The sequence below is a fragment of the Tumebacillus flagellatus genome (assembly GCF_000714935.1).
GTDB classification, from domain to species: Bacteria; Bacillota; Bacilli; order Tumebacillales; family Tumebacillaceae; genus Tumebacillus; species Tumebacillus flagellatus.
Window position 1 is genome coordinate 171,056 of the sequence record NZ_JMIR01000001.1, and the last position, 56,576, is coordinate 227,631.

At 58.2% G+C, this 56,576-nt stretch carries 59 protein-coding genes, 1 riboswitch and 1 other annotated feature (2 of these 61 running past the window's edge); of the genes, 10 read left to right on the forward strand and 49 right to left on the reverse strand.

Annotation, left to right across the window (positions count from 1 at the left end; all coding sequences use genetic code 11):
* From EL26_RS23235 to EL26_RS00855, 8 genes are all read right to left on the reverse strand, one after another.
* Positions 1-380 carry the 5' end (the start) of an anti-sigma factor family protein gene (locus EL26_RS23235; RefSeq protein WP_052035825.1) on the reverse strand. The gene continues 1,273 nt to the left of window position 1, outside the view, so only the first 380 of its 1,653 coding nucleotides appear in the window; the start codon lies at positions 378-380; its stop codon lies off the left edge, out of view.
* Positions 377-910: an RNA polymerase sigma factor gene (locus EL26_RS00825; RefSeq protein WP_038083390.1), complete on the reverse strand. Its 534-nt coding sequence runs from the start codon at positions 908-910 to the stop codon at positions 377-379. Before EL26_RS00825 ends, EL26_RS23235 begins: the two co-directional genes overlap by 4 nt.
* Before the next feature lie 139 nt (positions 911-1,049).
* Positions 1,050-1,343, reverse strand: coding sequence for a hypothetical protein (locus tag EL26_RS00830; RefSeq protein ID WP_038083392.1), 294 nt, complete (start codon positions 1,341-1,343; stop codon positions 1,050-1,052).
* Positions 1,340-1,858 (reverse strand): hypothetical protein, encoded by a 519-nt coding sequence (locus EL26_RS00835; RefSeq protein WP_038083394.1) that lies wholly within the window; start codon positions 1,856-1,858, stop codon positions 1,340-1,342. The genes EL26_RS00830 and EL26_RS00835 overlap by 4 nt, the downstream gene beginning before the upstream one ends.
* A 106-nt stretch (positions 1,859-1,964) precedes the next feature.
* Positions 1,965-2,240 (reverse strand): hypothetical protein, encoded by a 276-nt coding sequence (locus EL26_RS00840; RefSeq protein ID WP_038083395.1) that lies wholly within the window; start codon positions 2,238-2,240, stop codon positions 1,965-1,967.
* A gap of 150 nt (positions 2,241-2,390) precedes the next feature.
* Complete coding sequence (locus tag EL26_RS00845) at positions 2,391-2,756, reverse strand: alpha/beta-type small acid-soluble spore protein (protein WP_081856883.1); 366 nt, start codon at positions 2,754-2,756, stop codon at positions 2,391-2,393.
* A gap of 62 nt (positions 2,757-2,818) precedes the next feature.
* Entirely contained in the window at positions 2,819-5,116 is a 2,298-nt protein-coding gene (locus tag EL26_RS00850) for a DNA internalization-related competence protein ComEC/Rec2 (RefSeq protein WP_161780633.1), read from the reverse strand.
* A 108-nt stretch (positions 5,117-5,224) separates the two neighbouring features.
* Positions 5,225-5,803 carry a ComEA family DNA-binding protein gene (locus tag EL26_RS00855; protein ID WP_052035826.1) on the reverse strand — a complete coding sequence of 193 codons (579 nt, stop codon included), beginning with the start codon at positions 5,801-5,803 and terminating at the stop codon, positions 5,225-5,227.
* Positions 5,804-5,933: 130 nt separating this feature from the next.
* Here EL26_RS00855 and EL26_RS00860 point away from each other — a divergent pair, with 130 nt between their 5' ends.
* The 4 genes from EL26_RS00860 (at position 5,934) to EL26_RS00875 (ending at position 9,553) form a co-directional block, all read left to right on the forward strand.
* Positions 5,934-6,458, forward strand: a complete 525-nt coding sequence (locus EL26_RS00860) for a YqeG family HAD IIIA-type phosphatase (protein ID WP_052035827.1) — start codon at positions 5,934-5,936, stop codon at positions 6,456-6,458.
* A gap of 120 nt (positions 6,459-6,578) precedes the next feature.
* A complete protein-coding gene (locus tag EL26_RS00865; RefSeq protein WP_202962835.1) occupies positions 6,579-7,856 on the forward strand; it encodes an Nramp family divalent metal transporter in 1,278 nt (425 codons plus the stop codon).
* A gap of 98 nt (positions 7,857-7,954) precedes the next feature.
* Complete coding sequence (gene mntR, locus EL26_RS00870; RefSeq protein ID WP_038083400.1) at positions 7,955-8,407, forward strand: transcriptional regulator MntR; 453 nt, start codon at positions 7,955-7,957, stop codon at positions 8,405-8,407.
* Positions 8,408-8,458: 51 nt separating this feature from the next.
* A complete protein-coding gene (locus EL26_RS00875; protein WP_038083402.1) occupies positions 8,459-9,553 on the forward strand; it encodes a D-alanine--D-alanine ligase in 1,095 nt (364 codons plus the stop codon).
* 62 nt (positions 9,554-9,615) lie between these two features.
* Here EL26_RS00875 and EL26_RS00880 read toward each other — a convergent pair whose 3' ends face one another.
* From EL26_RS00880 to EL26_RS01000, 25 genes are all read right to left on the reverse strand, one after another.
* Positions 9,616-10,077, reverse strand: a complete 462-nt coding sequence (locus tag EL26_RS00880; RefSeq protein ID WP_038083404.1) for a CBO0543 family protein — start codon at positions 10,075-10,077, stop codon at positions 9,616-9,618.
* A 146-nt stretch (positions 10,078-10,223) separates the two neighbouring features.
* Positions 10,224-11,213 (reverse strand): hypothetical protein, encoded by a 990-nt coding sequence (locus EL26_RS00885; protein ID WP_038083405.1) that lies wholly within the window; start codon positions 11,211-11,213, stop codon positions 10,224-10,226.
* Positions 11,214-11,329: 116 nt separating this feature from the next.
* On the reverse strand, positions 11,330-13,789 hold the full coding sequence (gene leuS, locus EL26_RS00890) for a leucine--tRNA ligase (protein WP_038083406.1): 2,460 nt from the start codon (positions 13,787-13,789) through the stop codon (positions 11,330-11,332).
* 88 nt (positions 13,790-13,877) lie between these two features.
* Positions 13,878-14,129, reverse strand: a binding site (T-box leader).
* Positions 14,130-14,250: 121 nt separating this feature from the next.
* Complete coding sequence (locus EL26_RS00895; protein ID WP_038083407.1) at positions 14,251-15,762, reverse strand: acetyl-CoA hydrolase/transferase family protein; 1,512 nt, start codon at positions 15,760-15,762, stop codon at positions 14,251-14,253.
* Between the two features lie 209 nt (positions 15,763-15,971).
* Positions 15,972-17,249 carry a LysM peptidoglycan-binding domain-containing protein gene (locus EL26_RS00900; RefSeq protein WP_038083410.1) on the reverse strand — a complete coding sequence of 426 codons (1,278 nt, stop codon included), beginning with the start codon at positions 17,247-17,249 and terminating at the stop codon, positions 15,972-15,974.
* A gap of 55 nt (positions 17,250-17,304) precedes the next feature.
* Positions 17,305-18,051, reverse strand: coding sequence for a class I SAM-dependent DNA methyltransferase (locus EL26_RS00905; RefSeq protein WP_038083411.1), 747 nt, complete (start codon positions 18,049-18,051; stop codon positions 17,305-17,307).
* Positions 18,052-18,126: 75 nt separating this feature from the next.
* Positions 18,127-18,474, reverse strand: a complete 348-nt coding sequence (gene rsfS, locus EL26_RS00910) for a ribosome silencing factor (protein ID WP_038083737.1) — start codon at positions 18,472-18,474, stop codon at positions 18,127-18,129.
* A 70-nt stretch (positions 18,475-18,544) separates the two neighbouring features.
* Positions 18,545-19,135, reverse strand: coding sequence for a bis(5'-nucleosyl)-tetraphosphatase (symmetrical) YqeK (gene yqeK / locus EL26_RS00915; protein WP_038083413.1), 591 nt, complete (start codon positions 19,133-19,135; stop codon positions 18,545-18,547).
* On the reverse strand, positions 19,113-19,727 hold the full coding sequence (nadD, locus tag EL26_RS00920) for a nicotinate-nucleotide adenylyltransferase (RefSeq protein WP_038083414.1): 615 nt from the start codon (positions 19,725-19,727) through the stop codon (positions 19,113-19,115). Before nadD ends, yqeK begins: the two co-directional genes overlap by 23 nt.
* A 24-nt stretch (positions 19,728-19,751) precedes the next feature.
* Entirely contained in the window at positions 19,752-20,042 is a 291-nt protein-coding gene (yhbY, locus tag EL26_RS00925) for a ribosome assembly RNA-binding protein YhbY (protein WP_038083417.1), read from the reverse strand.
* Between the two features lie 65 nt (positions 20,043-20,107).
* Positions 20,108-20,947: a shikimate dehydrogenase gene (gene aroE, locus EL26_RS00930; RefSeq protein ID WP_038083419.1), complete on the reverse strand. Its 840-nt coding sequence runs from the start codon at positions 20,945-20,947 to the stop codon at positions 20,108-20,110.
* Positions 20,948-21,055: 108 nt separating this feature from the next.
* On the reverse strand, positions 21,056-21,271 hold the full coding sequence (locus tag EL26_RS00935) for a hypothetical protein (protein WP_152559132.1): 216 nt from the start codon (positions 21,269-21,271) through the stop codon (positions 21,056-21,058).
* Positions 21,272-21,362: 91 nt separating this feature from the next.
* Positions 21,363-22,493, reverse strand: a complete 1,131-nt coding sequence (yqeH, locus tag EL26_RS00940) for a ribosome biogenesis GTPase YqeH (protein ID WP_038083423.1) — start codon at positions 22,491-22,493, stop codon at positions 21,363-21,365.
* Between the two features lie 10 nt (positions 22,494-22,503).
* Positions 22,504-23,016, reverse strand: a complete 513-nt coding sequence (locus EL26_RS00945; RefSeq protein ID WP_038083425.1) for a YqeG family HAD IIIA-type phosphatase — start codon at positions 23,014-23,016, stop codon at positions 22,504-22,506.
* Positions 23,017-23,265: 249 nt separating this feature from the next.
* A complete protein-coding gene (locus tag EL26_RS00950) occupies positions 23,266-24,009 on the reverse strand; it encodes an alpha/beta fold hydrolase (protein WP_038083426.1) in 744 nt (247 codons plus the stop codon).
* A gap of 62 nt (positions 24,010-24,071) precedes the next feature.
* Positions 24,072-24,266, reverse strand: coding sequence for a YbdD/YjiX family protein (locus EL26_RS00955; protein WP_038083427.1), 195 nt, complete (start codon positions 24,264-24,266; stop codon positions 24,072-24,074).
* Between the two features lie 21 nt (positions 24,267-24,287).
* Entirely contained in the window at positions 24,288-26,354 is a 2,067-nt protein-coding gene (locus tag EL26_RS00960) for a carbon starvation CstA family protein (RefSeq protein ID WP_038083429.1), read from the reverse strand.
* Positions 26,355-26,492: 138 nt separating this feature from the next.
* On the reverse strand, positions 26,493-27,185 hold the full coding sequence (locus EL26_RS00965; RefSeq protein WP_052035832.1) for a C40 family peptidase: 693 nt from the start codon (positions 27,183-27,185) through the stop codon (positions 26,493-26,495).
* A gap of 5 nt (positions 27,186-27,190) precedes the next feature.
* Positions 27,191-27,327: riboswitch (cyclic di-AMP (ydaO/yuaA leader) on the reverse strand.
* Positions 27,328-27,428: 101 nt separating this feature from the next.
* Positions 27,429-28,769 (reverse strand): PTS sugar transporter subunit IIC, encoded by a 1,341-nt coding sequence (locus tag EL26_RS00970; RefSeq protein WP_038083432.1) that lies wholly within the window; start codon positions 28,767-28,769, stop codon positions 27,429-27,431.
* Positions 28,770-28,775: 6 nt separating this feature from the next.
* On the reverse strand, positions 28,776-29,081 hold the full coding sequence (locus tag EL26_RS00975; RefSeq protein ID WP_038083434.1) for a PTS sugar transporter subunit IIB: 306 nt from the start codon (positions 29,079-29,081) through the stop codon (positions 28,776-28,778).
* Positions 29,078-31,945, reverse strand: a complete 2,868-nt coding sequence (locus EL26_RS00980; protein WP_038083437.1) for a sigma-54-dependent transcriptional regulator — start codon at positions 31,943-31,945, stop codon at positions 29,078-29,080. Before EL26_RS00980 ends, EL26_RS00975 begins: the two co-directional genes overlap by 4 nt.
* Positions 31,946-32,012: 67 nt before the next feature.
* A complete protein-coding gene (locus EL26_RS00985) occupies positions 32,013-33,149 on the reverse strand; it encodes a sugar ABC transporter permease (protein ID WP_052035833.1) in 1,137 nt (378 codons plus the stop codon).
* A gap of 4 nt (positions 33,150-33,153) precedes the next feature.
* Positions 33,154-34,665 (reverse strand): sugar ABC transporter ATP-binding protein, encoded by a 1,512-nt coding sequence (locus EL26_RS00990; RefSeq protein WP_038083438.1) that lies wholly within the window; start codon positions 34,663-34,665, stop codon positions 33,154-33,156.
* Between the two features lie 63 nt (positions 34,666-34,728).
* On the reverse strand, positions 34,729-35,769 hold the full coding sequence (locus tag EL26_RS00995) for a substrate-binding domain-containing protein (protein WP_038083439.1): 1,041 nt from the start codon (positions 35,767-35,769) through the stop codon (positions 34,729-34,731).
* A 173-nt stretch (positions 35,770-35,942) separates the two neighbouring features.
* Positions 35,943-36,746, reverse strand: a complete 804-nt coding sequence (locus EL26_RS01000; protein WP_038083441.1) for a serine hydrolase — start codon at positions 36,744-36,746, stop codon at positions 35,943-35,945.
* A 93-nt stretch (positions 36,747-36,839) separates the two neighbouring features.
* On the opposite strand from EL26_RS01000, the gene EL26_RS25230 reads away from it, so the two are divergent.
* Positions 36,840-37,004 (forward strand): hypothetical protein, encoded by a 165-nt coding sequence (locus EL26_RS25230; protein WP_161780634.1) that lies wholly within the window; start codon positions 36,840-36,842, stop codon positions 37,002-37,004.
* A gap of 184 nt (positions 37,005-37,188) precedes the next feature.
* Here EL26_RS25230 and EL26_RS01005 read toward each other — a convergent pair whose 3' ends face one another.
* On the reverse strand, positions 37,189-37,806 hold the full coding sequence (locus EL26_RS01005) for a pyridoxamine 5'-phosphate oxidase family protein (RefSeq protein ID WP_038083743.1): 618 nt from the start codon (positions 37,804-37,806) through the stop codon (positions 37,189-37,191).
* Positions 37,807-37,933: 127 nt separating this feature from the next.
* Here EL26_RS01005 and pdxR point away from each other — a divergent pair, with 127 nt between their 5' ends.
* Entirely contained in the window at positions 37,934-39,376 is a 1,443-nt protein-coding gene (pdxR, locus tag EL26_RS01010) for a MocR-like pyridoxine biosynthesis transcription factor PdxR (protein WP_038083443.1), read from the forward strand.
* Positions 39,377-39,512: 136 nt separating this feature from the next.
* On the opposite strand, the gene EL26_RS23240 is transcribed toward pdxR, so the two are convergent.
* Genes EL26_RS23240 through EL26_RS01025 form a run of 3 tightly spaced genes read right to left on the reverse strand, consistent with a single transcriptional unit; the run spans position 39,513 to position 42,620 of the window.
* The gene (locus tag EL26_RS23240; protein WP_052035834.1) at positions 39,513-40,211 is read right to left on the reverse strand and encodes a 4'-phosphopantetheinyl transferase family protein; all 699 of its coding nucleotides are present in this window, start codon (positions 40,209-40,211) and stop codon (positions 39,513-39,515) included.
* A gap of 21 nt (positions 40,212-40,232) precedes the next feature.
* Positions 40,233-40,961 (reverse strand): thioesterase II family protein, encoded by a 729-nt coding sequence (locus EL26_RS01020; protein ID WP_038083444.1) that lies wholly within the window; start codon positions 40,959-40,961, stop codon positions 40,233-40,235.
* Positions 40,962-41,021: 60 nt separating this feature from the next.
* The gene (locus EL26_RS01025) at positions 41,022-42,620 is read right to left on the reverse strand and encodes a phytoene desaturase family protein (RefSeq protein WP_052035835.1); all 1,599 of its coding nucleotides are present in this window, start codon (positions 42,618-42,620) and stop codon (positions 41,022-41,024) included.
* Positions 42,621-42,715: 95 nt separating this feature from the next.
* Between EL26_RS01025 and EL26_RS01030 the strand changes: the two genes are divergently transcribed.
* Genes EL26_RS01030 through EL26_RS01045 form a run of 4 tightly spaced genes read left to right on the forward strand, consistent with a single transcriptional unit; the run spans position 42,716 to position 46,338 of the window.
* Positions 42,716-43,606: a phytoene/squalene synthase family protein gene (locus EL26_RS01030; protein ID WP_052035836.1), complete on the forward strand. Its 891-nt coding sequence runs from the start codon at positions 42,716-42,718 to the stop codon at positions 43,604-43,606.
* Positions 43,603-44,460 carry a carotenoid biosynthesis protein gene (locus EL26_RS23245; protein WP_052035837.1) on the forward strand — a complete coding sequence of 286 codons (858 nt, stop codon included), beginning with the start codon at positions 43,603-43,605 and terminating at the stop codon, positions 44,458-44,460. The genes EL26_RS01030 and EL26_RS23245 overlap by 4 nt, the downstream gene beginning before the upstream one ends.
* Positions 44,429-45,166 carry a lysophospholipid acyltransferase family protein gene (locus EL26_RS01040; protein WP_038083445.1) on the forward strand — a complete coding sequence of 246 codons (738 nt, stop codon included), beginning with the start codon at positions 44,429-44,431 and terminating at the stop codon, positions 45,164-45,166. Before EL26_RS23245 ends, EL26_RS01040 begins: the two co-directional genes overlap by 32 nt.
* Entirely contained in the window at positions 45,163-46,338 is a 1,176-nt protein-coding gene (locus EL26_RS01045) for a glycosyltransferase family 2 protein (protein WP_038083447.1), read from the forward strand. Before EL26_RS01040 ends, EL26_RS01045 begins: the two co-directional genes overlap by 4 nt.
* Before the next feature lie 59 nt (positions 46,339-46,397).
* On the opposite strand, the gene sigK is transcribed toward EL26_RS01045, so the two are convergent.
* The 12 genes from sigK to ruvX form a co-directional block, all read right to left on the reverse strand.
* The gene (gene sigK, locus EL26_RS01050) at positions 46,398-47,099 is read right to left on the reverse strand and encodes an RNA polymerase sporulation sigma factor SigK (RefSeq protein ID WP_038083449.1); all 702 of its coding nucleotides are present in this window, start codon (positions 47,097-47,099) and stop codon (positions 46,398-46,400) included.
* Positions 47,100-47,198: 99 nt separating this feature from the next.
* The gene (locus EL26_RS01055; RefSeq protein ID WP_052035838.1) at positions 47,199-48,080 is read right to left on the reverse strand and encodes a TIGR02452 family protein; all 882 of its coding nucleotides are present in this window, start codon (positions 48,078-48,080) and stop codon (positions 47,199-47,201) included.
* 51 nt (positions 48,081-48,131) lie between these two features.
* Complete coding sequence (locus EL26_RS01060; RefSeq protein WP_038083453.1) at positions 48,132-49,703, reverse strand: DNA-binding protein; 1,572 nt, start codon at positions 49,701-49,703, stop codon at positions 48,132-48,134.
* A gap of 193 nt (positions 49,704-49,896) precedes the next feature.
* Entirely contained in the window at positions 49,897-51,102 is a 1,206-nt protein-coding gene (locus tag EL26_RS01065; RefSeq protein WP_038083455.1) for a threonine synthase, read from the reverse strand.
* A gap of 151 nt (positions 51,103-51,253) precedes the next feature.
* Entirely contained in the window at positions 51,254-52,999 is a 1,746-nt protein-coding gene (locus EL26_RS01070) for a peptidoglycan D,D-transpeptidase FtsI family protein (RefSeq protein ID WP_038083457.1), read from the reverse strand.
* Positions 53,000-53,059: 60 nt separating this feature from the next.
* Positions 53,060-53,686, reverse strand: a complete 627-nt coding sequence (udk, locus tag EL26_RS01075) for a uridine kinase (RefSeq protein WP_038083459.1) — start codon at positions 53,684-53,686, stop codon at positions 53,060-53,062.
* Positions 53,687-53,708: 22 nt separating this feature from the next.
* Positions 53,709-54,335, reverse strand: coding sequence for an O-methyltransferase (locus EL26_RS01080; protein WP_038083460.1), 627 nt, complete (start codon positions 54,333-54,335; stop codon positions 53,709-53,711).
* 182 nt (positions 54,336-54,517) lie between these two features.
* Positions 54,518-54,709, reverse strand: a complete 192-nt coding sequence (locus EL26_RS01085) for a hypothetical protein (RefSeq protein ID WP_038083461.1) — start codon at positions 54,707-54,709, stop codon at positions 54,518-54,520.
* Between the two features lie 24 nt (positions 54,710-54,733).
* Positions 54,734-55,801: an endolytic transglycosylase MltG gene (gene mltG / locus EL26_RS01090; RefSeq protein WP_038083463.1), complete on the reverse strand. Its 1,068-nt coding sequence runs from the start codon at positions 55,799-55,801 to the stop codon at positions 54,734-54,736.
* 97 nt (positions 55,802-55,898) lie between these two features.
* Positions 55,899-56,114: a hypothetical protein gene (locus EL26_RS01095; protein ID WP_038083465.1), complete on the reverse strand. Its 216-nt coding sequence runs from the start codon at positions 56,112-56,114 to the stop codon at positions 55,899-55,901.
* An 80-nt stretch (positions 56,115-56,194) separates the two neighbouring features.
* On the reverse strand, positions 56,195-56,473 hold the full coding sequence (locus EL26_RS01100) for a DUF1292 domain-containing protein (RefSeq protein WP_038083467.1): 279 nt from the start codon (positions 56,471-56,473) through the stop codon (positions 56,195-56,197).
* 17 nt (positions 56,474-56,490) lie between these two features.
* Positions 56,491-56,576 carry the 3' end of a Holliday junction resolvase RuvX gene (ruvX, locus tag EL26_RS01105; protein ID WP_038083469.1) on the reverse strand. Its footprint extends 337 nt past the window's final position, so the window shows 86 of its 423 coding nt (coding positions 338-423); its start codon lies beyond the right edge, outside the window — the gene reads right to left on this strand; its stop codon occupies positions 56,491-56,493.

A 56,576-nucleotide genomic window follows, 5' to 3' on the forward strand; every position in this document is an offset into this window, starting at 1 on the left:
CCCCCCGACTGAGCGGTTTGCGACGACATTCCCGGCAGGTAATGCGCCGTAAATCCGATCGCCAGCACGACGACGGCGGCGACAGACAAGCCTTGCCACCAGCGGGCGGGAAGGCGGCGTCCTTTTTGCTGCAACGGGGTGACCTGCGGCTGCGGGCGCAACAGTTCATCGAAATCAAACTCCATGCTCCCGACAAAACTCCGCTCCGGCACCACCGGCTTCATACTGCTCAATCCCAGCGCCAATTGGCGAAACTCTTCCCGCTCCGTACGACACTCTGCACAAGCCAGCACATGCCGGTCGAGCAACGCCGTCTCCTCGGCGGAAAGATCATCGTCCAACTCGCGCTGAATCAAGTCTCGGTAGTGGTCGTGGTTCACGCTTCCTCACCTCCATAGAACAAAGTCCGCAATTTCTCCCGCCCGCGAAACAGGCGGGTCTTGACTTGCGCTTCCGTGAGATCGAGCGTCTCGGCGATCTCTTGGTACGACAAGTCCTGTATGTGACGCAACACCAACACTTCACGATAGTTGACCGGCAACGCGGCAATCGCTTGGTGCAGATTCTCTTCGGTCATCTTCATTTCCACTTGCTTTTCCACGGACAGGTCATCCGATTGCAGCGAATCGTCAAACTCGACGAACTGCGCTTTCTTCTTGCGGGCTTGTTCGCGCACGGTGTTGACCACCACGCGGTGAATCCAGCCGCGCAACGATCCCTGCCCTTGGTATTGATTGAGGGAGCGGCAGACTTTCCACAGGCAATCCTGTGTCACGTCCTCGGCGTCCATTTTCTTACCGGTCATGTAATACGCCGTTTGGTAGATGAACGGTTCGATCGTTCGCAAAAACTGCGTGAGTTGTTCTCTGCTCTGCAACGCCTCTGCCGCGATCTTCAAATCCTCTTGCATCCCCGTTCTTCCCTCCCTTACTAAACGATGCCAACAAGCGCCAAAAAGTTGCACTTGTCGCGCAAAAATATGATTCTTCCATCATACCAGACGTTAGAAGATTTGGGAGCACGAAAAACGCGCAAAAAAACACCCCGCCCTAGTGAGGGCCGGGGTGCTTTTGATCCGCCGCCGCTTCGTGCAGAAGATTCCCGATCATCCGGTCTTCTTCGTCCACGGGGTTGAACTCCGCCGGGACGATCACTTCCCAGCGCGGGAACAGCGCGCGTTTGACCATCTGCGCGGGCAGGAGCGGACCGTTATCCGGTTGCATAAAAAACAATTCGTGCAACGCTGCCGGGTCAAGTCCTTCATGCTGCAGATCCTGGGGAGTCGGAAGTTTCTGAAGAGGTTCCTGCTGAATTTCCTGGCGCGGCGGTTGTTGCTCGCTCATTCCTGCGGCCAGGTCACGAGGTCGTCTGTCGCCTCGTCCACCGTCTCCATCGATTGGTTGCGCTCATACCCGCCGCACTCCATCAAACGCACCAACGCTTCCGCCATGTCGTGCGTCGCGGAGTTGAAGTTGTCGGTCGGATGCTCCAGCGGCGCCGACAGCGTGCCTTTGATCACGTACGTTTCCTGTGCGACTTCCCCCACCGGTTGCAGCAGCATGACCGTTCCGGCCCCGCCGCCGACCGATTTCACGTTGGCGACGATCTCTTCGTCCGTGCGCTTGTTGAGGTTCGGGATGTGGATCATGTAGCCGATTTCGATGCGGTCTTCCACCTGCTCCACGACCAAGTCGCACCACGGGCTGTCATCGTCCGTGAGATCGAGACGACTGTGGATGAGCACCGAATTGTCGCCGGTCACAGAGCCGAGCGGAATTTCCAAGCGGTTGCGAACCAGCGTCACCGGCGCGACTTCGTCCAGAATATCAATCAGAGATTTGACCCAAGTTTCGTACATAAGTCAAGACCCCCTCCCTTTGACACGCGTGTTGGGTACTCATAGTCAGTATCCGACACGGATGCTCCCCCTATGCAGGGGGACGGGCGGGGGTTATTGGTTTGTTTTATTGGTTTTTGTTGACCACCAGTTTGAGGTGTTCTTTGCGCAGGCGCTTTTCAGTCTCGCGCGGGCGGCTCATCAAGCTCTCCGCACGGCCAAGCAGCAGTTCGCGAACCGCATCCAACTGTTCCACCGCTTGGGTGAGATCGACAAAGGATCGAATGAACTCACTCGTCTGAAGTTTCAGAATTTCATTGGGCTGATTCGAAATCTGTTGGGTCAACTGATAGATTTTGGCGATCAGCTGCTCAACAGACTCTCGGCTTTCGGCTGTTTTCATCAAGATATCCCCCTGACCTCTCCCCTTGCATCTACCACCTAGCGTACAGCGGAGCACAGGCAGGAAGCAACGACCACTTTCTTCCAAAGTAAAAAAGAAGAGAGGCCCGAAGCCGGGCCTCTCTTCTCGTTCCTTGTACCGTGGAAAACGTCAGTGCAGCTGTTGCGATGGCGGCGCCGTCGAATACGACTGCAGACCGCCGATCTGGTCGAGGTACGACTGCGCGGCGATCACGGAATTCTGCGCGTCTTGAATCTCGTTTTGCCGCGCGCCCGGCTCTGCTTCGACGCTCTGCAACGCTTGCGGGCTTTGCATCATCGCGCTCTCTGCGTACTCGATCATCTTCCGCACCATCACGCCGCCGACATAGCCGTTCATGCGCGAGGGCAACATCCCTTTGTCCACTTGGTCGTAGTTCGGAATCCCCAGTTCGGCAGCGACCTCCGTCTTCAGCTGATCCAACGCACTCCGGGCACCCGGCACTTCGGCCTGATTGCGACGGCGGTTGTTCGGCATCCGCATCATCTCCTGTCGAGTTGGGTTCCTCCGCCACCAATGGCAGCAAGGTGGTACAACCGTTAGTATCCCCGCGCCGACCAAGAGTAGATGTCCAGATTTTGCCCGTCGGTTTCACAGACGATCGCGCCGGAGATGTCGGTGCGCCAAATCGCGGCTCCGGAATTTTGCAGGCGTTGAAGCGTCGAGGAAGCGGGGTGACCGTAGCGGTTGTGTGCGCCGACGGAGAGGACCGCGTGGGCCGGGGTCGTTTTTTCCAAAAAAGGAACCGTCGACGAGTGGCCGCTTCCGTGATGCGCGACTTTGAGCACGTCGACGTGCGGGAGCGGCGGGAGTTGCGGCTCCACTTCGCCTTCGAGGTCGCCGGTGAAGAGGAAATTTCGCGCGCCGTAAGTCAGCGTGAAGACAACCGAGTTGGAGTTGGTGTCGGAGCGGGTGTTTCGGTAGGGAGTTCGCGGCGGGTTGAAGATGCGGATCGTGAGGTTCGGCTCGGGTGTGTAGAGTTCGCCTGCGCGGACTTGGTGGATCGGGATGTGTTGACGGCGGGCTTCTTGGAGGAGGCTTTGGTAGAAGGGCGCGTCGGCGGTGAGATCGGAGACGAGCAGTTGGTGCACGCGGAAGGAATGCAAGACGGCGGCGAGACCTCGGACGTGGTCTTCGTCCGCGTGCGTGAGGACGAGCGTGTCGATGTCGTCGATGCCCTTCGACGCCAACGCCGGAACGACGACGCGCTCGCCGGGGTCGTAGTCGCTGTGTTGAAAGCCGGGAATGCCGCCGCCGTCGACGAGCCAGATCTGATGCGGCATCTCCAGCAGAATCGAATCCCCCTGCCCCACGTCGAGAAACGTGACGCGCAAGTCGTGCGCAGCGAAGGCACGCCAGAAGATACCGAGCGCAAGCAGGCACGCAACGGCGGGAACGGTGTACGCGCGCCAGAAGTTCCACGGCGGAACGCGGAGGATGAACAGCAGCCATCCGCTGTAATAGAGAAAAAGCCAAAGCGGGGTCGGAGCTTGGAGGTTGCGGAGCAGCCAGCCTTGCTGAGCGGCGTACGTCAGCGGGTCCGCCATGAGATGCAGCCCCCGCGAGACGAGCGTTGCCGGGAGTGCGGCGAGCGCGGGATGCAGGAGACCGAGCAAGAGACTTCCTGCGGCGGCGGGCAGCAGCACGGCGATCAGCGGCAGGATGTAGAGATTCGCCAAGAGCGAGAGCGGTGTGTAGCGCGGGTTGATCGTGAGAATCAGCGGAGTGGAGATCAGTTGGCAGAGGATCGTCAGCAGAATCGCGCCGAGAAATTTCTGCAAAGGGGCATACGCGAACTTCGGCAGGCGTTCGGCGGGGACGATTTTCGCAAGGAGGTGTTCAAAGTGCACGGGCGCGACGAGCATCGCGAGCGTGAGGAGAAACGTGAGTTGAAACCCGACGTCTCGAAGCAGAAACGGGTCGTACACGAGCAACAGTCCGCCCGCGAGCGCCCACGACGTGAGCCGGTCGGTTTCGCGGGAGAGCAAGCGGCTCAAGCACCAGAGCGTGCTCATCGTGCAAGCCCGAACGACCGACGCGCCTCCCCCTGTAAGACCGCCGTAAAAAACGACAATGACAATCGCCAGGGCGTAGCGTCTGCGGACGGAGAGGCCGAACTTTTCGAGCAGGGCGAGCAACGGGAGGATCAGCAAGGCGACGTTCGCCCCGGAGACGACGAGGATGTGCACCACGCCCATGTCTCGAAACGCGCTCTCCACTTCCGGAGCGAGCCCGTCGTCGAACCCGATCAGAATCCCCGAGACCAGCGCGGCCTGTTCGGGCGGGTACAGCTCTTGAATCACACGCACCAACCGATGGCGCAACGGCAGAAAAAAACGCCCCTGTACGCCCCTGTCGTCATGTCCCAGCACGTGAAAGCTCTCGGCGTGCAGAGAGTAGTGGATGCCTTGGTTGGTGTCATACGAGAGCGCGTCGAAAGCGCCGGGGTTGCGGGGTGGTTGCGGTTTTTGCCAGAGTGTGCGGAATTCGAGGAGGTCGCCGTAGCGAGGGGGTTTGGGGGATTTGGAAGTGACGACGGCTTTTTCCCGGGCGGGTTGGCCGTTGACTGCGCGTACCTCCAGAACGAAGCGGTTTGAGACGGGGTCGTTGATCACGCGCCCTTGCACGGTGACAGACTTGTCCGCAAAGGAATCGTACATCGGCGTCTGATACCACTGGTGCGCGCAAAACGTGAACACGCCGACCCAAAACGCCGTCGCCCACACGCCTCTGCGCCAGCGCCATGCTGACACCAAAGCAAGCACAACCGGGAGCAGCCACCACCCCGGAAACACAGCAGCGGGAACCCACCGTCCCGCCCAAATACCGACAGCCAAACAAACCACAGCCTGAAGAAGCACACGAGGAGTCATGGAGAGGGGAGCCTCACTTTATAAGAAGAAATGGGGAGACCTGCAAGGAACTGCTTGTCGAGGAAAAAATCGTCAATTCACCGTCACTTTATCCCGAATCGACTCCACCAACTTCACGCCGAATCCCGGCACGTTGCGCAGGTCGTCGACCGTGGAGAATCGTCCTTGGTCTTCGCGATACTTCACAATCGCCTCCGCACGAGCCGATCCGATCCCCGGCAGTTTGTCGAGGTCTGCGGCGCTCGCGGTGTTCACATTCACTTTCCCGCCGGCGGCACTCGGGGCGGATGCTTCCTTTTTTTCCTCGCTGGCTCCGGTCTTCGGCACGATCACTTCCGTCCCGTCCTTGAGCAGCGCCGCCATGTTCAACTTCGCCAAGTCGGCGTCCGCTTTCGCTCCTCCCGCCGCTTGCACGGCGTCGATCGTCCGCGAGTCGGCCGGCAGTTGATACACGCCGGGCGTGTTCACTTCGCCCTTCACATCCACGCGCACTTTCTCCGTCGAAACGGCCGTCCTCTGTTCGTTTTGCGCCTGCGGTGCGTTCGCGCTCGCATCTGCAACAGGCTTCGGTTTGCCGCCGTACAGATACACACTACCCGCCAACAACACCCCGACGAGCACGGCGAGCAGCAAGAAGCGTTCTTTTTTCATGAGCATCCCTCCTTCTTGAGAATCATTTCAACGACGCCCATGCTTTTCCTTCTTTTCCCCCGTATCCCCTGCAACTCTGCCGCGAACGCTACACCTACACATTCCAACGCGACAGGGGGAAACCGGCGTCATGATTCTCGAACGCTTCGTACCGAGTTTGCACCTGCACACGATCTACGACATCAACTTCCACCAACTCCGCGAGCGCGGCATTCGCGGAATCATCACCAACCTCGACAACACGCTGATCGAACAAGACAGCCCCCACGCCACCGAACGGCTGATGAAATGGATTCAAACCCTCCGCCATGAAGACCTCAAAGTCGTCATCGTCTCCAACAACCGCAAAATCCGCGTCTCCGAATTCGCCCGCCCGCTCGGCATCCCGTTCGTCTACGAAGCGCGCAAGCCGTGGGGGCATCCGTTTGAACGCGCGCTGCGCCTCCTGCACACCTCCACCCGCGACACCGTCGTCGTAGGCGACCAACTGCTCACCGACATCTACGGCGGCAACAAATTCGGCATGTACACGATCTGGGTCGACCCGCTCAAAGGCAAAGAAGGCTGGCCGACCAAAATCAACCGCTTTTTTGAAAAGATCATCTACGGCTGGCTGAAGAAAAAAGGCTACCTCCCGTGGGACGAACATCTCTAGCTCCCTGTCCCCTCAAAAACCGCCCCCGCCCTCGTCGGGCCTCACTCACCTTTCTGGGCACCCGCACATAGAGTAAGACTACCGCGGAGCACATACGGCAGTCGAAAGGAGGCCAACAGGGTGTCATCCTCAAACCTTGAATCCAACACCAAAGCGATGCCCTCGGGGAACAAACGGAAGGGATTGCTCGCCTTCTTGGGACCGGGTTTCCTGATCACGCTCGGATTTATCGACCCCGGCAACTGGGCCACCAACCTGGCCGGCGGATCGTCCTACGGATACAGCTTGCTTTGGGTGATCACCTTGAGCACGCTGATCTTAATCCTCTTGCAAAACATGTCGGTGCGACTTGGCATCGTCACCGGCAAATCGCTCGCCGAAAATGTTCGCGCCCACTGCCACCCGACGCTTGCGTGGCTGCTCGGCGTCTCGATCTTGATCGCTTGCGTCGCCACTTCCATCGCGGAATACCTCGGCGCGGCGCTCGGTTTGCAGATCTTGTTCGGCATTCCGATCTGGCTTGGCGCGATTCTCACGCTCGCGATCGTCTTGGTCACCGTGTGGTTTCCGCAATACCGGCGCATCGAAACTCTGCTGATCGCGTTTCTCGCCGTCATCGGCGTGATCTACGTCATCGAGATGTTCATCGTCAAGCCGGACTGGGGCGCCGCCTTCCCCGCGATGGTGATACCGCACGTAGACTCCGGCTCGATCTACGTCGCGATGGGGATGCTCGGCGCCGTGATCATGCCGCACAACCTCTACCTGCACAGCAACGTCATTCAAGAGCGCAACGAACTCACCGTCACCGACCTTGAAAAAAAACGCATGATTCGCTACCAATTCATCGATACGTTGCTCGCGATGGGCACCGGATGGCTGGTCAACTCCGCCATGATCATCGTCGCGGCCGCTGTGTTCTTCCGTTACGGCATGGAGGTGACCAGCATCGAGCAAGCGGCCGAAACCCTGAAACCTTTGGCGGGGAACTTGGCTTCGATTCTGTTTGGCGTCGCCCTGCTTTGCTCCGGGCTGGGGTCGTCTGTCACGTCGTCGATGGCCAACGCCCACGTCGTCACCGGCTACCTGGGCAAATCCAGCGACACCAAAAGCAAGTTCTGGCGCATCGCCCTCCTGCTGACGTCGATTCCGGCGATGGCGGTGATCGCGATCGGGTTTGACTCGTTCAAACTCCTGATCTTCTCGCAAGTCGTGCTTTCGCTGCAACTTCCGCTGACGGTCATCCCCTTGCTGGCTCTGGTCAAGAGCCGCAAAGTCATGGGCTTGTTCTCCAGCAAGCCGTTCGAATTCACGCTGGCGGTGCTGTCCACCGTGATCATCGTGCTCCTGAACGCGTTATTGCTGTATCAGACGTTTGGCGGCCAATTCTCTTGGTAATGTGAGAACTTCCATTGTTTGCACGAGAGAGAGAGTTCGGGTAAAATGTTACGGACGAATCACGTCATGGATACTTCCGAGGAGAGAGAGGATTGGGAATGCTCACATCCAGCATGGAGGATTACTTAGAGAAAATCTACGAATTGATGAAGGAGAAAGGGTACGCCCGCGTCTCTGACATCGCCTCCTCGCTTTCCGTGCAACCGTCCTCTGTGACCAAGATGATCCAGAAGCTCGACGAAAAGCAACTGGTGACTTACGAAAAGTATCGTGGTATCGTCTTGACCCCGAAGGGCGAACAGCTCGGCAAACTGATGAAGCAGCGCCATAAGCGGTTGGAGGAATTCTTGCGGATGCTCGGCATTCGCGAAGAGACGATTCAGCAGGACGTCGAAGGCATTGAACACCATGTGTCTCCCGCGACGATGAGTGCGCTGAACAACCTCGTGTTGTTTTTTGAAAACCACTCGCACTGCTTGCAGGAGTTTAACGACTTCTGCCAAGATCTCGACGCCCTCAAAGAGACAGAGGACGAAGGGAAAACGCGATAAGCTCCGGCGACCGGAGCTTTTTTTCAGCCAAGAGAGGAGTGTGCGGAACAAATGACTCGCAAAATCAGAGTCGGCGTCGTTTTCGGCGGCAAATCCGGCGAGCACGAAGTCTCCATCAATTCCGCCCAGTCGGTCATCGAGAATTTGAACCAAGATGTGTTTGAAATCTTCCCCATCGGCATCGACAAGCAAGGTGTCTGGCATGCCGGTCTCGGCGCCTACAACGCGCTCGGAGCCCCGATCCCGCCCGCGTTGCTGCCGGCCGGTGAGACGGAGGCGGACACCGCCGACCTGCTCCCGATCGCCCAAGGCGACGTGTTGCCGTCGCAAGCGGCCGAGAGAATCGACGTCGTGCTGCCGATCCTGCACGGACCGTACGGTGAGGACGGCACGGTGCAAGGTCTGTTTGAACTGATGAACATCCCGTACGTCGGAGCGGGCGTGCTCGCTTCCGCCGTCGGCATGGATAAAGCCATGATGAAGAAAGTCTTCGCTCAAGCGGGTCTTGCCCAATGCCGCTACGAAGTGGTGTTGCGCTCCCGCTTTGAACGCGAACCGGACGCCGTGGCGGACGAAGTGGCCGCAAGCCTCGGGTACCCCTGCTTCGTGAAGCCGGCGAACCTCGGATCGAGCGTCGGCATCTCCAAAGCCAAGGACCGCGAGGCGCTGCTCCAAGCCCTGCGCGTCGCCGCGAAGTACGACCGCAAGATCATCGTCGAAGAAGCGGTCGACGGACGTGAAATCGAAGTGGCGGTGCTCGGCAACGAAGATCCGCAAGCGTCTTTGCCGGGCGAGATCATCTCCTCGAACGAGGAATTCTACGACTACGACGCCAAGTACTTGAGCGGGGAGTCGGCGATGGTGATCCCGGCGGAATTGACGCCGGAACAAGTCGAAGAAGTGCGCGCGCTCGCCGTCACGGCGTTCCAAGCGATCGACGGCTCCGGGCTGTCCCGCGCCGACTTCTTCCTCTGCCGCAAAACCGGCAAGTTCCTGATCAACGAAATCAACACGTTCCCCGGCTTCACGAAGTACAGCATGTACCCGAAGATGTGGGAAGCGAGCGGTCTGCCGTATGACCAACTGATCGAAACGTTGATCCACCTCGCCATCGAACGCCACGAAGACAAGAACCGTGAGCGGTAAGTGACGACTCAAACCGATCCGCACAACAAAAGCTGCGATCCTCTGCGGAGGATGGCAGCTTTTTATTTGGGCAGAAAGCCTCTATAGATCGATTGTCCCAAGCGCAAGACGCCGAACAGAAACGGATAGCACAGCATCGACTTCCAAATGCTCCAGTCGCGGTAAGTCAACAACCCCAAGTGCAACCAGAGCTCCTCCAACAACAGCAAGCCCCCGGTCCACAGCCCCCAATAGAGCAGTTTGATCCAAAATGAGTCCCGCCGCGGCCAGAAGTTCAAGAGCGCCAATCCAAGGCTTGGATTGATGGCGGCCACTTGCACGATGTCGAGGAGTTCAACGTTTCCACCCTTGCCGTAATCATACAGATCATACACCGAGCCGACTATCAAATCGAACACCAACGCAAACGAAGACGTGAACGTAACGAGAAAACAACACTCATGCGCAGGCAATCGCTTCGGTGCAAACACGACATAGAGAATCCCGATGCCTGCCACCATCCAGACGACCCACGAATACGTCAAACGCCCAACCTCCCCTTCTCTACTCTTGCCTCCAGGTTTAGTATTACCTGCCCTGCACTTCTATAAACAACCTATAAACAATAAACAACCTGTACAAAAGTACAGGTTGTTCACGTTGTTAGAAAAGAGATGCTGTAAACGTATGATTAAAGTCCCAAGAAGTGTTGCACGCGCTTGCCTTCCACCGTGTACAAAGTTCCGTTCAGGCCGAGAATGTGATGGCCGTGAATGCCTTGCAGCTCGATGGCTTCATACGGGTGCGGAAGGTTTGCATCGCCGCGATAGAAAGCTTTTTGCAGGGTCGGGGATTGTACGGAGTCGTACTTGCCCTCGCGCACGAGGCGCTCGACGAGGCCGATGACGTTGGCGTAACGCGCTGCGTTCGCGCCTGCCGCCGCCGCTTCGCTTGCTGCTGCATCAACCGTTGCATCGCCGCCTGCTTGGATGTATGTGGAGATCGTCTCTTGAACCGCGACGAGGTCGCCCTCTCCGAGCAGAACTGCCGGATAGGTCTGAACGTTGCCGTTCTCAAGGACCGCGCGCAGATGTGGTTGTTGCGCCAATTGCGCTTTGGCGGTACCCAGCGCGTCTGCCAATGCGCTGGCCGAGGCAGCCGACGATTTGTCCGTCGACTTCGCAGCCGGTTTGGCAACCGCTTTCGATTCCGACTTCGCGGCTACGGGTTTTGCCTCTGCCGGTTTCGCTTGCACAGTGATGCCGGTTCGTTCTTGGAGCAGAGCGGCCACTTGGTTGTAGTGCTCTTCGGAGATCTCATAGAGGCCGCCTCTGACTTGCGGTGCGAATTTCTGCCCAGTCAGTTCCTGCAGTTCTTCACGGGTGATCCCGTTCTTTTTGTCTTCCAAAATCAGGTCGTATGCAAACGGCACATGATACAGAAACTCACCGTTCGGATATTCAATTGCGTTCTCCACGACCTCGGCACTTGTCACGCGCCCAATCGCGAAGACAGTACCGCTGCCGCCGTTCGATTTGGTTTCCAAGACAAGAACAGGACGAGTCGTCTGGCTCAGGTCCGTCGCTTTGTTCTCTTCCTTGAACGGGATGTGCTCAAAGAGTGCGTCCCCTTTTTGCCGCCAGACTTGTTTTACGAAATACACAGTCGTTGCTTCACTCATCTCTGTTTTCCTCCTACATTGAAATCCCGTACTTTTACGTTTTCGACGCAAAAGAGAAAAATCCTGCAGAGAATGGGTCTCTGCAGGATTTGCAAATTTACCCTATAATTGAAAGCTTAACCTACGACCACGTTCACCAATTTGCCCGGGACGACGATCACTTTCTTGATCGATTTGCCTTCGAGCAGCGCTTGCACTTTCTCCGATGCAATCGCTTGGCTTTCGACTTCTTCCTTGGTCGCTTCTTTCGGGAAGACCAGACGCTCGCGCACTTTGCCGTTGATCTGGACGACATATTCCACTTCGTCCATCGCCAGTGCGGATTCGTCGTAAACCGGCCATTCCAGCGCGTACAGCTTCGACGTTTCGCCCATCATCTCCCACAGTTCGGACGTGATGTGCGGCGCCGCCGGGTGCAGCAAGATGACAGCCGTGCGGATCGCTTCCGCTTTGGTGCCCGCATCTGCGCCTTCCGGATACGCGTAGATCGCGTTGACCAGTTCCATGATCGCGGAAATCGCGGTGTTGAACTGGTAGCGGGTGCCGATGTCTTCGGTGACTTTCTTGATCGCCGCGTGTGTCGCCATGCGCAGTTTCTTCGCCGCGTCGCCCGATGCGTCCGCTTTCAAATTGTTCTTGCGCAGAATCGGGATGTGGTTTTCCACCATGCGCCAGACGCGGTTCAAGAAGCGGTGCGCGCCCTCGACGCCCTGGTCGCTCCACTCCAGGTCGCGGTCCGGCGGTGCTGCGAACAGAATGAATACGCGCGCGGTGTCCGCGCCGTACTTGTTGATGATGTCCTCCGGCGAGACGACGTTGCCCTTGGACTTCGACATCTTCGCCCCGTTCAGGACGACCATGCCCTGGGTCAACAAACTTTCAAACGGCTCGGTGTAGTTGACCAAACCTGCGTCGTGCAGAACTTTGGTGAAGAAACGGGAGTACAGCAAATGCAAGATGGCGTGCTCGATGCCGCCGACGTATTTGTCCACCGGCAGCCAGTTGTTGGCCGCTTCCGTATCGAACGGCTGCGTCCCGTCGCCCTTGCCGGTGTAGCGCAGGTAGTACCACGAAGAGTCGATAAACGTATCCATCGTATCGGTTTCACGGCGTGCCGCGCCGCCGCAGGACGGGCAGGTCGTGTGCACGAACTCGTCGTTGGTTTCCAGCGGCGATTTGCCCTTGACGCCGAAGTCGACGTGCTCCGGCAAGAGCACCGGCAGTTGGTCTTTGGGAACCGGCACGGTGCCGCAAGACGGGCAGTTGATCATCGGGATCGGCGCGCCCCAGTAGCGTTGACGGGAAATCAGCCAGTCGCGCAGGCGGAAGGACGTCGTCGCTTTGCCGATTCCCTTTTGCTCCAGCACTTCCACGATCTTGGTCAGCGCTTCGGTGTTCGCCATGCCGTTGAACTCCGCAGAGTTGATCAAGCGTCCTTCGCCGGTGAACGCTTCGGTCAGCGCGTCTTGGTGGCCCGGGTCGATGACCGGGACGATCGGCAATTGGTACTTCGTCGCAAACTCAAAGTCGCGCTCGTCGTGCGCCGGAACGCCCATCACGCAGCCGGTGCCGTAGTCGGGCAGCACGTAGTTGGCAATCCAGATCGGCAGTTTCTCGCCGGTCAGCGGATGCACCGCATACGACCCGGTGAAGATGCCGACTTTCTCCGTGTCGGTCGACGTGCGCTCGATTTCGGACGCTTTGCGGACGCTGTCGATGAAAGCTTGTACCTCTGCCGCTCCTGCGTAGCCCTCGATCAGCTTCTGCACCAGTTCGTTCTCCGGTGCCAACACGACGTACGAAACGCCGTACAGCGTATCCGGACGGGTGGTGAACACGGTCAACGTCTCGTCGCGGCCGTGAATTCCGTAGGTGATCTCAGCACCCGTGCTCTTGCCGATCCAGTTGCGCTGCATCGTGATGACGCGCTCCGGCCAACCGCCTTGCAGTTGCTCCAGATCGGTCAACAAGCGGTCTGCGTAGTCGGTAATCTTGAAGAACCATTGCTCCAGGTCTTTCTTGACGACTTCGCTGTCGCAACGCCAGCATTCACCGTCGATGACTTGCTCGTTTGCCAAAACGGTCGAGCATTCCGGGCACCAGTTGACGGCTGCTTTCTTCTTATACGCCAAGCCGCGCTCGTAGAACAGTTGGAAGATCCACTGCGTCCACTTGTAGTAGTCCGGGTCGCAGGTCGCCAGTTCGCGGGACCAGTCGTAGGACAGACCCAGTTGCTTTTGCTGGTTGCGCATGAACGCGATGTTGTCATGCGTGGAAACGTTCGGATGCACGCCGTGCTGGATGGCGAAGTTCTCCGCCGGCATCCCGAACGCGTCCCATCCCATCGGGTGCAGGACGTTATGGCCGTGCATCTTCTTGAAGCGGGCGACGACGTCCCCGATCGAGTAGACGCGAACATGGCCCATGTGCAGGCGGCCGGACGGGTACGGGAATTGCTCCAAGCAATAATAGAAAGGTTTGTTCGGATCATGAGTGGTGTCGTGCGCGTTCGACGCTTCCCACTTCTCTTGCCATTTGGCTTCGACCTCAGAGGGCACGTAGCGATGTTCAGACATGGAGAGTTCCTCCTCCTGTAGAGTGTAGATTCTGCTGGCTGGAGGTCAGGACACAAAATAAAAACCTCCCACCCCCAGCGTCTGTTGCGCTAGGGACGAGAGGTTAGGTTATCTTCCCGTGGTACCACCCTGCTTCGGCGACAAAAAATGGCGTCGCCCTCATTGGCGTCCGGTAACGTGGACGAATCCGGCAACAAGTAGCCGATCTGAAAGACGTTTCCAGACGGTTCCCTGTTGCAGCTCTGAGGTGAGTTCGTCCGCATCCATCCTGTCGGCTTGCACCACCCGCCGACTCTCTGCAAGGATTCCACGAAGTACTGGTCCTCTTCACCGCTGTTTTCGACATATGCTGTCGGGCTTTGTTGTTAGTAGTATACGCAATCCATTTTTGTTTTGTCAACGCGGACGAACTATTTTGTTTGTATTATTTCAAGAGACACGAGTTTCTTGACGGGACACAATTACTGGGTGACGGGCGCACCTTTCATCGAACCGTGCTCTTTGAAGTTTTGGTGCCAAGAGAACGCTTTTTCCAGCACGTGCGGAGTTTGACCGCCGCGCGCGCAAGCTTCACGGAAGTAGTCGAGCGCCAGTTCGCGGTAGCTCGGATGCACGCAGTTGTTGATGATCACGTTCGCGCGTTCACGCGGAGCGAGGCCGCGCAGGTCGGCAAGGCCCTGTTCCGTGACGAGGATGTCCACATCGTGCTCGGTGTGGTCGACGTGCGTGACCATCGGCACGATCGAGGAGATGTTGCCGCCCTTCGCCAGCGACTTCGTGACGAAGATCGACATGTAGGAGTTGCGGGCAAAGTCGCCCGAACCGCCGATCCCGTTCATCATGTGAGTGCCGCCCACGTGCGTGGAGTTGATGTTGCCGTAGATGTCCGCTTCCAGCGCCGTGTTGATCGCGATCAGACCCAGACGGCGGATGACTTCCGGGTGGTTGGAGATCTCTTGCGGACGCAGGATCAGCTTGTCCTTGTACTTTTGAATGTCTTGGAAGAACTGCTGCGCTTTCGACGGAGAGAGGGTGATCGAAGAGCCGGACGCGAACACCATCTTGCCGTCGTCCATCAAGTCGAACACGGAGTCTTGCAATACTTCCGAGTACATCGTCAGGTCGTGGAACGGCGATTTGATCAAACCGTGCATGACGGCGTTCGCCACAGAGCCGATGCCCGATTGCAGCGGCATCAGTTTTTCGGTCAGGCGGCCGTGCTTCATCTCATGCGTGAAGAAATCGACGATGTGGTCTGCCATCGTTTGCGTTTCGGCATCCGGAGCCGTGACGTTGGACGTGTTGTCCGCTTTCTCGGTGATGACGATCGCGGCGATCTTCGACGGGTCGATCGGAATGAACGGCAGGCCGACGCGGTTTTGCGGGCGCAAAACCGGAACCGGTTCGCGGTACGGACGGCGCGTCGGGATGTAGATGTCGTGCATCCCTTCGAGGTCGAGCGGTTGCGCGAGGTTGAGCTCGACGATCACTTTGTCCGCCAAGATCGCGAACGTGCCGGAGTTGCCGACAGACGTCGTCGGCACGATGCCGCCCTCTTCCGTAATTGCAACCGCTTCCACGATTGCTACGTCAATTTTCCCCATCTGGTTGGAACGAATCATCTCGACCGTTTGGCTGAGATGCTGGTCGATGAACATCACGTCGCCGCTGTTGATCGCTTTGCGCAGCACCGGTTCTGCTTGGAACGGCAGGCGGCGCGCCAGCACGTTGGCTTCGGTCAAGATGCGGTCGACTTCGTCGCCGACGGAAGCGCCCGTCCAGAGGTTGATTTTCAGCGGCTTTGCTTCTTCTTGCGCGCGGCGCGCCAGTGCGAGCGGCACAACTTTCGCGTCCCCTGCGCGGGTGAAGCCGCTGATGCCGACCGTCATCCCGTCGTGTATATGAGTGGCTGCTTCTTCAGCCGATACGATTTTTCCTATCAACGATTTAAGTCGAATCCGATCCATATACATATGCTGGTCCCTCTCTCTTGTTCTTTCTTAAGTATCCAAACGATTGGTCGATGAAACTTATTGTCTTAAGGGTACCCAATTGACACGGTTTGTGTCGAATTTGTTAAGATGGCATAATCCTCGAAATTCCCTCTTTTTCACACAAAAAACTGAGGGTCCCTGCCCGACCCTCAGTATTTCGCCTTGCGAATAGTTTAGTTCACAGAACTTTAGTTTCCAATCTCAAACGCATCGCTCAACAACGGCCAGACTCCCGGCATCGCCATCCCTTGCACCTGCACCGAAACCCCGGCGAGGCCGAGTTCATGGACGAGGCAGAGCTTCGCGGCGATGCTGCGCAAGTCTTCATACCAGACTTGGCGCTGTTGCCCGTCCTCCGCTCGATACGTGTACATCGGCGACATCGCCCGGTCGTCCCAATGAATTTGCTTGGGCGCTTCCTGCACGAGGTCCGGATTCACTTCCGGGCCGTGTAAGACGAGTGACGCGATGCGGTCGCTTTGGTACGGCACCGCCCAATCGAACCCGTAGAACGGCATGCCGAGCAGCAATTTCCGGCGCGGCACCCTGCCTGTTGCATACGCGAGCGAACGGCGGACGAGATGCAGCGGCGAGAGCGCCATCGGCGGGCCGTCCACGCGCCCTCCGCAGTCTTCCGCGTTCCAGACGATGCGGTCGACGAACGTCTGCAACACGCCGATGTCATACGCCCCGTGGCGGGGATGCTCCGGATCGTCATGCTGGTGCGGCGGGACGGCGAGGTAGAGTTTGCCTCGCTTCTGATGCACGCGCAGCGCCAACTCGCGCACAAATCCGACGAAAGCAAGCCTCGCCGACGGCGGCAAGTTCGTGAATTCCAAGTGGATCCCCGCAAACTCGTCTTGGTCCAACCAAGGCCGCACCTGTTGAAAAAACTCCCGTCGGCTCGGCCCGTACATCACCACGCGCGCGGACGCCTCGTCATCTTCCGGCGCGACCAGCAACAGCCGCGACACGGGGCGCACCGTTTGCTTGCGGCTTTCATACAGCGGCGGCAACGAGAGCTCTCCCTCTTCGGACACCAGCGCGGCCGCCAGCGAAAGAGACGAGATGTGCTCCGCCGCGTCGTCGAGCGTCGCCATTTCCTCATACTCCCCTTGCACTTCCAAGCGGAGATTGACTTCCATGCGTTTTTTGTGCAACACCGGCAGCGGGACGGTCAACACGCGTCCGACCGGCAACGAATCGCGCGCCAACTTCTGGTTGGCGGCGAGGAGAATTTTTTCCGGGATGTGAAACTGGTTGGCTATCTTGCGCAACGAGTCCGACTCTTGAACGGTGTACGTTTGCAAAAGCGTCGGGACCCCCGTCGGCACAAGCAACGTCGTCCCCGGCACGAGCGGGTCCGCTTCCATTCCGTTCACGTCCACGATGCTGTCCGCCTCCACGCCGACGGCGCGGGCGATGGCGTGCAAGTTCTCGCCTTTTTTGACCACGTGTACATACATGAGCGCCCATCCACCCTCCTGGAGTTGGAGTACCCACAGGATATGTGGCAGACACCTATCTCGCTACAAAAAACAATCGTTCCGCGGTTTTTGTCGGCACGTCCCAGCCAAAGTCCGCATATACTTCTACCGTTGTGAATCCACAATCATTTAACAAACCCCGCAGGACGTCCACTTCGTAGGCGCGTTGTACGTGGAACTCATGAAACCGACGATACAATTCCTCGTCCGCATCCTCCAAAGCAAAAAACGTAATGTCATACTCCACCTGTTGCCGTTGATCGTCATAACGGCTTTGCCACAGGTAGGTCACTTCTTCGTTGTCTTCATAAAACACATTGTTGCCGAGCTTCTCTTGCAACTTGTAGATCGAGTGCACGTCAAACAAAAAACACCCGCCCGGCTTCAAATTCTGCCGAACGCGTGCAAACGTCGCCCTCAAGTCTTCTTCTTCCACGATGTAACTGAGCGAGTCGCAAAACGACACCGCCAACTCGACCGGCTCCGGAAGCACCAATTCGCGCAGATCCTGGCAGAGAAAGCGCAGTTTCGGCGACGGCCGCTCCAGTTTGCTCTGGGCGATCATCAGCATCTCTTCCGACAAATCCACTCCGGTGACGGTATAGCCTCTTTGGAAAAGCTCGAGGGTCAGCTTGCCTGTGCCGCACCCCAAATCGGCAATATGGCGCGGTTTCAGATCCAACCGCGCCATCGCCTCTTCCAAAAAGGTCATCCACCGTTCGTACGGAGCATCCTGCATGAGCAGATCGTAATACTCGGCAAACTCTCCATAAGCTGTCACAGTGTAAAACCTCGCTGCTTCACGTTTTGAAAATCTCGTTCGTGCTGGTGATGCGTTTCCCAGATGTTCCACGAATTACACGACACTCAATTGCGGAGCGTCGCCCCATACGCGTTCAAGGTTGTAGAATTCACGTTCTTCCGCACGGAAGACGTGAACCACGACGTCCCCAAAATCCACGAGGATCCAGCGAGCTTCGTCGTACCCCTCCATCGCTTTTTTGTGGACGCCGCGCTTTTCCATCTTCTCGACGACGCCGCCCGCGATGGCTTGCACCTGAGTGTTGGAATTTCCGCTGCAGATGATGAAATAATCGGCGAGCACGGACAAGTTTGCGATGTCCAAAATCACCACGTCGTTCGCCTTCTTATCTGCGGCAGCGTCAGCCGCAAATCGCGCCAATTCCAAAACTCGTTCTCTCAACATTGACATGCCTCCTAAAAAATGTGGAGTTGGGGGGTGCACCTGCTACCATAGTATTCGACAAGTGGTATTAAAGTTTCCGCTTGTCCTTGATTTTTTGCCACAAATCGTTGCGGGCAAGCAAGGTCAAGGGAAAAACGGGCTTGTGCAGGTCGAGCAAATGACGGATAGTCCCGTCAAATGCGGTGGCGAGCGCCTCATCCAAATCGGTTTCGGCGAGTTTGCGGAGCTCCTCGACGCCGGGGTAGTTGCGTCCGGCTTCGATGTAGTCCGCCAAACAGACCACTTTGTCAAGCAAGGTCATCTCGACGCGGCCGGTCGTGTGATACCGCACGGCATCGGCGATCTCTTCGTCGTGGATGTTGAACTCCTCGCGCAGCATCGTCGCCACAATCGGGCCGTGCAGCGTTTCCGCCACTTCAAAAAACGCCTCATCCACGCCGCGCGCGCGTCCGACTTCGTACCATTGCTCCACGAGCCATTCGCGGGCGTAATCGTGCGTCCAAGCGGCGAGGCGCGCTTTGAATGCGTCTGCGCCGAAGCGTTTCGCCAGCATGTCGGCCGCTTCCACCACGCCGGAGACGTGCTGGAAACGAGCATCGCTTAACACGGAGCGGACTTTTTCTTTGACTTTGGTTTCACTGACTAACGGAATCGTCATATAACTTGTTCTCCTCACTATACCGTATGACCTCGGCGGGAAGGAGATGCTTGACAGACAGATTGTGACACAATCTGTCACGCAACCACGTCGAGGAGATGTCCAAACCCGGCATGTCCACGATTCGGACGCTTTCGTTGATGTGCGGATACAGCGCAAGCACCATCTGGCAACTGGTTTTGAGGTCTTCACCCGGCCGGTTGAGCGCGAGAAGGGTCGCTTGCTCCAAGATCCGCTCCACCGATTTCCACTTCGGCAACAGCCGCAAGTTGTCCGCTCCGATGATCAAAAACAGCTCATCGTCCGGATGCTGTTCGCGGATGTGCTCCACCGTGTCCACCGTAAACGACGGACCGGGGCGGTCCAGTTCCCACGAAGTGACGCCGAACTGCGGAGAGTCGGCGATGGCGAGCTCCACCATCTTGAGACGGTGCGAGCCGTCCGTGACGGTGCGCCCGACTTTCAGCGGGTTGACGCCCGCCGGAACGAACAGCACGCGGTCCAAGCCCGCTTCTTCGAGGGCCACTTGAGCCACGACGAGGTGCCCGATGTGGATCGGGTCGAACGTGCCTCCGAAAATGCCAAGCCGCATGGGATCACCTCCTGCACACAAGGTCTACGGAAGTTCGATTTGTTTGTTCTCAGTCGATTCTTTGTACAGCACGACCTGCTTGCCGATCAGTTGCACCAATTCAGCGCCGGTGCCTTCCGCCAGCTGTTCTGCGACGACGTCCTTGTCCTCTTCGCAGTTTTGCAAAATCGAAACTTTGATCAGCTCGTGAGACTCAAGCGCCAAGTTGAGCTGTTCAATCATGTTTTCAGAAACTCCGCCTTTGCCCACTTGGGTCACCGCGTTGAGATGGTGCGCCAGAGAGCGCAGGTACCGCTTTTGCTTACCAGTTAACATATGCGAAAAACTCCTTTACGTCGGTAGCTGTTCCAAGCTTGTCCAAAATGAAAGTATAACACAGCCTACAGACAGGATTCCACCGTTTTCCGCATCACATCCGTGGGAGCCTCGACCCCGGTCCAGAGCCGGAACGCCTCCGCTCCTTGGTGGATGAACATTCCAAGCCCGCCGCTGACCCCGCAGCCCCGCGCTTTGGCCTCTTGCAAAAAACGCGTCTCTCGCGGGTTGTAGATCAGATCGCTCACGAGTTGCCCCGGCACAAGCAACGTCGTGTCCAGCGGCACTTCGTCCACATGCGGGTGCATGCCGACGGGCGTTGTGTTCACCACGAGATCGTATTCGCCGACCGTCGCAGCTACCTCGTCCAGCAGCACCGCTTGCGCTTGAGTCAAATCGGCAAGCGAGGAGAGCACCTCCGCCGCTTTGTCCGGATTGCGAACGGCGAGCGTCACGCGGGAAGCGCCGTCGAGCGCCAGTTGCGTCGCCGCCGCGCGCGCCGCTCCGCCCGCTCCAAGCAGGAGCACGCTCTTGCCCTGTGCCGCAAAACCTGTCTCTTCGCGCAAAGCGGAGAGATAGCCGATCCCGTCGGTGTTGTATCCGATCAGTCGCCCCTCGTCGTTGACGATGGTGTTCACCGCTCCGATGCGGCGGGCGGCTTCGCTGATTTCATCAAGAAACGGCATGACCGCCACCTTATGCGGAATCGTCACGTTGACGCCGCGAAGGCCGAGTGTCCGGATGGACTCTACCGCTTGTCCCACCCGTTCCGGCAACACATCAAACGCTGCATAGACGAAATCCAGTCCGAGATGGGCAAACGCCGCGTTGTGCATCTGCGGCGACTTGGAATGCGCAACCGGATGTCCAAACAGCCCGGTCAGCCGTGTACGGCTTACAGTCATATCCAATCCCTCCTTGCCTCAAGTCTAGCATGATTTACCGAACCTGTCAGGAACGCAAGACACAAAAAAAGGATCTGCCCGCATCTGGGCAGATCCTTTTTGATTCCGTTATTTGCGAAACTCGATCTGCAGGCGCATCCCTGTGCTTTCAAATGAAAACTGCAAATCGTACAGGTGGTAATCGACCAATTCCGGCTGTTGGTGGCGCACCGTCTGCACCCCTTGGTGCAGGGAATGGATCAAATCGTCCAATCGAAGTGCGACACCCAAGCCCGGCAAACTCTCCACCACCGTTTCCACTCTTCGCCGTGCTGCTCCTCTCAAACTTCCTCCCCCTCCCGCGGTCGTTCTGTCGAAAAAACGCGTGTACCCTAGATTATGGGAGACAGGGGAGGGTTTATGACAGGAATTTCGACTAAATCAGCGCGCGGCGGGTATGTACATCGACACCCTTGGGCGCGTGAATGCGCACGTTGGTGTAGTGCTGACCGCGCAACGTAACCCAGCCGATGCCGGAGATCACCACGTCTTGCGGATGGCCCGATTTGAGCGTGAAGGAATGCGTGACCCACTCGGTCAGCACCGGGTTGATCTCTTCTCCCTCATACGGCGGGGTCAACAGCGTGCCGAGGTGTTTGGCGTACAGCTCGTCGGCGTTCTCCAGCTTCGTGCGGTGCACGTTCAACTGGTTGGCGCAATACACGGTAAAGCCTTGCTTCGGGCCTTCGACATAATCCACGCGGGCGAGGCCGCCAAGGAACAGGGTTTGCCCGTCATTGAGCTGGTAGGTTTTCGGGTTGATGTACGCTTCCGGCGTGATGTCGCGCAAGCCCTTCGGCGAGACGAGGTCGGTCAAGCGGTGCTTCGTCATGATCCCCGGCGTGTCGATGATTCTGCCGTGACCCGGCAATTCGATGGAGATCGTGGAGAGCGTCGTGCCCGGATAGCGCGACGTGGTCAACTCCGCGCCTTCCTCTTCGCCAAACAAGTTCAACAGCCCGTTGATCAGCGTGGACTTGCCGACGTTCGCCGTGCCGACGACATAGACGTCGCGCTTGCCGGCGCGCGCTTCGATCGCCGTCTTCACGTTCTCGATCTCGATGCGCTTCTTGGCGGAGACGAGGAAGATCTGGTCGACTTCGACGCCTTGCTTTTTGACTTCGTACTTCAGCCAGTTCTCGACGCGCTCCCAGTTCGTGCTGCGCGGAAGCAGGTCGGCTTTGTTGGCGACGAGCAGGATCGGGTTCTTGCCGACGTACTTCTTGATGTCCTTCACCCAAGATCCGGCGAAGTCAAACAGGTCGACCACCTTCACGACCAGCGCGTTGCGGCGGCCGATGTCGGAGAGAATCTTCTGAAAGCCCGCGTTGTTCAGCGGAACCGGCGCCACTTCGTTGTAATGCTTGATGCGGTAACAGCGCTGGCAGACCGGAAACTCGCGTTCGATGACAGAGTTGAGCGGTGCATAGCCCGGCTCCGACTTCTCTTCCGTCTGGATTACGATGCCGCAGCCGCTGCACGTCAAGTCAAGATCAAGTTCAGACATGTTGTTTTCTTCACTCCCAAGGTATCATTCCGCGTCTGCGCAGATACGCAAACGCCAAGCGTTCCATCGCGCGCAGAACTTTGGTGCCGATAAACTCCTTCTCGCCGATCGGTACGACGAGGACGGTGTACAATCCCATTCTGTTCCCGCCCAGCACGTCGGTAAACAGTTGGTCTCCGATGACGACCGTTTCTTCGCGCTTGGTGCCAAGCACTTCGAGCGCCCGGTGAAACGGTGCGTTCTTCGGCTTGTTGGCTTTGGCGATCCACGGGATGTTCAAGGGCTTTGCGAACCGCTCCACCCGATGATGATTGTTGTTGGAGACGATGCAGACTTTGATGCCGTAAGTGTCGCGCACGTGGTCGAGCCACTGCAAGATCTTCGGCGTCGCGTCCGGTTCGTCCCATCTGACCAGCGTATTATCGAGGTCGGTGATGATGCCGCGCACTCCACGCGCTTTCAGTTGTTCGAGATCAATCTCGTACACCGATTCCACGAAGAGGCTGGGTACCAATCGACGCATGGGATCTCACCTCATGTTTAGGTATGTCCGTCACCTGTTGAGAATATCATACAATTTCCAAATTAAAAAGGAAAAAACCTCTGTTGCCGGCTCGAGCGTAGCACAGAGGTTTTTTCCTTTACTCTACTGTTGTACTACATGATATTAGACAAACGAGTTGAAAAATCCTTTTCGACAGGCTTTGGTATTTCTTGTCCATTTTTATTCTACGATGGAACGGAGGTTTTTGTGTCCTCTTGCTCGCTGCTTTTACAACGTGTCGCGGAGATAACCGAGACATTCTTCCAGCATCGAGAGAGTCAGATGATGCCCCACATGGCGCGCGGGCCGCAAGTCCGACGTGCCCAACTTCTCGTGAAACTCGGCCGTGAGCGCAAACGGCATGATCTCGTCCGCCGTGCCGTGCAGCAGCAGAATCTTGCGCCCCGCAAGCGCCGCCACTTGCTCCATCGGATCATACGCCCGCAAGCGCTCCCGTTCGCGGCCATCGACGGGCGGACGGCCTTCCTGCTTCCGGCTGTGGTCTTCAAACTTCACGAAGTTCGGGGCGCTGTTGACCGCCGCCAAGACTTTCACGTTCAGATTGCGCGCAAACGCCGCCGACGCGATCTGCCCGCCCATCGAACTGCCGACCAACGCGAGGCGTGCCCCATCAACGAACGGGAGTGCGGCGAGGTCGCTGATCATGTTCGGCACTTCGTCCACCGCGCTCATCACCGCTTCCCAATACCGCGCGTACCCCTCGGCGTTGAAGTGGTTCTCCAGATGCCCGCGCTGTCCGTGCAACGGCACTTCCGGCATCCACACGTTGTACCCTTGCTGCGCCATCACGGTCGCGAGGAACGTAAACCATTCCACCTGTGTACCCCACCCGTGGTAAAAAACCATCGTCGGCAGCGCCCCTGCCGACTCCGGGCGCACCAGCACGCCGGGGACGCCTCCCAGTTTCGACGGTTCCAGTTCCAGCGCAGGTGCTGCAATTCGCTCTCTCATGTCTCTCTCCCCTTACGAAAAAAGGTAAAGGCTGTGACCGAGAACCGGCCACAGCCTTTGGGTTAACAACAGCGGGTCACTTCCCCCGAGTCGTAGCGCTCTTTCAAGCGTTGCAGATAGAAGTCGCGCTCGTTCAACGGTTCTTGGTCAGGATGGGTGGCGTTGTGGTGTTCGAGATACTTTTCGTAATCGGGCATCCCGAACATCGTCTTCACGGTGGAACGCGCCTTGCTCATCCAGACGAGGGCGTTCTTCATGACGCTCCCTCCCTGTTTTCATTATGCGTTCAAATTGTTGGACTGCACAAACGGCGTTTCCGACAGCGGAGGAGTCTTGCGGCCGGAGAGGATTTGAATCCACACGCGCGCCGCGTCGAGCACGATCAGCACGACGATCGCCATGAAGATCCCGCACACCACCGCGTCGAGGCGGTCGTTGAAGATGATCTGTTGCATCTGTGCCGTATCCTTCGCCGGAGCGAGCAGTTTTCCTGCATCGAGCGACGCTTGGTACTTGTCGGCATGCACGAGGAAGCCGATCTTGAGGTCTTGCGAGAAGATCTTCATCCAACCGGCCGTAAGCGTCGTCGCCAACAGCCAAATCAGCGGCAGGACGGTGACCCAGACATGCTTGACCTTGCCGGACTTCAGCAAGAAGGTCGTCGCCACGGTCAACGCGATGCCCGCGAGCATCTGGTTGGAAATCCCGAACATCGCCCACAGCGAGTTGATCCCGCCCAGCGGGTCGACGACACCGGCGTAGAGGAAGTACCCCCAACCGGCTGTGATCAACGCCGAAGCAAAGATGTTCGCGAACGTGTTGTCCGTTTTGCCAAGCGCCGGCACGATGTTGCCGAACAGATCTTGGAACATGAAGCGGCCGATCCGCGTCCCTGCGTCGATCGTGGTCAAGATGAACACCGCTTCAAACAGAATTGCGAAGTGATACCAGAAAGCGGTCATCGCCGAGCCGCCGAGGAACTTCGCGAAGATCGCCGCCATCCCGACCGCCAGAGCCGGCGCGCCGCCCGTGCGGGCGAGAATCGAGTTCTCGCCGACGTCTTTCGCCCATTGCGTGAGCGTCGCGGCGTCGATGGTGAAGCCGAGTTTCTGAATCGCGACCACAGCCGAGTTCACATCCGGGCCGAGCACGGCAGCCGGAGAGTTGATGGCAAAGTACACGCCCGGCGTCAGCGCGCACGCGGCGATCAACGCCATGATCGCGACGCCGGATTCCATCAGCATGCCTCCGTAGCCGATGAAGCGGGTGTGCGATTCCTTCATGACCATCTTCGGCGTCGTGCCGGAAGAGACCAGCGAGTGGAAGCCGGACATCGCGCCGCAGGCGATGGTGATGAACAGGAACGGGAACAGCGGACCTGCGAAGACCGGGCCGGAGCCGTCGAGGAGCGACGTCAGTTTCGGCATGTGAATCTCCGGACGGACGATCAAGATGCCGATCGCCAAGAGACCGATGGTGCCGATCTTCAAGAACGAAGACAGATAATCGCGCGGTGCCAAGAGCAGCCAAACCGGCAGGATCGAAGCGACGAAGCCGTAGCCCATCAACATCCACGCGAGCGTGGTTTTGGAGTAGTCAAAGTAGTGCGCGATCGACGAATCGGCCACAACTTGGCCGAAGTACAGAGCGAGCATCAACAGCACGAAGCCGATCAAGGAACCTTCCAACACGCGGCCCGGGCGGATGTAGCGCATGTACAAGCCCATGAACAGCGCGATCGGAAGCGTGGAGAACACGGTGAACGTCGCCCACGGCGAGTGGAACATCGCGTTGACGACCACCATCGCCAGGACGGCGATCAAGATGATCATGATGGCGAGAACGCCGATCAGAGCCAGCGCGCCGCCAAACGGCCCGATCTCTTCCTTGGCGATTTGGCCGAGCGATTTCCCGTTGCGGCGCATCGAGCCGAACAGGATGACAAAGTCTTGAACCGCGCCGCCGAGCACAACGCCGACGAGAATCCAGATCATACCGGGCAAGTATCCCATCTGCGCCGCCAGGATCGGGCCGACCAGCGGACCTGCGCCTGCGATCGCCGCAAAGTGGTGACCGAACAGCACCCACTTGTTGGTCGGGACATAGTCTTTGCCGTCGTTGTTGATTTCAGCAGGCGTCGCCCGCTTGTCGTCGAGGCCGAAAACTTTCTTCGCCATGTATTTCGAGTAGAAACGATACCCGATGGCGTACGTGCAGACAGCTGCCACCACGATCCAAGATGCGGAGATCGTCTCGCCGTTGTTGATCGCCAGCAGCGCAAACGCCACGCCGCCGAGAACCGACACCGCTGTCCAGATCAGAATCGAAAGCAAGTTCTTGTTCACGGTATGGAGTTCCCCCTTCATAAGATCGAAATCGATATGAAACCGTTTTACTATGAGAATTATACGACAAATCTGTGAATTTATCATCTTTCTGCAAAAAAAAAATCCGACCGTAGAAGCTACGGTCGGTTCTAAACCTTACAGATAAGAGCGAGCCCCGATGTAACGCGGGCCCCAATAGCCGTCATGCAGAGAGTCGATCTTCACGCCGTGCGAAGTGGTCGCGGAGATGAACTGGTCGTTGCCGATGTAGATGCCGACGTGGGTTGCCCCCGCGCCGTATGTAGTGAAGAACACGAGATCGCCGGCTTTCAAAGAATCGACGCCGGAACCGCCTGCGTAGATGTCGGCTGCCGTGCGCGGCACGGAAACACCGTACTCATTCAGAACATAGCCGACAAAACCGGAGCAGTCAAAACCGGACGGCGAGCTTCCTGCCCACGCGTACGGAGTGCCGATGTACTTCTCAGCGGTTTCCACGACTTGGTCGCCGGTGGTCGTGCCTTTCTCCGCTTTCAGTTTGGCAACTGCGTTGCGGATCGCCGGGCCGGTTTCGATCCCGACTTTGCCGTTGACTTCAATGCCGTGGTCGCGTTGAAACGCGCGGACGGCGTCTGCCGTGATCTCACCGTAGTAACCGGTGTTCTGCGGGTATGTAAAATAACCGAGATAGCGAAGATCTGCTTGCACTTGAGTGACATCATCACCGGTGGACCCGATGGTGATCAAAGTCTGTCCGTACGTGACAGCCGCATGCGCTTGCACAGTAGACAGAGACGGCGCAACAAAGACGAGGGCAGCAACAAACAAGGCTTGTACAATACGTTTCAAAATCAAGTTCCTCCCTGGCGGCCTCCGAGGTTAGTTGACGGGTTCGGGTCGAGAGTAACCCTGCCGCAAACAGCGCGGCTTCACCCCATTGGAAAAAAGTCCCCCGTACTGGTTTTCGTACCAGATTCGGCCAATTTCGACATAATGAAAGTCTAGCATAGTAATTGTCAGAAATCAACGAAATAGTAGATTCCGGTTTGTGAATTTTTCGACACAGAAAATGTACAAAACGTAGAAAATCTCTCATTCGCCCGCCGCGAAATGAGAGAGTTTTTTTTCGTAGAGTTTGAAGAACGGATAGTAGATCAGCCCCGCAACGGCGAGATCAACACCCTGCAACACCGTCCCGCGCCACGACCCGTCGGCGAGAAAGCCCCCGAGAAACACCGGCATCGTCAACGGCGGCTGCACGGTCGGCACCGGAACCAGCCCGCTGTGCATCGCGAGGAAGTTGATCGTTACAATCACCGTCGGCGCCGCGAGCAACGGCAGCGCGAGAATCGGGTTCAGCGCGATCGGAACGCCGAACACGACCGGCTCGTTGATGTTGAACAAGGCCGGCACGAGCGCCACCCGTCCGACTTGCTTCAATTGAGACACGTGCGAGCGCAGCAGCATGAACACCAACGGCAGCGTCGCCCCCGACCCTCCCAAGTGCGCATACATATGAAAAAACGGCTCCGACACGATATGGGTCGCCTGCTCTCCCGCCCCCAACTCCGCGATGTTCGAACTGAGATTGTTCTGCCACAGCGGATACGCCACCGATGATACGACGTTCATCCCGTGAATGCCGACCGCCCAGAGCAGCATCATCAGCCAAATTTGCAAAATCGCCGAGGGCAGCGTGTCGGACGCTTGCACGAGGAAGCTCAACTTCGCCATCACGATCTGCGGCAGGGTCAGCGCCGTCGCCGGGTCGAGCGGTTGCGGCGACCAAGTCGTCGTCGCCCACCATTCCAGCAAAAACGCGCTGCCGACTGCGAGAAACGCCGGCACCATCATCTCAAACGAGCGCGAGACGTTCTGCGGAACGGCGGGCGGCATCTTCAGAATCAACCCGCGCCGGAGCAAGAAGCGATTCAACTCCGCCACCCCGATGCCGGTCAGCATCGCCACAAACAGCCCCACCGCGCCGAGGTCGTCGAGAAATCGGTCGAGCGAAATTGCGCTCAATCCGACCAGATGCCCGTGCTGTCGAACGCCGACGGGCAAGCAAAACACCAGCAGTGTCGCCATCGCCATCAGACCGACGCGCCCGCCGTCCATTTTGTAATGCTTGGCGAGGCTTTCCGCCACGCCGTAACAGACCCAGAACGCCACCAACCCGAACGTGAGTTGATAGGGGATCATCAGCATCGGACGGGCTTCTGTCAGCCACTCGCTCACACGTCCCAGCCACCCGCCGTGCAGTCCGTCCGGCAGCGGCGGGATGGCGAGAATCAGAAAAATCGACCCGACGATGATCATCGGCAGCGCGCTTCCAATAAACGCGTTGCGGATCGCCTGCATGTAGCGGTTCTCCACGATCTTTGCCGTGACGGGCAGAAGCGTCCGTTCCATAAAGCTCAACAGTTTGTCCATGCCGCCTCAAACTCCCTGTTCCAACAAAGACAACGCTTGATGCAGCGCCGCTCGTCCATCCGCCAGCGCGTACGCCCGTCCTTCGATCACGCCCGCCGGAAGCCCGTGTGCGGCGATTCCGTTTAACAGATACCGCACTTGCGGCGCGATCAAAAACACATCGGTCTCGTCCACGACGTCCGGGACTTCATTGCTGCCGATCGCCCGAATCCGGACTTGCGCGCCCGCTTCCTTGGCGGCCGTTTCCATCGAATTCACCAGAAGCGACGTGGACAGTCCAAAGGAGCAAACCAGCACGATGTTGCGATTCATCCACGCACCCCCTCTCCTTGCGCCAACAATCTCCAGAGATGCCCGAGCTCACAAGCCGGGACTTCAATTTCGAGCGCGTCGGTCACGCGTTGGAGCGCCAAGAGAATCTGTTCCCCGCCCTCCACAGGCGGCGGCAACTCTCCGCGTTCTTCCGTCGGCCACACACCGCGCTTCAGGCGATGCTCAATCGCCATCACCAAGTGCATCGTCACGCCGATTTGCAAATCCACATCCAACTCCCGGCCCCACATCTGCGAGAGCCGCTCCAGCGCTTTGACGAGTTCCGGCACGAGGAAGTACGGATTGACGTGCAGCACCGTGCGGCGCAGCGTTTCAATCAGCGCTTCCCAAATCGGCGTCTCCGGTTGCTCGCCCATCCGCCATTGCAGGGTCGATCCGATCAAGTGCGAGATGCGGCGCAGACCTTCGCCTGTCAAAATCTCTTGCGCCGAGACGAACGGCACGCCCTCGACGTTCGGGTTCAGCGTGCCCGCCACCGCGAGCAACGGCCCGTCGCCCACCAATTTCCGCATCCGCTCCGGCGTCTCCTCCAAGGAGGCGATCGAAACCGGCACGATCTGCAAGTCGTAATCTTCCGGCAAGAGCAAGCGCTCTTCCAGAATCGCTTTTAACTGCATCGCCGACCCTTGCCCCGTCACGCAGACGACCGGCAGGATTCCGCGCCGGACGCCCTGCGGGTCCGCGCTTGCAGACGTGTCGCTGAGCGCCCGTTGGACGAGGCCGTTTTGCAGAGAGGAAAGCGTCGTTCCCGGCGCAAACGCCGCCCGGCGGACCGCGTCGATCACCAAGCGCGTCGTCACGCCCGGAACCGTCGCTGCCTGAAGCCCCGTCTTCGCTTGAACGGCGTCGCCGACAGCCAGCAGATCGCCCATGTCGGCGAGCAGCAGCACGCCTTTGCCTTCATCCGTTTCCTGCGCCATCCGGGTTAACGTCTCCACCACTTCTGCGTGCGGCATTTCCAGCGGCACGTTGCAAGCAACGCCGTGCGACGTCCCGAGCAACTTCTGCGCCGTTTCCAGCATCGAAGCCGCCGTCGACGTTCCGTACGCCGCCACGATCACGCCGACGCGGGCAAACTGCGGAGATTCTTGCGCCGCCGCCAACATCGTGGCGAGAAATCCGATTTCGCTCTCCGGCAGCAGAATGCCTGTCCGTTTCGCAAAAAACTCCACCATCTCCCCTGCCGTCCGGTATTCCTCCGGGGCTTCCAAAGGCAAGTTGGCAAGTCCTGTGCTTTGCAACGGCACTCCGGTGCGCAAGCGATCGACCGCCGACCGCAAGTGCAGAGCGGCGCCGAACACCGTCTGCGAAGAAAACACGCGCTCCAAGCGCCGGGACGCGAGATCGAACATCTCTTCCACCACTTGCAGAAACTCTTCGCCGACCATCTTCGCCAAGTCCTGTCGACGCGACTCAAACTGCCGGGACACCCGCTGCAAGAAACGCCGGAAGTAGACATCGATCTCGCCGGAGAGCACGCGGTTGACCTCTTCCTCGTTCAGCCCGCGCCCGCGCAGTTCCACCGCTTGTTGTTCCAGCATGTCATAGACGCTCTCTTCCTCATGCTGCACGTGCGGCCGTTCCTCATCTTGGCTGTGCAAGAGCACCCCCTTCGGCACGTGTTGCAGGAGCCGCTCCAGATCCTGCCGTCGGTCGGGCGTCTTGACCAGACCGCGCTGCACATGATCGGACGCGTTCTCCAAGAACACTTTCAGCAAGTGGGCGTTCTCTTCGTGCATCTGCGCCAAGAAAGCACGGGCGCACAACAGTTGAATCTCGCTCTTGAGCTGCCCGACGTTGGCGGGACAGTCGAACAGGAGCAAGGCTTTCAACACATCTGCCGAAATCCAGAGCGGACGTTGGACGCGCGCCGACTCTTCCTGAAACAAGAACAGGATCAGCGCATAGCGCTCCTCCGGCGTCCGCTCGTCCAGCGACGGGATGTTGATCCACATCGGGATGCGGCGAATAAACGTCATGAGCAGCGCGGACTGCACGTTCTCCGTCGTCGCCGCGATCAGCCGCACTTTGGCTTTGCGCGACGTGTCCGCTTCACCGAGCCGGCGAAACACCCCCTTGTCAAGCAGGGTGAACAACATCTCTTGCCCTTCCGGCGGCAGGCGGTGCACTTCATCCAAAAAAAGCACGCCCCCGTCCGCTTTCTCGACCAAGCCGGGACGGTCGCGGTCCGCGCCGGTGTACGCGCCCTTCTCCACGCCGAACAGCTGGGAGAGCAGCAGTTGCGGGTTGTTGGCATAGTCGGCGCAGTTGAACGCGACAAACGGCGAGCCGTCCGGAACGCGCTCCGTCTCCACGGCGAAGCGGTACATGCAGTCGGCAAACAGCGTTTTGCCGACTCCCGACGAGCCGGTCAAGAGCGTGTGCAGCCCGTTTGGCGGGTAGAGAATCGCCGCTTTTGCCAGCTCGATCGGTTTTTTCAAAGAGCCGTCCTTGCCTTGGAGCGAGTCGAACGCCGAGCGGCAGAAGACCCGCGTCTGCCCGGCTTTTTTCGAAACGGCGCGGCGCATGCGCGTGACGATGTCGGCAAAACTCAGCCACGAGCCGTACTCGTGGGCGATTTGACCGCGCGCGTCCTCGCCCAACCGTTCGATCAATCCTTGATAGGAAAAAAACAAGACCGGTTTTCCACCGATCTTGATCGCTTTTCGTTGCGCGACCAGCCCGTTTAGGTCGCGGCTGGCGTTGCTGCGGTCGATGCCAAGCCGTTCCCCGGTGACTTCCGCCGTCAACCCCTGAGTGTGAGCCGGACCGACTGCGTCGAGGTCGAAGTGTTCGGTTGTCCATTCATAGAGGAGAAGGTCGACTCGTTGCTGTCGCTTCATTGGCATCTTCCTTTGTTCGATTCTTATTTTATTCATTTATAATATCATAAAAATCGAACAAGTATAGTTATTTTTGTTGCTTGTTTTTCATGTCTAACAGCACGGCGGCGATGATGATCAGTCCTTTGAAGATGAACTGGAAGTACGGGTTGACGTTGGCGAGAATGAGGATGTTGTTCAGAATCCCGATGATGAACGCCCCGATCATCGCGCCGCCGATCGTGCCGTACCCCCCGGCGAGCGACGTGCCGCCGATGACGGCTGCCGCGACCGCGTCGAGCTCAAACGAGTTGCCGCCGTTCGGGTCGGCCGAACCGACGCGGGTCGTCATGATGATTCCGGCGATCGACGCCAGCACCGCCGACGCCACATAGACTTTGACGAGGTTTTTCTTCACACGGACGCCGGAGAGGTACGCCGCTTTGGCGTTGCCGCCGATCGCGTACAGATAGCGGCCGAAAGCCGTTTGCGTCAACACCCAGATGCCCCACAGCGCGATGACCGCGAAGACGAGAATCAAGTACGGAATGCCTTGGTAGCTCAGATACATCCACGCAAACAGGCCGACGCCCGCAAGCGAGAGCACGAACGCGAGGATCGAGTCGAGCGAGAAGCGCTTCTGGCGCATCGATTTGAAGCCGACGAACGCGACGAGCAGGAAGATCAAACCGAGCACAACCGCCGAGATGTTGATCGGCAAAAACCCGGTGCCGAGCTGCTCGTAGAATTGGTTCTCATCAAGCGCGACCGCCGCCCCGTTGGAGAGGTAAAGCGCAAAGCCGCGCGCGATCGTCATCATGCCGAGCGTGGCGATAAACGGCGGGATGTTGAAGCGGGCGATGAACAGCGCGTTCCACAGCCCGATCAGCACGCCGCAGACCAGCGTCGCCAAAATCGCCGGCACGACGCCGTACCCCTGCGTCATGCCGAGAATAACGCCGGTCAAGCCGACGACCGAGCCGACGCCCAAGTCGATGCCGCCGGTCAAGATGACCATCGTCATGCCGACGGCGAGGATGCCGTTGACGGCGATTTGCAGCGTGATGTTGGTCAAGTTTTGCGGTTGAACGAAAAACTCCGAGACGAAGTTTGCGATCACAAACAGGACGGCCAGCGCAATCAGCGTGGAATAGCGGTTGAGCAAGTGGCGGCCGTTCAGTCCGCCGCGCACCGTCTCCCGCTGGAGACCAGTTGCGGTTTTCATACGATTATGCCCCCTTGGTTGCCAGTTTCATAATGCTCTCTTGCGTGGCGTCGGCACGCGCCAACTCTCCTGCCACCCGCCCTTCCGCCATCACGACGATTCGGTCGCTCATCCCGAGCACTTCCGGCAGTTCGGACGAGATCATGATCACCGCATGACCGGCTTGCGTCAGTTGGTTGATCAGTTGGTAGATTTCGACTTTCGCCCCGACGTCGATGCCGCGCGTCGGCTCGTCGAGAATCAACACTTTCGGTTGCGTCGCCAGCCATTTCGCGAGCACGACCTTCTGCTGGTTGCCGCCGGAGAGGTTGTTGACGTTGGTCTCAGCGGACGGCGTTTTGGTGCGCAGCTCTTCGATATAGCGCGCCGCCAGCCCGTGCTCGCGCTTGTGATCGAGTTTGCCAAGGCGCGACGAGAGGGTTTGCAGGGACACAAGCGACGTGTTCTCACGCACGTTCATCGACAGCACGAGACCGGACTCCTTGCGGTCTTCCGTCACCAGCGCAAGCCCCGCTTGGATGGCGTCGCGCGGCGTTTGGATGTTCACGCGCGTCCCGGAAATCCGCACGGTGCCTTCCGCTTTCAGCCCGAGCGCCCCGAACAGCGACATGACCAACTCCGTGCGCCCCGCTCCCATCAAGCCCGCAAGCCCGACCACTTCCCCGGCGCGGACGTCGAGGTTGATGTCTTGCAACAGGTAGGTGTCGGGGGATTTTTTGACAGAGTAGTTCTGGACGGAGAGGATGACGTCGCCCGGGACGGACTCCGCTTTCGGGAACATCTGCGAGATGTCGCGCCCGACCATCATCGCGATCAGCTCGTTGCGCGTGACGTCGCCGATGCGCGCTGACCCGACCGACGAGCCGTCGCGCAGGACGGTGATTCCGTCGCAGATCGCTTCGATCTCGTCCATTTTGTGCGAGATGTAGATCATCGTCACCCCTTCGCGGCGCAATTCCCGTATCACGTCAAACAGCCTCTGCACTTCCGACTCTGTCAGCGCCGACGTCGGCTCGTCGAGCACGAGAATCTGTGCTTGAATGGAGATCGCTTTGGCGATTTCGATCATCTGCTGCTGCCCGACCGAGAGCGTCGAGACGAGATGCGTCGGGTGAAACGGCAAGTGCAAGCGGTCCAGCAAGGCTTGCGTCTCTCCGTGCATGCGCTTCCAGTCAATCGTGCCCCACTTCGTCTTCGGTTCCCGCCCGAGAAACACGTTCTCCGCAATCGAGAGCCCGTGAATCAAGTTCAACTCTTGGTGAATGATCGCAATTCCGGCGCGTTCCGCCTCGCGGGTGTTGGCAAACCGGCAGACTTGACCGTCGACGAGGATGTCGCCTTCATACGTTCCGTACGGGTAGACGCCGGAGAGAATTTTCATCAGTGTCGACTTCCCCGCGCCGTTCTCGCCCAGCAACGCCAGCACTTCGCCCCGATTGGCGGAGAAGGTGACATCGTTCAGGGCGCGCACGCCGGGAAACTCCTTGAGAATGTCCTTCATTTCCAATTTGATCATGCTCTCACCTCCTATGAAAAAAGAGAGCGGCCGCGCGTGCCGCTCCCCATCGGTGCGTTCGGTCTACTCGAGTTTGCCCCAACGTTGTTCCATGTCTTTGACGTTGTCTTTGTTGATCAACTTGATCGGGGTGAGCAGCACGTCGACTTTGCCGGCATCGCCGTTGTCGGTGGACGAAACGGTGCCGAGGTCTTTGACGGTGTCTTGCCACTTCTCGCCTTTCGCGGTCGCGACGGCGATTTTGTACGCGCCAAGGCCCAAGTCGTACGGTTTTTTGTCGATGTCGGCGCGCAGTTCGTTGTGGAGGATGGAGACGGATGCGTCCTTATCCGCGTCGGAGCCGATGACGACCGTTTTGTCGATCAGGCCCTTGGCTTTCAAAGCTTGCACGGCGCCCATCGCCATGCCGGAGTTGTTGGCGAGAACGGCGTCGATGTGCTCGCCCTTGGCGATCAGGTTCTCGATGGTCGCCATCGCTTTGTCGCGCGCCCAGCCTTGGTGCGGTTGGTCGGCGATGATCTTCACGTCCGGGTTTTTGGAGATGATGTCTTTGTTGCCGTCTGTGATTTGCTTGGCGACGGAGTTGCCCGCTTCGCCTTCGAGGATCACGACGTTGCCTTTGTTGTTCAGTTGCTTCAGAACGAATTCCGCTTGCGTTTGCCCGACTTTGAACGAATCGGCGGTGACGTAGGCGGTGACTTTCGCGTTGTCCGGGAGACGGTCCATCGCGATGACCGGAATCTTCGCCGCTTCTGCTTTTTTGACGATGTTTTTCGCGGTGCCGGTGTTGACGGCGTGCAGGATGATCACGTCGACTTTCTTGGCGATCAGGTTTTCCACGTCGCCCATCTGCTTGTTGGCGTCGTTGTTCGCGGAGACCCATTCGAGTTCGACACCGTCTTTTTCCGTGTTGTCGCGCATCGCTTGCTCCATGAATTTGTAGACCGCTTCTTGGGACGTGGCGACGGAGACGCCGATCTTGATTTTTTTCGTGCCGTTGCCGGATGTGGTCGTGCTGCTGCTCGTGTCTTGGCTGCCGCAGCCGGCGAGCACCAGCGCGAAGACCATCAACAGCGACAACATCAGAGTCGCGAGTTTTTTCATGCAGGGTGTTCCTCCTTTGAATGTGGGTAAGGATGAAAGCCTTTTCATCGTGATAGATGTTGCAACTCTCGTGCCAACTTTTGTGTGTCACTATCAAAACCTTTACACAACAGGGGTGAAAAAAATAAAAAGACACACATCGCCGTGATGTGTGTCCATTTTGTCTGTTCCGCTTAGAAAAGTGCGTTGTACAAATCCAATCCGATCTCGCCCATCACACGCTTCGTCGCCGGTTTGTCGGTGACGTCCTTCGTGAAGATCGAGATCGCAAACGTATGTCCTGGGAAATACAGCAGGCCGGTGTCGTTCTCGACGTTCGAGACCCAGCCGGTTTTGTGCGCCATCTCGTACGTCGGCAGCTCGCCGATCTGTCCGTCGCGGGTCGGGAGGAGGCTTGGGATGGCGTCGTTGAACTTCTGTTGCTTGAGAATGTCGATCATTTCGCGGCTGGCTTTCCAAGAGACGATCTTGCCGTTTGCAAGTTTGATCATGAAATCGGTCAGTTCGCGCGGGGTGATCGTGTTGACGTTTTGCAAGTTGGCGGGGATGACGGCGAGTTTGTTGTAGATGCGCGTCTGCTCCATGCCCCATTCCGCCATGCACGCTTGCACGGTTTCCATGCCGACGCGGTCGATCAGCATGTTGGTGGCGCTGTTGTCGCTCTCGATGATCATCAGCACGACGAGGTCCCGGAGGGAGAGCTCCAAACCGGTGCTCAAGTTGAAGAGAATGCCGGAGCCGGTGGTTTTGTCCTCGGTGCGCAGCGCCATCGTTTCGGAGAGGGAGAGTTTGCCCTTGGCGGCTAGGTCGAACACGGCGGCCATCACGGGGACTTTGATGATCGAAGCGGCAAAAAACACTTCGTCGGCGTTGGAGTCGAAGCGCTCTTGGGATTGAAAATGGTAAATCGACGCGCCGAATGTACCTGAGGCGGCGTCGAGGCGTTTTTGTAAGATGGGGGCGAGTGCGTTGAGCATGAGTTGTCCTCCTCGGGTGCTTGGTAGTGTTTTTTTACGACATGACAGGTGGAAGTCCCTTCCTATATAATGAAGAGAGGAGGTGTTAAAGTTATGAACGTGGCAAACGTCGGACAAGCGGTGAACCTCTGGGTGTTGCAACAAGCGCTCGCAGCAGATAAGATCCAAGCGTTGCAATCGGTCTCGCTGCAAATCGTCAACAATTTGAACGTGTCTTTGGACCCGAATTTGGGGCAAAGTTTAGATCTCTCGGTCTGAGCCGTTTGGCTTGAAGTCGAGAAAAGCCTGTGTTCTCTGAGGAGAGCACAGGCTTTTTGGTGCAGCACGAATTCCGGATACCGGGACAGACTCTATGCTCCAAGGAGAGCTCCGAGATGTCGGTTTGTCTTTCGTGAAGTCATCGCTCTGTGTACGCAAGGTACGTTCGAGCACAGGATGCAGGCTATTCTCTGTGCGCGGGGCAGTACTTTTTCATCAACTCGATCGTTTCGGCGTCGAGGGGTTCGTTGCGGTCGTTCAGTTTGCCGATCAAGCTCTCGCGGCGGTTTTCGGTCAGGTTTTGGCCGAATTTGAATTTGGCGGTGAGGTCCTCGACATCGAGGCGGATCAACGCCACGCCGAGCAGGTTTTTGCGGTATTCATCGTTGGCGGGATCGATCGGGTCGTACCCGCCCTCCGGTTGCAGTTTCTGCATAAACGCCGTGAACGCGCTCGCCTTCTCGTCCAGGTCGTCCACGATCACCGCGTGTCCGCGCGCCAACACCGATTTGAAAAACGCCGTCGCCGGGCACGCCAACGTCGGATCGCTGAAGTAGGACGGGATGATCGAGTATTCCTTGGTGGCGTTGAACGTCACGCGGGTGTCGCTGTTCAAGAGCCGGATCTTCTCCCCGATCTTGCTGCCGTGGAAGTAGAAATGCCCTTCGTGGTAGACGAAGTTCAACGCCACGATGTGCGGCCAGCCGTCTTCGCCGGTCATCGCGAGGTGACCGTAGCTGACCTCCTGCAAAAACTCTCGGATCTCTTGTTGTTCTTGAATGCTGAATTCCTTGCGGCGCATCTGTGCCATGCTGAGTTCCCCTCTCCACTGTGTTTCTCTGTGGTACCAGCATACGCTTTGGGTTGACCAGAAAAAAGAACCACTTTAGAGTGTTTTTTATAGACCAATTGGAGAAGGGATTGGAGAGATGCAGTTTCAAGTGGCGTGGCATGTGTACATCGAGAAGCATCGCTACAAGTACCTCGCGCTGTATCACGCGTTGCGCGACAGCATCGTGGCGGGGAGTTTGGCGCACGGCACTCGGCTGCCCGCGTCGAGGGAATTGGCGGACCTCTATGAGATTTCGCGCGGCGTGGTGTCGCAGGTGTACGAGATGTTGACGGCAGAGGGCTATCTGGCGGCGGAGGTGGGGCGCGGAACGTTCGTGTCGTACCAGCGGGACGCGGCGGAGAGCGATGAGCAAGAGCGTCCGCCGATTCTGCTCTCCGATTGGGGGCAGCGCGTGACGGGGCATCGGTTGCGCGACACGGTGTCGGGTGAGACGTACCGCTATGACTACACGATCGGGCAGCCGCTGGCGGAGGCGTTTCCGTTTGAAGAGTGGAACCGGGCGTTGTACGCGTCGATCCGCGAGATCGCGGAGATCGAGGGCGAGCCGGCGTATGAGCCGCAGGGGTACCGCCCACTGCGCGAAGCCATCGCCCGCGACCTGCGCAAGTCGCGCGGGATGACGGTGCAGCCGGAGGACATCGTGATCGTCAACGGGTCTTCGCAAGCGATCGCCCTCGTCGCGCAACTGCTGATCAACCCCGGCGACACTGTGGTTATGGAAGACCCGACGTACGGCGGCATCCGGGAAGCGATCTCGGCGGTCGGGGGGTTGGCGGCGGGAAGTCCCGTCGACGAAAACGGGATTCTCGTGCGCGACTGGGACTCCCGACTGCTGTTCGTCACGCCGGGGCGTCAGTTTCCGACGGGAGCGGTGTTGTCGCTGGAGCGTCGGCAAGAGATCTTGCGCTGGGCGACGAAGCAGAATGCGGTAATTGTGGAGGACGATTACGACAGCGAGTTTCGTCGGCGGGGGCGTCCGATTGAGCCGCTGAAAGTGTTGGATCGGCATGAGCGCGTGGTGTACATCGGGACGTTTTCCAAGACGATGTACGCGGACTTGCGGATTGGGTACGTGGTGCTGCCGTCGTGGTTGCGCGAACCGTTTTGCAAAGCGCGGCAGTTGTATGAGCCGCGTCCGACGGCGTTGGTGCAGCAGCATGCGCTGGCGAAGTTTATGAACAACGGTCAGTATGAGCGGCATCTGCGACGGATGAAACGGTTGTATGCGCGCAAGCACCGCGCGCTGTGGACGGCGTTGACGGAGAAGATGAGCGAGGTGTTTCACTGGGTGGAGAGCGACGCCGGGCTGCACATCTTCGGACGGTGGAAGGGATCGCGGGAGCAGTTTACGGCGTTTCGCCGCGCCTGCTTGGCGGCGGGTGTGCGGTTTCCCGATGCGTCGATGTACTATACCGACCCCGAAGCAACGCCTGCGGTATGCCTCGGGTTTCCGCGTTTGACGGAGGAAGAGCTGAAAGCGGGCGTAGACGTGATGCACGCCATTTGGAAACAACGATAAAAAAAGAACCTGCGCGGCGGTTTCAAGTGCGGCGCAGGTCTTTTTTTGAATCGGGTTGAGCATCCCCTTTGGAGCATCAAAAACCTGCGCGTCGCAATCAAGTGCGGCGCAGGTCTTTTTTCATGCGGGATTGGTTTTACAGAGAGCGGAGCAACCGGCGGGCGTCGACCGCGTGGAGGTTCGGGTGCACCGTTTCCGACGGGGCGTGACCTTGCGACGAGACGGCGAGCGAGAGGACGTAAGAGTCGGCGGGTCGGCACGTATAATACGCCCACTCGCCCTCCCCCATCTCCTCAATCGGCACGCCGAACGAATCCGGCGAAATCGAGAGCCCCATGCCAACAGCTTTCACATACGCTTCCTTGCGCGTCCAGATGCGGTAGAACGCTTGCAACCGCTCGTCCGGCTCCCGGCTGTGTACATACGCTTGCTCTTCTGCCGTGAACACGGTCGGCATCACGCTCAGATGGTCGTTCCCGGCGTACTCCACATCCACGCCCACCGTCATCGGCGCAAACGCGCAGGCAATCACGCTTCCCGAATGCGTGAGGTTGAAGTGAAACGCAGGGGCGGCGGCATCGGCGAGAAAAAGCTTGCCATAGTCGTTTTTGACGAAGTGCACGCTCTCCGGGTCGCGCCCGAGCCGAGAACCGATCTGGGTTTTGAGCAGGGCTCGCCCGAGCAGAAATTCGATTTTCTTCGAATCGACGCGGTATCGGTTGTAGACCTCGCGCTCCTCCGGGTCGAGGAGATACAGCGCGGGAGTCAATTCCACCACATTAAAATCAGCGGGAACTTGCAACCCATACACATCCACTTGTTCCAACGGGTGCATGCGGCAACGGCCTCCCTTCGCTTACAGGACGAAGGTGTCGGTCAACACGCGCCCGATCAAATTCGCCACTTCGCCCGCTTGGTTAATCGGGAACATGTGACCCCCGTTGATGCTGTGGAATTCCGAACGCGGAGCATAGCGCTCCCACTCTTTCACCACGTCCGGCATCGCGACCGGGTCTTTCTCCCCGCTCAAGAAATGGACTTTGGTGCGCAGTTGGTTCGTTTCGCTGTACTTGAAGTTGTCGATGGACGCAAAGTCGTTGCGCAGCATCGGCAGGAACAGCTCCAACAGTTCGCGCTCGCGCAAAAACTCATCCGGCAGCCCGCCGTACGATTGCAAAAGCTTGATAAACTCGTCGTCCGGCAGCTTCGAACGGTTCGCGCGTTCGACGTGCGGCGGAACCATGCCGGAGATGAACGCAAGCTCCGGAAAAATCCCCCGCTTCTCCAGCCGCATCAGCAGATCATACGTGACCACGCCGCCCATGCTGTGCCCAAACAGCGCAAACGGCGAGTGGAAGTGGTCTTCCAATTTGTCCTCGTACAACGAGATCAGGTCCTGCAGGTCCGGAATCAACGGTTCGCGGTTGGTGCCGTGGCCCGGCGGTTCCATCGCGATCACGCCCCAATTCGATTTCAACGCCTGTGCCAACCCGCGATAGGAAACGGAATATCCGCCTGCAAACGGAAAGCAGATCAACGTCTTGCCGTTCAGACTCGGTTTTAATTCACGCCAAGGTTTGTTCACACGTACTCACTCCCGATTATAAAGACATAGGTAGAAAATTCGACAGTGAGATTAAAATTCCTACTGATTCATTTGTTGATTTTTTTCAGAAGCGGGTGCGGCTTGCTCACGGAATGCGAACGGAGCTTGTTGCGGCACGAGACCGCGGAATGATGGAAGCGTCACCGGAAACGCCTGCGGATCGTCTTCCGCCATGATGCCTTCAAGGATGCGGGCTGCCGTCATCACGATCGGCACTCCACCTCCCGGATGGGTGGAAGCTCCGACGAAGTAGAGGTTTTTCACCTCTTTGGACTTGAGCGAGGGCCGCCAGTACGCCGACTGGGTCAGGGTCGGCGCCACGCCGAACGCCGCTCCCTCTTGCAGATGGAACGACGACTTCCAACTTTCCGGCGTGAACACCGCTTGGAACTCAATGGCGTCGCGCAAGCCGTCAAACCCCGCTTGCTCCAACTTCTGAAGAATGCGTTGGGTGAAAGGTTCCTTCTCTTGCGCCCAGTCGATGCCCGACGACAGGTTGGGAACGGGAACCAACACGTACAGCGTCGATTTGCCCGGCGGAGCAACCGAATCATCGATCAACGACGGGGTGTGCACGTACAGCGAAGGATCGGTTGGCATCACGTTCTGCTCAAAAATCTCTTCGACGTTCTGCTGGAAATCTCCCGAAAAAAACACATTGTGCACATCGACATGATCATACTGGCGGTTCAGGCCCAGATAGAGCATAAACGTCGAACATGATTGCTCCATCCGCTGCAGCTTGCGGTCGGTGTACTTCCCCCGCGCCTCTTTGGGAAGCATGCGTTGCATCGCTTGCGGAAAGTCCGCATTGACCACCACTTTATCTCCCCGTATCTCTCGCCCGTCGACGAGCCGAACCCCGGTCGCTTGCCCCGCTTCTACGAGCACTTCGTCCACTTCCGTCTGCGTCAGCAAGGAGCCCCCCATCTCACGGAACACCTTCACCAGCGCTTCCGCCACCGCGTAATACCCGCCCTTCGGATACCAAACTCCGCTGTACGACAGCTCCATAAACCCGATCACATTGTAGATGGACGGGGCGCGAAACGGCCCGATGCCGATGTACAAACTTTGAAACGTCAGCGCCATCCGCAATCTCTCGTCTTGCACGTAGCGCTTGATGTCATCGTACATGTTGCCAAGCGTGTGCAACTGATACAGCTTCTTCAACTTGCTCGGTTTCAGCAGTTCGAGCGGCGAGAGCATCGGTTGCTCGATGAAATCGTAGCGGGCGATCTGATAGCGTTTGTACATGTCGTGGAGGTACTTCATGTACCCGGCGGCGTCGTCCGGCGCGAGACGTTGGATTTCCGTCAACATCCGCTGCAAGTTCGGCGTCGAGGCCAAGACGCTTCCGTCCGCGTAGTGCAAGCGGTAGTTCGGCTCCAACTGCGCCATCTCCACATAGTCGTCGAAATTGCGTCCGACCTCTTGAAACAACTCATAAAACACGTCCGGCATCAACAAGATCGTCGGCCCGATGTCAAACGTAAACCCGTTTTGCGAAATTCGTCCCAGCCGCCCGCCGGGACGCGCGTTTTTTTCCAAAATCGTGACGTCGAAGCCTTGGCGAAGCAACCGGATACCCGTCGTCAATCCCCCTACGCCCGCACCTACGATGATCGCACGTTTCATGTTCACCAGTCCTTTTCTGAAAGCTTTCTCTTCCCTGCTTTGTATAACTATAATATAATGTTTGAATAAGATATGCAAAAGGAGTGTGCGTGAACATGAACCTGATGGAAGCTTACTCTCACTGCGAAATCATCACACAAACGTATTCCTCGAGCTTTTATCAAGCGTTTTCGTATTTGCCAAAAAAACAACGCCGCGCCATTTGGGCGGTGTATGCGTTTTGCCGGGAAATCGACAACTTGGTTGATGAGGAAGGAACCCCGGAAGCGGAGAAACAGCTGAGGGTCGAGGCGTTTCTTCGCAAGATGGAAGGAGCGCAACGCGGCGAGTGGCCGAGAGAAGCGATGTGGACCGCGCTGTGCGATGTGTTTGACACGTATGAGATGGAGTGGCAACCGTTTTACGAGATGCTTGAAGGGCAAGCGTCCGACCTGCGCTTTCAGCAGCCTCAAACGTTGGAGGAAGCCGAACGCTATTGCTACCTCGTCGCCGGAACGGTGGGGTTGATGATCTTGCCGATCCTCGCCCCGCACGCGACACAGGCTCTGCGCGAAGACGCGGTGAAATTGGGCATCGCGATGCAGTGGACGAACATCTTGCGAGATGTGCGGGAAGACCTGGGGCGCGAGCGCCTCTATCTGCCCCGCGACCTCATGGAGAAATTCGGGGTCACGGCGGAAGATCTGATGCGCGGAGCGGTCACGCCGCAATGGCGGCAGTTGGCGGCCCTGCTCACCGAGCGCGCGGAACGCTGCTACCGCGAGGGGATGCAAAGCGTCGCCTCGTATCCGCTGGCGTCGCGGCTTCCGCTGCTTGCCGCCGGTGAAATCTACCGCGAAATTCTGCGCGAAATCGTGCGCCGCGACTACGATGTATTTGGAGTCCGCGCCTTCGTCCCGCCCCTTCGCAAAAAAGAACTCCTGCACCGCTTGTTCCTCCGCGCGCCGCACCTCGCCGCCACCTCTCAGGAAGCGGCTCTCTCGTGAGAAAGCAGTCGTCTGCGGCGTTGCGTTGGTTGTCTCGGCTGTACGGGGTCTGGTTCGTCGTCGGCACCGTCCTGTTGACGATCGGTTGGATGCCGGAAGGATTGCGCTGGTCGAACGCGGTGTTTCTGTTTCTGGCGGGAGCGCTTGGCGCTCTGTGCTGGGTGGAAGCGTTCGGTTGGATTCGCGGTCTCCTCTTCACGGTGACAGCCGGAGGGATCGGGCTGTTGGCGGAAGGAATCGGGGTGCAGGAAGGCTGGTTATTCGGCGCGTACACGTACGATTCGGCGCTGGGACCTGCGCTGTTCGGCGTTCCGCTCGCCATCGGCAGCGCTTGGGTGATGGTGCAAGCCGTCGTGTTTTTTGCGGTGCGGAGGGTCAACCGAGCGGAACGTTCTCGGATCACGTCGGTCTTGCGCATCACGGGAGCCGCCTGGCTTGCGGTCTCCTTCGATCTGTTGCTCGACCCTGTCGCGTCGGTCTTGCAAGGATATTGGACGTGGCGGGACGGAGGAGGATATTACGGCGTGCCTTGGCGCAACTTTGCAGGTTGGTTTGCCGTGACGGTGTTCATCCAGACCGTGCTGACGATGTGTGCGGACACCCGGACGTCACGGCGGTCACATTCGTCCCCGGAGCCAACGGAACACACGAACGCCACAGCTGTAGCTTCCGCCACGGCGAGTGGGCTGGCCGGCAGCGTCCTGTTCATGTTCAGCGTACTGGCGTGGCGTCACGGCTTGGCCTTGCCGTCTCTGCTGGGGGCAGGTCCGTGGTTGTGGCTGACACTTCGGGCACGAGTTCGTCAAAAGAGGGGGGAACGGGATGATCTACGCACAGAAAAAAGCGCTGTTTGAGAGGGTTTTCAAAGTCTACAACACGTGGTTGATGCGGCGTTTTTTTCGGGGGGTTTTGGTGCAGCACGCAGAGGCTCTGCACACCGAGGGGCGACCTCTGCTGCTCTATGGCAACCACAGCAATTGGTGGGACGGATTGGTGGTCTTTCACCTCAACTCGACCCTGTGGAAGAAAGATGCCTATCTGATGATGGAGGAAAAAGGGCTGCGGCAATATCCGTTTTTTCGAAAATTGGGGGCCTACTCGATCCACGCGGAGTCGACTTCTGAAATTCGAAAAAGTCTGCGCTACACAGCGGAGCGGTTGACGCATCCCGGCTCTCTCGTCTGCCTCTACCCGCAAGGCAAGATTCTGCATCAAGACGCTCGTCCGCTGGCGTTTCGACCGGGAATCTCGTGGCTGTTGCGCCACGCCCCGCACGCGCTGGTGTGTCCGATGGCGACTTATTATGGATTTCGAGAAGACCAACGCCCGGAGGTGTTCGTGACGTTCGGGACGCCGCGTTCCGTGCAAGACGTGCTGGCTGCGGCGCAAGACCCGACGGGAGTTCTGGAAGAGGAGTTGACCCAACTGCTGGATTCGTTGCAGAGGCAAGTGGTCGCAAACGTCGGGGGCGAACCTCTCCCCGGCTTCCGCAATCTCTTGCAAGGGGCCTCGTCCACCGGCGACCGCTACCGAGCGGTGTTCAGGAGGGGGCTAGAATGATCCTGTTGTACGGAATCGGGCTGCTGTTGGTTTGGCAGTGGGGGTTCGTGCTCTGGAATTTGCGCCATTGGCGTCTGCCCGATCATGCGCCCGCTGCGCAGAGGTTGGAGTTCGAAACCGCGTCTGCTCACATCTTGCCCCTCGTCTCCGTGCTGGTTCCCGCCCGCAACGAAGCCACACGGATCTCCGCTTGCTTGAACAGCTTGCGGGCGCAAACCTACCCGAACTTTGAAATTCTCGTCGTCGACGACCGTTCCACAGATGAGACAGCGAAGATCGTGCAGGACTTGGCGAAAGCGGACTCGCGGGTGACGCTCCTGCACGGCAGGGAATTGCCTGCCGGATGGTTTGGCAAAGCGCACGCCTGCCAACAAGCCGCTGACGCCGCAGCAGGGAATTGGCTTCTGTTTGTCGATGCGGACACCACACACGAACCGAACATGATTCTGGACTTGGTGGCCACCGCGTCCCGCCGGGGAGCCGACCTGTTGACAGGCTTTCCTCGCGTCAAGAACAACACGCGAACGGGATGGCTCGCGACCACGTTGATGGCGTTTGTCGTCGCGATGCATCTGCCGGTGCGCTTCGTCGAGCGCTCCCGGGATCCCAAGTTCGTCGCCGCCATCGGCACACTCTTGCTGTTCCGGAGGTCGGCTTATGAGGCGATCGGCGGGCACCGCCAATCCGGGCAGCATCTGGTGGAAGACATGGAGATGGCGCGTCAGATCAAACGCAACGGCGGCACCGTCTGCCTCCTCAACCTCAGCCGCACCACCACCGTCGAGATGTACGACAGCGCAAGTGATGTCTGGAACGGCTATGGAAAAAACCTCTACGCCGGTCTTGGGCGCAACCCGTGGCTCTTGGGGTTCGTCTTGTCGTACTACCTGGCGTTGTTCGTTGTTCCGTGGGTGTTGGGGGGGACGGGATTTTCGCTGTGGGTGTTGGGCTTGAGCGGCTTGTCGTCTCCGGCGTACTGGGGGTTGTCCCTCCTGCTTGGTGGTGCCGGCATCGGGTTGAAAGCGCTCGTGGACGTTACGTTTGGCGTTCCCTTGCGTTGGTCGGCGGCGATGCCTGTCTCGGCGCTGCTGCTCACGGGAATCGGGCTGTACTCTTGGTTTGGCTCTTGGTCGGGAAGAGGGTACACGTGGAAAGGCAGGACCTATCAGTAGAAAAAAAGCAACCGGCTCGCAAGGGGCGCGGTTGCTTTTTTCGGTGTCAGGCGAGAGGGTTAGTCTTCGCGCTTGGGGCGCAGTTCGTGCAGGAGCTTGGTGAGGGCGCGCTTTTCGATTCGGGAGACATAGGAGCGGGAGATGCCCAGCTCTTCGGCGATTTCACGCTGGGTTTTCTCCTCTCCGTCCGGCAACCCGAAGCGGCCGCGGATGACTTCTTGCTCGCGGTCGTCGAGCAGGTTGAGGCGGTTGTAGATCTTCAGTTTTTCGAGTTTGAGCTGCACTTCGTCCAAGACCTCATCTGTTTCTGTGCCCAAAACATCAATCAGTGTAATTTCGTTACCTTCCTTGTCCGTCCCGATGGGGTCGTGAAGGGACACGTCTTTGCGGGTCTTTTTCAGGGACCGTAAATGCATCAGGATCTCGTTTTCGATGCAACGGGCGGCGTAGGTGGCGAGTTTCGTGCCTTTGCCGACCGAAAAACTTTCGATGGCTTTGATCAAACCGATCGTGCCGATCGAGATCAGGTCTTCGCTGTCTTCGCCCGTGTTCTCGAATTTTTTGACGATGTGAGCGACGAGACGCAAATTGTGTTCGACCAACACATTGCGCGCATGTTCATCGCCGTCCGCCATCAGCCGCAGATATTTTGCCTCATCCTCCTCCGACAGAGGTTGCGGAAACGCGTTGTTTTTGATGTAAGAGACGAACAGAGTGATTTCCTTCAGCAACAACACAACCGCAGCTAGAAATCCGGGCATCCGTCGTTCACCTCCCACGTAGTGTGATTCATTCTATGTGGGAGTGCTTGGGCACTAAGCCTGTACGGGCAAAAAACCCCGCCTCGCCATCCTCACCGCTTACGAACGCAGGCTTTGCTGGAAGGCACGCACCATGTCTTTGGCTGGAGAGCGATCCAGAATGGCAAACGTCACCTGCTGGAACCGGCCGCAAAACCGCTCGTCTTGCAGCAACAGCTCGCGGAAGTACCCCGCGACGCTTGTGGCGCGATTTTCAAACACGCCGCACCCGTAGGCGCCGAGCACCAGATGGGTATGACCGTGCAGAGACGCGACGGTGAGGATTTTTTCGATCCGTTGCTTCATGACGGCGTCGATCCGTCCCCGGTTGTGCGGTTCGCGTTCGCGGACGATCTTGGCGTTCACGGCCGGGGCGGAGATGAAGGAACAGAGATGCGGCTTGGGAAGCAGGCTTCGTGTGTCGTTCCGGAACACCGGTACGTCCGGGGCGTACGACATATAATCGGAATACAGCCCGGTTCGGACTTTCGTGTTGTGATCGTACATCGCGCGAAGCGGTGAGATGCAGGCATACAAGCCCGAGGACATCGCCAAGCTTTCCTCTTGCGCCATCGACCCTTTGAGGAACCCGCCGCCGGGATTGCGCGCCGATGCGAAATTCAGCGCCGCGACTTTGGGCGCTCCGGCTTGAAGCAGCCGCTGGGCGGCGTGAAGGGTGGTTTCGTTGGTGACTTCTAGTACAGTCGGATGCGGGGCTTCGACTTTTCTCATTTCCTCGACAGGAACCCCGTCCGGCTTATACAAAACCGTACCCGCTACGGCCTGTTGGAGTTCCGGTTGGATGTGAACCGTATCCTTCCCTATGTGATAAGATCCTGAGTTCAGAATCTCGACCGTTTCCTGTGCAATTCGTTGGTTTCTCTCTCGATTGTTCATGGTAACACTCCCCTTACCTTTCGATATGCCAAAAAAGCCCTGCATCCGTTAGTACACAGGATACAGGGCTTTCGCTGTAAAATCTATGAAAAAAATCTACGGGAGCGGAGTCACTTGCACGTTGCCGACGGTGACCGCTTCGGTGAATTTCGCGGTGGAGCTTTGACGCAGACGCAGGTTCGCCGAACCAGTGAAGGTCGGGTTGAGTTGAACGGTGACTTCCTTGGTCGCCGTGCCGGTGCTGTCAGCGGTCATCGAGAAGTTCGAGCTGTAGCCGTACGCGGTCGGCCAGGTGCCGTCTGCGTTTTGGACTTTCGCAATCTGCGTACCGGAGGAGTTGTACACGCCGAGGTTGAGGCTCGATTGCGTCGAATTCGGAGTCCAGCCGGTCGCTACGATGCGGACTTTGAAGCTGTATTGGTTCGGCAGGGTCGATTGGTGCACAAACGACCACGGACCGGACGGATTCGGGTTAACGACGGTCGAGTAGCCGTAGGAACCGGACTTGAACGTCGACGGGTCATACCATTTGTAGCCGGCAGCCGGAGTTGCCCACGGTTCTGCTTGCGGTTCCGTGGAGTTCGCCGGTTGTTCCCACGAGTACAGCGTCGTCGGGGAGTCGAGCGTCAAACCTGCCACTTGGTTCAGCGCGGTGTAGGATTCGTGCTGGGTCAGCCAGTTCACCGTGTTGACGAGCAGCGTGGAGTCGTTTTGCTCCTTGAAGCCGTCATACGTGGTTTTGGTTTGACCGTTTTCTTCCTTCAGGTATTTCGGAGTTGCGTCTTCCACCGGCGAAGAGTCGCCGATGAACGCCGCTTTGCCCGCGCCGACTTTCGAAACGGCTGCAAACGGACCTTCTGCCACGCCGCCGCCGTTGTAGACGCCCTGGTCTACCGCAGAGCTCCACTTCACCGTCGTGGACGGCAGGTAGACGATGCCCTTCGCTTTGTTCGGGTCGATGATCGCGAGGGTCGAACCTGCGTGCATCGCCACGGTGGAAACGCCGGTCGTGATGCCAAACGCTTGGGACGGCGCTACGATGTTGTTCGCCGTGATGTCACCCAGCGCGTTGTAGCGGAAGCGCACGCCGAAGTTCGTCGCCAGCCAGTCGGAAGACGCCACGCCGGACATCGCCGCCGAGTTCGCTTCTTCCGTCGTCATGCCTTGCGCCGGGTTCGTCCACGCGCCGCGACGGTAGCCGTTGAACACTTCGGAAGCGTCCCAACGGTTTTTGTTGCGGTCGGCGTTGTAGTGGTCGGCGATGAAGAAGATCGAACCGCCGCCGTTCACATAGTCGAGCATCGCTTGTTGCTCAGAGGTCTTGTAGGGAATGTTGGCCTCCCCGATCACGAAACAGTCATAGCCTTGCAGGTCGCTCAAAGTAATCGGCGTGCTCTTGCGCAGTTCTTTCACGTAGTAACCGGCATTGCCCAGCGCGTTCCCAAAGTCGGAGAAACCGCCGTCGATAACCCAGTCCGCAGCACCCGCCGTCTGGCCGTGCGTGTTGTCAAACAGCACTTTCTTGCCGTTCGCGACAGCCGGGTTGATAACCGGCGCCGGGTCGGACGGACCTTCAGCGTTTGCTTTCTGCTCGAACAGCGGCAGTCCCAGCGGCAACGCAAGGGTGACAGCCAAGACGGTCTGCAAAGCTTTGCGAGTAAAACTCATGATCGGGATGACCTCCAGTGAAATGTTATTTAGTAATCTGCTTTCATGCTACCACATAAATTTTAATACAATTTCTCGTGTTTGTAAATGTTTTAGTAAGCGCGGAATTGATTTACACTTTCTCCCTATTTAGCAAAAAAAGACCTGCCCTCCTCAAGTCCGATGAGAGAACAGGTCTTTTTTTATAATAATCTTACAGGTCGTCGGACGGTTGCAGGGTCTCGACGCGGACGGTGACGGTGTCCGGGTATTTGAGGCCGGTGCCGGTGTTCAAGAGCACGACTTTCTCATGCGGCTTGATCCAGCCGGATTCCTTGAGTTGCAGTGCCGCAGCGTACGTGGCAGCGCCTTCCGGGCAGACGAACGCGCCTTCCAAGGACGCCAAACGCTGTTGCGCTTGCAGAGTGGCTTCGTCCTCGACGGCGACTGCACATCCGTCGGTTTTGTAGAGCGCTTCGAGCACGAGGAAGTCGCCGAGCGCTTTGGGCACGGTGATGCCGAACGCGACGGTCTTGGCGTTCTCCCAGAACTCGGACGAGTCCTTGCCCTCTTCCCACGCTTTGACGATCGGGGCGCAACCGGTCGCTTGCACGGCGACGAGGCGCGGAAGTTTCTCGCCGATCCAGCCGATCGCTTGCAGTTCGAGCAGAGCTTTGTAGATCCCGATCAGACCGACGCCGCCGCCGGTCGGGTAGAGGATGACGTCCGGCACTTCCCAGTCGAATTGCTCGGCGAGTTCGTAGCCCATCGTCTTCTTGCCTTCGATGCGGTACGGTTCTTTGAGCGTGGAAGCGTCGTACCAGCCGTACTTGGAGACGGCGCGGCCGACGATTTTGCCGGCGTCGGAGATCAGACCGTTGACGAGGTAGAAATCGGCCCCCGTGATCGCGCATTCGTTGCGGGTGATCTCCGGCGCGCTCTCCGGCATGATGATACAGGACTTGATCCCGGCGCGCGCCGCGTAGGTCGCCCACGCGCCGCCTGCGTTGCCGTTGGTCGGCATCGCCAGCGTCTCCACGCCCAGCTCTTTGGCGCGGGAGATGCCGACGGCCGCGCCGCGCGCTTTAAACGAACCGGTCGGGATCGTGCCTTCGTCCTTCAGGTAGAGGTTTTCAAAACCGTCCGCAGCGCCCAGTTTCGGCAGCGGCAAGAGCGGGGTCATACCTTCGCCGAGCGTCACGATGTTCGCGTCGTCGCGCACCGGCAGCAGTTCCCGGTAGCGCCACAGCGACGGTTGACGGCGGGCGAGGTCGGATTTGTTCATGGATTGTGCAGCAGCTTTCAGATCATAGCGAACCAGCAACGGGGCTCCGCAAGAGCACAGTTGTTGAAGCGTATCGGCATCGTGCGTCGTACCGCACTTCGGGCATTCGAGGTGGCTCAAAAAACTCTTGGTCATTGGAGAATCCCCCTTGGGTAATGTCTATGTTGATCTTACTACCACCGAATCTATCAAGCAAGTATTCCGGTTGGGATTCTCGCCTTGAAATGCTCCCTCATGCAATAAAAGACCTGTCACGCGAAGTGACGGGTCTGAAACGGTTGGTTTTTTACTTCGGCAGGGCGCCGATGATCTGGTTGGCGATGTTCTCCGTCGCCCGGCCTTGCGTGACCGATTCGCCCATGACGACGACCACGTACTTGGGGTGGTCGGCGGGAGCGTATCCGGCGAACCATTGGTTGTTGGCGTTGGGGTCGCCCGTCTGCGCGGTGCCGGTCTTGCCCGCCACCGTCATCGCGGCGCTCCCGAGCGCGGCGTGCGCCGTGCCTTTGTCCATCGAGACGACGTCGCGCGCCCACTTCTGCAATTCGGCGGCGGTGGACGCGTCGAGAATTCGCTGCTTGTCGGACGAGGGGTACTCCGTGTAAATCAGCCCGTCGGACGTGGTCAGCGATTTGACCAAGCGCGGGTGCCCGCCCATGCCGCCGTTGGCAACCACCGCCATCATGTGCGCCGCTTGCAGCGGCGACATCCGCACGTCCTCTTGCCCGATGCCCGTGTTCGCCAAGAGCCGGTCGGACGTGTACTCCTTTGCAAAAATCGACCCGGCGTCTTCGCCGTAAAACTGCGATTGGTTGTTGTGCAGGAGCCCGACCGTTTGACCGAGTTCGAATTTCTTGGCGTACTCCTCGATCTTATCTCGCCCCAGCTTCATCGCGAGTTGCGCGAACACGACGTTGCACGATTCGGCATACGCTTCTTCCACCGTCTCGTGTCCGTGCGTCGTCCAACAGTTCAACCGACCGTCGCCGATGTCGAGGTAGCCGGGGCAGTCGAACGTGTCGGTCGGCTTCACCGCGCCCGTCTCCAGCGCGGCGGCGGCGATGACCGTTTTGAAAATCGAGCCGGGGAACGTCGCTTGCAGCGCCCGGTTGACCGGAAACGCGTCGCTGCTTTTGGCGAGCGAATTTTGGTCGTAGTTCGGCCGCGACGCCATCGCCAACACGTCTTCCGATTCGGCGTCGAGGACGACGACCGCGCCTTTTTGCAGGCCCCAGCGGTCCATCGCCCCTTCGACGGAATGCTGGATGTCGCTGTCGAGAGTGGTTTTGACGTTCAGCGCATGGTTCTCGTCGGTCGATTCCCGGATGCCCAAGCCGTTGATCGGGCGCTTGTAAGCGTCGGTGTAATACGCGATCGTCTTGGAGAGCCCCAAGCCGCGCAGTTCGTCTTGGTATTGGTATTCGAGTCCGAGCTTGCCGACTTTTTCATCGAGCGGGTACTTGCCGCCCCACGTGTTCGCGACGAGGTTCGGGTCTTCGCCGAGAAAGCCGATCACGTGGCGGGCGACCGATTGGTCGTCATAGCGGACTTTGACTTCCTTGGCGTAGATCCCGGTCAAGCCGAGCTGCTGGACTTTCGCTTCTTCTTCCTTCGTGAGCGAGACGGTGCGGATCTGCCCGTTCAAGTCGGGCAAACGCAAGAGAAACGGCTCGTCCTTCTCGTTGAGGGCCTTGAGCAGATTTTCCGTCGAGGTGTGCAAGAGCATGGCGAGGTCGTTGATTTTTTTGCGGTCGAGGTTTTGTTGCCACACGGGGAGCACGACGATCCCGTGCAGGACGCTGCCGGTCATCGACACGCCGCTTCTGTCGAGGATGTCGCCGCGCCCGGAGTTCAGTTCGAACTTCTCGCGCCGCTGCTCGACGGCGGAAGCGACGAGGTCGTGTCCCTGCATGTTGTGCGGTGCGCCCACTTGAATGTAAAAAAGCCGCCCCAGCATGCCGACGACCCCAATCGTGCAGATCGTCAAAACCATGGCGGTGCGGCGTTGTACGCGGTTCTTCTGCTTGTCCATACGTCCACACTCCCTTTGCATCCAGTGTGGGCGCGACAAGCATGGTTTAAACAGAAAGTTCTAGATCATCTGGGTGACGATCTCGTTGACTTTCGCGACGAGAACGTCGATGGCGACTTGGTTTTTGCCGCCTTCCGGAATGATCAGGTCGGCGTACTTCTTGGTCGGTTCGATGAATTGCATGTGCATCGGGCGCACGACGCCCATGTATTGCTCCACGACCGATTCAATCGAGCGGCCGCGTTCCTTGATGTCGCGCAAGATGCGGCGGATGATGCGCACGTCCGCGTCGGTGTCGACAAAAATCTTGATGTCCATCAAATCGCGCAAACGCGCGTCTTCCAGCACCATGATCCCTTCGAGGATGACCACTTGCTTCGGTTCCACTCGCTCGGTGTAGGTGGCGCGGGTGTGCTCGGCGAAGTTGTAGATCGGCTTCTCAATCGCTTGCCCTTCCAACATTTGAGTCAAGTGCTCGAACAGCAGGTCGTTGTCAAACGCGTTGGGATGATCGTAGTTGGTCAGCACGCGTTGGGCCATCGTCATTTGCGTCTGGTCTTTGTAGTAGTTGTCCTGTTCGATCAAGACGATGTTCTCAGGCGCAATGTTGCGCGTAATTTCGCGGGCGACTGACGTTTTCCCCGAACCCGTCCCGCCGGCAATCCCAATTAGCACCGGTCTCTTCATGGTTGTCCTTCCCCCTTCAACTTCAAACCCTCACACTCACCGCGAGCCCGTCCCCCACCGGGAGGATCGACGTCTCATAGTCCGGGTGCTGTGTGAGCATCACATTGTATTCACGCAAGCGGTTGATCATCGTGCGCAACTTATGCTTGACTTCCGGATCTCCGCTGACCAACCCTTGAAACAGCACATTGTCGGAGAGCAAGATTCCGCCCGACTTCAAGTGCGGATGCAACAGCTCCAAAAACCTCGGATACTGCCCCTTCGCCGCGTCGAGAAAAATCAAGTCATACTCGCCAAGCGTCGGGATGATCTCCAACGCATCGCCTTCCAGCAGTTGCACCCGCTCGGTCAGGCCCGCGCGCTCCAAGTTCCGTCGCGCTTCCTGCGCCCGTTCCGGGTCGCGCTCGATGGTGGTTAACACCGCGTCTGTCGCCCGCGCCATCACGATCGCGGAGTATCCGATCGCCGATCCGACTTCGAGGATGGATTTCGGCTTGGCAACGGCGAGAAACACCCGCAAAAACCCCATCGTTTCCAGATCCAAGATCGGAATGTACAACTCCTCGGCGCGGCTCTCCAGTTCTTGCAGCAACTCGTCCCGCTCCGGCACGAGACTGCGCAGGTATTCCACCACTTGCTCATCGATCATTTCAGCGCAGCTCCTTCAACAGTCACAAACAGTCTAATGGTATCATAAAGTCTTCTTGAGAGTCGAGTAGATTATCAGCTTTTCTGTTAGGATAAACATCCGATACGGGCACAATTCGTTTTTTTGAAAAGAAAGACCCACGCGCCTGTCAGTGGCTGTGGGTCTTGCACTTGCTTGCGGTGCTACTTCTGATCGTTGCAGGAATGCCCTTGCAACGAGGCTTGGAACCCGTGCCGAAGCTGTTCGAGTTCGTGTTCGCCGATCAGATAGTCGAGGACGACGTCCTCGGGCGTCAAGCTCTCTTTGCGGGGCACATTCCGCAAGTCTTGCAGATCGGACGTCGAGTTTGGTTGAAGCGACCGGTTTGATTCCATGTCGATCCCTCCTCTTCGACTTTATTATTGCCCGCTTTTCGCGATGTTTCTCTGGTGTTCTTCGTAGCTGTGCGCGAAGTAGTGTTCGCCGCTGCCGTCGTTCTTGGTCACGTAGAAGTAGAAGTCGTGCACGGCGGGGAAGATCGCCGCTTGAATGGATTTTTTGCCCGGCGCGGCGATCGGCCCCGGCGGGAGGCCTTCGTGCAGGTACGTGTTGTACGGGCTGTCGACTTCCAAATCCTTATAGAGCAGGTTTTCCTTGGTCTTGCCGAGCGCATACTGGACGGTAGCGTCGATTTGCAGCTTCATCGGCGGGTCCGCCGTCAAGCGGTTGCGGATGACGCCGGAGATGATCGCGCGCTCCGAGTCGACTTTGGCTTCCCGCTCCACGAGCGACGCGATCGTCAGCGCGCTGTGCGTGGTCAAGCCGAGCTTTTGCATCTGGTCTTTCCACTCCGGCGTCAGCAAGGCGTCCGTTTGCTTCAGCATCGTGTCGATGATCTGATGCGGCGTGGCGTCTTGGTAGACCTCGTACGTGTCGGGGAACAAGTAGCCTTCCAAACGGTGGTGGATGCCGGCGTCGGCGGGGATCGCTTTGACGAAATCATAATCGAAGTTCCCGTGGTCCGCTTCGTTCAAGAACGCCTGCTTGTCCGAAATCAACTTGTCCTGAAGAAGTTCGTCGGCGATCTGCTCCAGGGTGTAGCCCTCGGGAATCGTGAATTTCGAGGTGTTGTACTTGGCGTCGCCCTCGACGAGCACGCGGGCGATCTCTTCCATCGACATGCCCTGTTTGAGATAGTACTTGCCGACTTTCAAGTTTGAGCTCGTCCCTTGGTAGGAGAGGTACCACTTGAAGAACGTGCCGTTTTTGATCATGTGGAGGTCTTCGAGCTGCTGACCGACAGTCGCGGCGTTGGCGCCCTCCGGGATGTTGATCTCCACCGCCTGTCCGTCTCCGGCGGGCGGTTGAAGTTGGTTTTGCGCATAGTAAAGCCCTCCGCCGAGCACGAGAATGCACAGTGCGAAGAAGAGCCACCACTTTTGCCCACGCGGTTTCTGCCCCGGCATGTGGGAGTGATTTTTTTTCATGGGTGAAGATACACCTCCAAAGTCATTCCACACTATTATACGAGATTCGACAAAAAGGGAAAAGCCCACGTCTGGCAGACATGGGCTTTTCTCCCTGCTACTCGGATTGTTGGTTGACGTTGGCTTGCAGAGATTCCAATTCTTCCGCCATCAGTTGGCCGACTTGCGCGGCGTCGCGGGTGGTCAAGTTCTCCGCGTTGGTGAGGCCGAGTTGCTGCAGGGCTTTCTCGCGAACTTCGTCCATGTGGAGATCGACTTGGTTCGGATGGTACGCGTCCGGGAGTTTGACTTCCCGGTTCGGGTTTTGTGTCATCTTCCCCACCTCCTCCTCTACAGCGTGCCCAAGAAAAACAGGCATCCCCCGAGGGAATGCCTGTCAGTTCATACGCGGAATTACTCCGCGTCCGTATTGCCGTCTTCAAACAGGAGGGTGTCGTAGGCTTCCGCGACTTTCTCCCACTCTTCGTCGTCTTCGATGCCGACGAGGGTGTCGTTGCCTTCCGCGTCCTTCTCCAGTCGGAGGATGATCGCTTCTTCCTCTGCGCCTTCGAGCGGTTGGAGGATCGTGTAGGTTTTCGCTTCGAGTTCGAGAACTTCGAGAACTTCGAATTCGTGCTCCTGGCCTTCTTCGTCGGTCAGGGTGATGATTTGGTTGGTTTCCACTTCGCTCATGGTGGCACCTGCTTTCGCTATTTTTGTTGGGAATCCAAGTAATTCTGCAAGATGATCGCGGCGGCCATCTTATCGACGACCTGCTTGCGCTTCTTGCGACTTA

Coding starts and splice junctions, on each gene's coding strand:
- EL26_RS00825 (WP_038083390.1), bottom strand. CDS start 910: ATGCAAGAGGATTTGAAGATCGCGGCAGAGGCGTTGCAGAGCAGAGAA.
- EL26_RS00830 (WP_038083392.1), bottom strand. CDS start 1,343: ATGAGCGAGCAACAACCGCCGCGCCAGGAAATTCAGCAGGAACCTCTT.
- EL26_RS00835 (WP_038083394.1), bottom strand. CDS start 1,858: ATGTACGAAACTTGGGTCAAATCTCTGATTGATATTCTGGACGAAGTC.
- EL26_RS00840 (WP_038083395.1), bottom strand. CDS start 2,240: ATGAAAACAGCCGAAAGCCGAGAGTCTGTTGAGCAGCTGATCGCCAAA.
- EL26_RS00845 (WP_081856883.1), bottom strand. CDS start 2,756: ATGCCGAACAACCGCCGTCGCAATCAGGCCGAAGTGCCGGGTGCCCGG.
- EL26_RS00855 (WP_052035826.1), bottom strand. CDS start 5,803: ATGAAAAAAGAACGCTTCTTGCTGCTCGCCGTGCTCGTCGGGGTGTTG.
- EL26_RS00860 (WP_052035827.1), top strand. CDS start 5,934: ATGATTCTCGAACGCTTCGTACCGAGTTTGCACCTGCACACGATCTAC.
- mntR (WP_038083400.1), top strand. CDS start 7,955: ATGCTCACATCCAGCATGGAGGATTACTTAGAGAAAATCTACGAATTG.
- EL26_RS00875 (WP_038083402.1), top strand. CDS start 8,459: ATGACTCGCAAAATCAGAGTCGGCGTCGTTTTCGGCGGCAAATCCGGC.
- EL26_RS00885 (WP_038083405.1), bottom strand. CDS start 11,213: ATGAGTGAAGCAACGACTGTGTATTTCGTAAAACAAGTCTGGCGGCAA.
- leuS (WP_038083406.1), bottom strand. CDS start 13,789: ATGTCTGAACATCGCTACGTGCCCTCTGAGGTCGAAGCCAAATGGCAA.
- EL26_RS00895 (WP_038083407.1), bottom strand. CDS start 15,762: ATGTATATGGATCGGATTCGACTTAAATCGTTGATAGGAAAAATCGTA.
- EL26_RS00900 (WP_038083410.1), bottom strand. CDS start 17,249: ATGTATGTACACGTGGTCAAAAAAGGCGAGAACTTGCACGCCATCGCC.
- yqeK (WP_038083413.1), bottom strand. CDS start 19,135: ATGACGATTCCGTTAGTCAGTGAAACCAAAGTCAAAGAAAAAGTCCGC.
- nadD (WP_038083414.1), bottom strand. CDS start 19,727: ATGCGGCTTGGCATTTTCGGAGGCACGTTCGACCCGATCCACATCGGG.
- yhbY (WP_038083417.1), bottom strand. CDS start 20,042: ATGTTAACTGGTAAGCAAAAGCGGTACCTGCGCTCTCTGGCGCACCAT.
- aroE (WP_038083419.1), bottom strand. CDS start 20,947: ATGACTGTAAGCCGTACACGGCTGACCGGGCTGTTTGGACATCCGGTT.
- yqeH (WP_038083423.1), bottom strand. CDS start 22,493: ATGTCTGAACTTGATCTTGACTTGACGTGCAGCGGCTGCGGCATCGTA.
- EL26_RS00945 (WP_038083425.1), bottom strand. CDS start 23,016: ATGCGTCGATTGGTACCCAGCCTCTTCGTGGAATCGGTGTACGAGATT.
- EL26_RS00950 (WP_038083426.1), bottom strand. CDS start 24,009: ATGAGAGAGCGAATTGCAGCACCTGCGCTGGAACTGGAACCGTCGAAA.
- EL26_RS00955 (WP_038083427.1), bottom strand. CDS start 24,266: ATGAAGAACGCCCTCGTCTGGATGAGCAAGGCGCGTTCCACCGTGAAG.
- EL26_RS00970 (WP_038083432.1), bottom strand. CDS start 28,769: ATGGACAAACTGTTGAGCTTTATGGAACGGACGCTTCTGCCCGTCACG.
- EL26_RS00975 (WP_038083434.1), bottom strand. CDS start 29,081: ATGAATCGCAACATCGTGCTGGTTTGCTCCTTTGGACTGTCCACGTCG.
- EL26_RS00980 (WP_038083437.1), bottom strand. CDS start 31,945: ATGAAGCGACAGCAACGAGTCGACCTTCTCCTCTATGAATGGACAACC.
- EL26_RS00985 (WP_052035833.1), bottom strand. CDS start 33,149: ATGAAAACCGCAACTGGTCTCCAGCGGGAGACGGTGCGCGGCGGACTG.
- EL26_RS00990 (WP_038083438.1), bottom strand. CDS start 34,665: ATGATCAAATTGGAAATGAAGGACATTCTCAAGGAGTTTCCCGGCGTG.
- EL26_RS00995 (WP_038083439.1), bottom strand. CDS start 35,769: ATGAAAAAACTCGCGACTCTGATGTTGTCGCTGTTGATGGTCTTCGCG.
- EL26_RS01000 (WP_038083441.1), bottom strand. CDS start 36,746: ATGCTCAACGCACTCGCCCCCATCTTACAAAAACGCCTCGACGCCGCC.
- EL26_RS25230 (WP_161780634.1), top strand. CDS start 36,840: ATGAACGTGGCAAACGTCGGACAAGCGGTGAACCTCTGGGTGTTGCAA.
- EL26_RS01005 (WP_038083743.1), bottom strand. CDS start 37,806: ATGCGCCGCAAGGAATTCAGCATTCAAGAACAACAAGAGATCCGAGAG.
- pdxR (WP_038083443.1), top strand. CDS start 37,934: ATGCAGTTTCAAGTGGCGTGGCATGTGTACATCGAGAAGCATCGCTAC.
- EL26_RS23240 (WP_052035834.1), bottom strand. CDS start 40,211: ATGCACCCGTTGGAACAAGTGGATGTGTATGGGTTGCAAGTTCCCGCT.
- EL26_RS01025 (WP_052035835.1), bottom strand. CDS start 42,620: ATGAAACGTGCGATCATCGTAGGTGCGGGCGTAGGGGGATTGACGACG.
- EL26_RS01030 (WP_052035836.1), top strand. CDS start 42,716: ATGAACCTGATGGAAGCTTACTCTCACTGCGAAATCATCACACAAACG.
- EL26_RS01040 (WP_038083445.1), top strand. CDS start 44,429: ATGATCTACGCACAGAAAAAAGCGCTGTTTGAGAGGGTTTTCAAAGTC.
- EL26_RS01045 (WP_038083447.1), top strand. CDS start 45,163: ATGATCCTGTTGTACGGAATCGGGCTGCTGTTGGTTTGGCAGTGGGGG.
- sigK (WP_038083449.1), bottom strand. CDS start 47,099: ATGCCCGGATTTCTAGCTGCGGTTGTGTTGTTGCTGAAGGAAATCACT.
- EL26_RS01055 (WP_052035838.1), bottom strand. CDS start 48,080: ATGCAGGGCTTTTTTGGCATATCGAAAGGTAAGGGGAGTGTTACCATG.
- EL26_RS01060 (WP_038083453.1), bottom strand. CDS start 49,703: ATGAGTTTTACTCGCAAAGCTTTGCAGACCGTCTTGGCTGTCACCCTT.
- EL26_RS01065 (WP_038083455.1), bottom strand. CDS start 51,102: ATGACCAAGAGTTTTTTGAGCCACCTCGAATGCCCGAAGTGCGGTACG.
- EL26_RS01070 (WP_038083457.1), bottom strand. CDS start 52,999: ATGGACAAGCAGAAGAACCGCGTACAACGCCGCACCGCCATGGTTTTG.
- udk (WP_038083459.1), bottom strand. CDS start 53,686: ATGAAGAGACCGGTGCTAATTGGGATTGCCGGCGGGACGGGTTCGGGG.
- EL26_RS01080 (WP_038083460.1), bottom strand. CDS start 54,335: ATGATCGATGAGCAAGTGGTGGAATACCTGCGCAGTCTCGTGCCGGAG.
- EL26_RS01085 (WP_038083461.1), bottom strand. CDS start 54,709: ATGGAATCAAACCGGTCGCTTCAACCAAACTCGACGTCCGATCTGCAA.
- mltG (WP_038083463.1), bottom strand. CDS start 55,801: ATGAAAAAAAATCACTCCCACATGCCGGGGCAGAAACCGCGTGGGCAA.
- EL26_RS01095 (WP_038083465.1), bottom strand. CDS start 56,114: ATGACACAAAACCCGAACCGGGAAGTCAAACTCCCGGACGCGTACCAT.
- EL26_RS01100 (WP_038083467.1), bottom strand. CDS start 56,473: ATGAGCGAAGTGGAAACCAACCAAATCATCACCCTGACCGACGAAGAA.